Source organism: Aeromonas sp. MdU4 (assembly GCF_041929505.1).
Taxonomy (GTDB): domain Bacteria; phylum Pseudomonadota; class Gammaproteobacteria; order Enterobacterales; family Aeromonadaceae; genus Aeromonas.
In genome coordinates this window covers 171,187-223,367 of record NZ_JBHFMW010000021.1, presented here as the reverse complement: position 1 = coordinate 223,367, position 52,181 = coordinate 171,187, and the positions used below count along the sequence as shown (strand labels likewise).

General features: G+C 57.4%; 55 protein-coding genes and 2 tRNA genes (1 of these 57 running past the window's edge). 23 read left to right on the top strand and 34 right to left on the bottom strand.

The features are described from left to right. Positions 1 to 4,358 (top strand): choice-of-anchor K domain-containing protein (locus ACE1BR_RS11960; RefSeq protein WP_374870503.1); only part of this gene is annotated, 4,358 nt, incomplete at its 5' end. Between the two features lie 67 nt (positions 4,359 to 4,425). Here ACE1BR_RS11960 and ACE1BR_RS11955 read toward each other — a convergent pair. Then, entirely contained in the window at positions 4,426 to 4,920 is a 495-nt protein-coding gene (locus tag ACE1BR_RS11955; RefSeq protein ID WP_374870501.1) for a hypothetical protein, read from the bottom strand. Between the two features lie 182 nt (positions 4,921 to 5,102). Between ACE1BR_RS11955 and ACE1BR_RS11950 the strand changes: the two genes are divergently transcribed. Beyond that, the gene (locus ACE1BR_RS11950) at positions 5,103 to 7,058 is read left to right on the top strand and encodes an EAL domain-containing protein (RefSeq protein WP_374870521.1); all 1,956 of its coding nucleotides are present in this window, start codon (positions 5,103 to 5,105) and stop codon (positions 7,056 to 7,058) included. A 63-nt stretch (positions 7,059 to 7,121) separates the two neighbouring features. Here ACE1BR_RS11950 and rraB read toward each other — a convergent pair whose 3' ends face one another. Then, positions 7,122 to 7,457, bottom strand: coding sequence for a ribonuclease E inhibitor RraB (gene rraB, locus ACE1BR_RS11945; RefSeq protein ID WP_026034893.1), 336 nt, complete (start codon positions 7,455 to 7,457; stop codon positions 7,122 to 7,124). Between the two features lie 264 nt (positions 7,458 to 7,721). On the opposite strand from rraB, the gene ACE1BR_RS11940 reads away from it, so the two are divergent. Together ACE1BR_RS11940 and ACE1BR_RS11935 are read left to right on the top strand one after the other, a co-directional pair. Next, positions 7,722 to 7,797: transfer RNA gene (locus ACE1BR_RS11940), tRNA-Phe, on the top strand. A 4-nt stretch (positions 7,798 to 7,801) separates the two neighbouring features. Continuing rightward, positions 7,802 to 7,877, top strand: a tRNA-Asn gene (locus ACE1BR_RS11935). A gap of 40 nt (positions 7,878 to 7,917) precedes the next feature. Here ACE1BR_RS11935 and ACE1BR_RS11930 read toward each other — a convergent pair. Beyond that, entirely contained in the window at positions 7,918 to 8,052 is a 135-nt protein-coding gene (locus ACE1BR_RS11930; RefSeq protein ID WP_255939454.1) for a hypothetical protein, read from the bottom strand. Positions 8,053 to 8,315: 263 nt separating this feature from the next. Between ACE1BR_RS11930 and ACE1BR_RS11925 the strand changes: the two genes are divergently transcribed. After that, entirely contained in the window at positions 8,316 to 9,590 is a 1,275-nt protein-coding gene (locus tag ACE1BR_RS11925) for an alpha/beta fold hydrolase (RefSeq protein ID WP_374870499.1), read from the top strand. 116 nt (positions 9,591 to 9,706) lie between these two features. Here ACE1BR_RS11925 and ACE1BR_RS11920 read toward each other — a convergent pair whose 3' ends face one another. Then, on the bottom strand, positions 9,707 to 10,615 hold the full coding sequence (locus ACE1BR_RS11920; protein ID WP_374870497.1) for a pseudouridine-5'-phosphate glycosidase: 909 nt from the start codon (positions 10,613 to 10,615) through the stop codon (positions 9,707 to 9,709). Beyond that, positions 10,609 to 11,700, bottom strand: a complete 1,092-nt coding sequence (locus tag ACE1BR_RS11915; RefSeq protein WP_374870495.1) for a PfkB family carbohydrate kinase — start codon at positions 11,698 to 11,700, stop codon at positions 10,609 to 10,611. The genes ACE1BR_RS11920 and ACE1BR_RS11915 overlap by 7 nt, the downstream gene beginning before the upstream one ends. A gap of 192 nt (positions 11,701 to 11,892) precedes the next feature. Between ACE1BR_RS11915 and ACE1BR_RS11910 the strand changes: the two genes are divergently transcribed. Beyond that, positions 11,893 to 12,345 carry an RNA methyltransferase gene (locus ACE1BR_RS11910; RefSeq protein WP_374870493.1) on the top strand — a complete coding sequence of 151 codons (453 nt, stop codon included), beginning with the start codon at positions 11,893 to 11,895 and terminating at the stop codon, positions 12,343 to 12,345. Between the two features lie 22 nt (positions 12,346 to 12,367). Here ACE1BR_RS11910 and ACE1BR_RS11905 read toward each other — a convergent pair whose 3' ends face one another. Together ACE1BR_RS11905 and ACE1BR_RS11900 are read right to left on the bottom strand one after the other, a co-directional pair. Further along, positions 12,368 to 12,736, bottom strand: a complete 369-nt coding sequence (locus tag ACE1BR_RS11905) for a FlxA-like family protein (protein ID WP_374870491.1) — start codon at positions 12,734 to 12,736, stop codon at positions 12,368 to 12,370. Positions 12,737 to 12,826: 90 nt separating this feature from the next. Beyond that, the gene (locus ACE1BR_RS11900; RefSeq protein WP_374870489.1) at positions 12,827 to 13,576 is read right to left on the bottom strand and encodes a hypothetical protein; all 750 of its coding nucleotides are present in this window, start codon (positions 13,574 to 13,576) and stop codon (positions 12,827 to 12,829) included. Positions 13,577 to 13,769: 193 nt separating this feature from the next. On the opposite strand from ACE1BR_RS11900, the gene ACE1BR_RS11895 reads away from it, so the two are divergent. Beyond that, a complete protein-coding gene (locus tag ACE1BR_RS11895) occupies positions 13,770 to 14,201 on the top strand; it encodes a universal stress protein (protein ID WP_374870487.1) in 432 nt (143 codons plus the stop codon). Positions 14,202 to 14,263: 62 nt separating this feature from the next. Here ACE1BR_RS11895 and ACE1BR_RS11890 read toward each other — a convergent pair whose 3' ends face one another. The 4 genes from ACE1BR_RS11890 to crp all read right to left on the bottom strand — a co-directional run bounded on the left by ACE1BR_RS11890 (position 14,264) and on the right by crp (position 17,956). Continuing rightward, complete coding sequence (locus tag ACE1BR_RS11890; protein ID WP_374870485.1) at positions 14,264 to 14,899, bottom strand: murein L,D-transpeptidase catalytic domain family protein; 636 nt, start codon at positions 14,897 to 14,899, stop codon at positions 14,264 to 14,266. A 174-nt stretch (positions 14,900 to 15,073) separates the two neighbouring features. Further along, a complete protein-coding gene (locus ACE1BR_RS11885; RefSeq protein ID WP_374870483.1) occupies positions 15,074 to 16,138 on the bottom strand; it encodes a porin in 1,065 nt (354 codons plus the stop codon). 253 nt (positions 16,139 to 16,391) lie between these two features. Further along, positions 16,392 to 17,192, bottom strand: coding sequence for a putative RNA methyltransferase (locus ACE1BR_RS11880; RefSeq protein ID WP_374870481.1), 801 nt, complete (start codon positions 17,190 to 17,192; stop codon positions 16,392 to 16,394). A gap of 125 nt (positions 17,193 to 17,317) precedes the next feature. Next, positions 17,318 to 17,956, bottom strand: a complete 639-nt coding sequence (gene crp, locus ACE1BR_RS11875; protein WP_033135974.1) for a cAMP-activated global transcriptional regulator CRP — start codon at positions 17,954 to 17,956, stop codon at positions 17,318 to 17,320. A 330-nt stretch (positions 17,957 to 18,286) separates the two neighbouring features. Between crp and ACE1BR_RS11870 the strand changes: the two genes are divergently transcribed. Together ACE1BR_RS11870 and ACE1BR_RS11865 are read left to right on the top strand one after the other, a co-directional pair. Next, positions 18,287 to 18,691, top strand: coding sequence for an OsmC family protein (locus ACE1BR_RS11870; RefSeq protein ID WP_374870479.1), 405 nt, complete (start codon positions 18,287 to 18,289; stop codon positions 18,689 to 18,691). Positions 18,692 to 18,765: 74 nt separating this feature from the next. Next, complete coding sequence (locus ACE1BR_RS11865) at positions 18,766 to 19,065, top strand: MliC family protein (protein ID WP_374870477.1); 300 nt, start codon at positions 18,766 to 18,768, stop codon at positions 19,063 to 19,065. A 126-nt stretch (positions 19,066 to 19,191) separates the two neighbouring features. On the opposite strand, the gene ACE1BR_RS11860 is transcribed toward ACE1BR_RS11865, so the two are convergent. Genes ACE1BR_RS11860 through ACE1BR_RS11850 form a run of 3 tightly spaced genes read right to left on the bottom strand, consistent with a single transcriptional unit; the run spans position 19,192 to position 20,888 of the window. After that, the gene (locus ACE1BR_RS11860; protein WP_374870475.1) at positions 19,192 to 19,725 is read right to left on the bottom strand and encodes a DUF4136 domain-containing protein; all 534 of its coding nucleotides are present in this window, start codon (positions 19,723 to 19,725) and stop codon (positions 19,192 to 19,194) included. 16 nt (positions 19,726 to 19,741) lie between these two features. Then, a complete protein-coding gene (locus ACE1BR_RS11855; RefSeq protein WP_374870473.1) occupies positions 19,742 to 20,611 on the bottom strand; it encodes a phosphoribulokinase in 870 nt (289 codons plus the stop codon). 52 nt (positions 20,612 to 20,663) lie between these two features. Then, the gene (locus ACE1BR_RS11850; RefSeq protein ID WP_374870471.1) at positions 20,664 to 20,888 is read right to left on the bottom strand and encodes a YheU family protein; all 225 of its coding nucleotides are present in this window, start codon (positions 20,886 to 20,888) and stop codon (positions 20,664 to 20,666) included. A gap of 98 nt (positions 20,889 to 20,986) precedes the next feature. Between ACE1BR_RS11850 and ACE1BR_RS11845 the strand changes: the two genes are divergently transcribed. Then, positions 20,987 to 22,138, top strand: a complete 1,152-nt coding sequence (locus ACE1BR_RS11845) for a membrane-associated sensor domain-containing protein (protein ID WP_374870469.1) — start codon at positions 20,987 to 20,989, stop codon at positions 22,136 to 22,138. Here the strand turns inward: ACE1BR_RS11845 and ACE1BR_RS11840 are convergent. From ACE1BR_RS11840 to ACE1BR_RS11830, 3 genes are all read right to left on the bottom strand, one after another. Beyond that, a complete protein-coding gene (locus ACE1BR_RS11840; RefSeq protein WP_374870467.1) occupies positions 22,117 to 23,103 on the bottom strand; it encodes a hydrolase in 987 nt (328 codons plus the stop codon). The genes ACE1BR_RS11845 and ACE1BR_RS11840 overlap by 22 nt on opposite strands. Positions 23,104 to 23,169: 66 nt before the next feature. After that, positions 23,170 to 24,069: a chemotaxis protein gene (locus ACE1BR_RS11835; RefSeq protein ID WP_374870465.1), complete on the bottom strand. Its 900-nt coding sequence runs from the start codon at positions 24,067 to 24,069 to the stop codon at positions 23,170 to 23,172. Between the two features lie 153 nt (positions 24,070 to 24,222). Next, positions 24,223 to 24,882, bottom strand: coding sequence for a hypothetical protein (locus ACE1BR_RS11830; RefSeq protein ID WP_374870463.1), 660 nt, complete (start codon positions 24,880 to 24,882; stop codon positions 24,223 to 24,225). A 39-nt stretch (positions 24,883 to 24,921) separates the two neighbouring features. On the opposite strand from ACE1BR_RS11830, the gene ACE1BR_RS11825 reads away from it, so the two are divergent. Together ACE1BR_RS11825 and slyD are read left to right on the top strand one after the other, a co-directional pair. Continuing rightward, entirely contained in the window at positions 24,922 to 25,125 is a 204-nt protein-coding gene (locus ACE1BR_RS11825; RefSeq protein ID WP_005335287.1) for a YheV family putative zinc ribbon protein, read from the top strand. 142 nt (positions 25,126 to 25,267) lie between these two features. Then, entirely contained in the window at positions 25,268 to 25,870 is a 603-nt protein-coding gene (gene slyD / locus ACE1BR_RS11820) for a peptidylprolyl isomerase (RefSeq protein ID WP_374870461.1), read from the top strand. Positions 25,871 to 25,970: 100 nt separating this feature from the next. Here the strand turns inward: slyD and ACE1BR_RS11815 are convergent, their stop codons facing one another. Then, positions 25,971 to 26,186, bottom strand: a complete 216-nt coding sequence (locus ACE1BR_RS11815) for a SlyX family protein (RefSeq protein WP_005335285.1) — start codon at positions 26,184 to 26,186, stop codon at positions 25,971 to 25,973. 14 nt (positions 26,187 to 26,200) lie between these two features. Beyond that, a complete protein-coding gene (locus tag ACE1BR_RS11810) occupies positions 26,201 to 27,169 on the bottom strand; it encodes a hypothetical protein (RefSeq protein WP_374870459.1) in 969 nt (322 codons plus the stop codon). A gap of 118 nt (positions 27,170 to 27,287) precedes the next feature. On the opposite strand from ACE1BR_RS11810, the gene fkpA reads away from it, so the two are divergent. Together fkpA and ACE1BR_RS11800 are read left to right on the top strand one after the other, a co-directional pair. Continuing rightward, positions 27,288 to 28,091, top strand: a complete 804-nt coding sequence (gene fkpA / locus ACE1BR_RS11805; RefSeq protein WP_374870457.1) for an FKBP-type peptidyl-prolyl cis-trans isomerase — start codon at positions 27,288 to 27,290, stop codon at positions 28,089 to 28,091. A gap of 149 nt (positions 28,092 to 28,240) precedes the next feature. Continuing rightward, positions 28,241 to 29,647, top strand: coding sequence for a sigma-54-dependent transcriptional regulator (locus ACE1BR_RS11800; protein ID WP_374870455.1), 1,407 nt, complete (start codon positions 28,241 to 28,243; stop codon positions 29,645 to 29,647). A gap of 104 nt (positions 29,648 to 29,751) precedes the next feature. On the opposite strand, the gene ACE1BR_RS11795 is transcribed toward ACE1BR_RS11800, so the two are convergent. The 3 genes from ACE1BR_RS11795 to ACE1BR_RS11785 form a co-directional block, all read right to left on the bottom strand. Then, positions 29,752 to 30,621 carry a tetratricopeptide repeat protein gene (locus tag ACE1BR_RS11795; RefSeq protein ID WP_374870453.1) on the bottom strand — a complete coding sequence of 290 codons (870 nt, stop codon included), beginning with the start codon at positions 30,619 to 30,621 and terminating at the stop codon, positions 29,752 to 29,754. Between the two features lie 113 nt (positions 30,622 to 30,734). Beyond that, the gene (locus tag ACE1BR_RS11790; protein WP_374870451.1) at positions 30,735 to 31,070 is read right to left on the bottom strand and encodes a hypothetical protein; all 336 of its coding nucleotides are present in this window, start codon (positions 31,068 to 31,070) and stop codon (positions 30,735 to 30,737) included. 143 nt (positions 31,071 to 31,213) lie between these two features. Beyond that, on the bottom strand, positions 31,214 to 31,558 hold the full coding sequence (locus ACE1BR_RS11785) for a DUF2956 domain-containing protein (RefSeq protein WP_374870449.1): 345 nt from the start codon (positions 31,556 to 31,558) through the stop codon (positions 31,214 to 31,216). A gap of 490 nt (positions 31,559 to 32,048) precedes the next feature. Here ACE1BR_RS11785 and ushA point away from each other — a divergent pair, with 490 nt between their 5' ends. Beyond that, the gene (gene ushA / locus ACE1BR_RS11780) at positions 32,049 to 33,800 is read left to right on the top strand and encodes a bifunctional UDP-sugar hydrolase/5'-nucleotidase UshA (RefSeq protein ID WP_374870519.1); all 1,752 of its coding nucleotides are present in this window, start codon (positions 32,049 to 32,051) and stop codon (positions 33,798 to 33,800) included. A gap of 124 nt (positions 33,801 to 33,924) precedes the next feature. On the opposite strand, the gene ACE1BR_RS11775 is transcribed toward ushA, so the two are convergent. Further along, positions 33,925 to 34,785: a Tim44 domain-containing protein gene (locus tag ACE1BR_RS11775; protein WP_374870447.1), complete on the bottom strand. Its 861-nt coding sequence runs from the start codon at positions 34,783 to 34,785 to the stop codon at positions 33,925 to 33,927. A gap of 364 nt (positions 34,786 to 35,149) precedes the next feature. On the opposite strand from ACE1BR_RS11775, the gene dnaB reads away from it, so the two are divergent. The 3 genes from dnaB to ACE1BR_RS11760 all read left to right on the top strand — a co-directional run bounded on the left by dnaB (position 35,150) and on the right by ACE1BR_RS11760 (position 38,233). Beyond that, a complete protein-coding gene (gene dnaB / locus ACE1BR_RS11770) occupies positions 35,150 to 36,544 on the top strand; it encodes a replicative DNA helicase (protein ID WP_033136212.1) in 1,395 nt (464 codons plus the stop codon). Between the two features lie 196 nt (positions 36,545 to 36,740). Next, positions 36,741 to 37,814 carry an alanine racemase gene (gene alr / locus ACE1BR_RS11765; RefSeq protein WP_374870445.1) on the top strand — a complete coding sequence of 358 codons (1,074 nt, stop codon included), beginning with the start codon at positions 36,741 to 36,743 and terminating at the stop codon, positions 37,812 to 37,814. Then, a complete protein-coding gene (locus tag ACE1BR_RS11760) occupies positions 37,814 to 38,233 on the top strand; it encodes a secondary thiamine-phosphate synthase enzyme YjbQ (RefSeq protein ID WP_374870443.1) in 420 nt (139 codons plus the stop codon). Before alr ends, ACE1BR_RS11760 begins: the two co-directional genes overlap by 1 nt. Positions 38,234 to 38,338: 105 nt before the next feature. On the opposite strand, the gene pepE is transcribed toward ACE1BR_RS11760, so the two are convergent. From pepE to ACE1BR_RS11735, 5 genes are all read right to left on the bottom strand, one after another. After that, a complete protein-coding gene (gene pepE / locus ACE1BR_RS11755) occupies positions 38,339 to 39,064 on the bottom strand; it encodes a dipeptidase PepE (RefSeq protein WP_374870441.1) in 726 nt (241 codons plus the stop codon). 234 nt (positions 39,065 to 39,298) lie between these two features. Next, positions 39,299 to 40,672, bottom strand: coding sequence for an endonuclease/exonuclease/phosphatase family protein (locus ACE1BR_RS11750; protein ID WP_374870439.1), 1,374 nt, complete (start codon positions 40,670 to 40,672; stop codon positions 39,299 to 39,301). Positions 40,673 to 40,912: 240 nt separating this feature from the next. Further along, positions 40,913 to 41,713 carry a heme ABC transporter ATP-binding protein gene (locus ACE1BR_RS11745; protein ID WP_374870437.1) on the bottom strand — a complete coding sequence of 267 codons (801 nt, stop codon included), beginning with the start codon at positions 41,711 to 41,713 and terminating at the stop codon, positions 40,913 to 40,915. A gap of 11 nt (positions 41,714 to 41,724) precedes the next feature. Next, entirely contained in the window at positions 41,725 to 42,756 is a 1,032-nt protein-coding gene (locus tag ACE1BR_RS11740) for a FecCD family ABC transporter permease (protein ID WP_374870435.1), read from the bottom strand. Continuing rightward, positions 42,753 to 43,604: a hemin ABC transporter substrate-binding protein gene (locus ACE1BR_RS11735; protein WP_374870433.1), complete on the bottom strand. Its 852-nt coding sequence runs from the start codon at positions 43,602 to 43,604 to the stop codon at positions 42,753 to 42,755. The genes ACE1BR_RS11740 and ACE1BR_RS11735 overlap by 4 nt, the downstream gene beginning before the upstream one ends. 167 nt (positions 43,605 to 43,771) lie before the next feature. On the opposite strand from ACE1BR_RS11735, the gene hutX reads away from it, so the two are divergent. After that, positions 43,772 to 44,284 (top strand): heme utilization cystosolic carrier protein HutX, encoded by a 513-nt coding sequence (gene hutX / locus ACE1BR_RS11730; protein WP_374870431.1) that lies wholly within the window; start codon positions 43,772 to 43,774, stop codon positions 44,282 to 44,284. Next, a complete protein-coding gene (gene hutZ / locus ACE1BR_RS11725) occupies positions 44,281 to 44,838 on the top strand; it encodes a heme utilization protein HutZ (protein ID WP_374870429.1) in 558 nt (185 codons plus the stop codon). Before hutX ends, hutZ begins: the two co-directional genes overlap by 4 nt. Before the next feature lie 87 nt (positions 44,839 to 44,925). Here the strand turns inward: hutZ and ACE1BR_RS11720 are convergent, their stop codons facing one another. The 3 genes from ACE1BR_RS11720 to ACE1BR_RS11710 are packed head-to-tail and all read right to left on the bottom strand — an operon-like array spanning position 44,926 to position 46,896. Beyond that, positions 44,926 to 45,309 carry a hypothetical protein gene (locus ACE1BR_RS11720; protein ID WP_374870427.1) on the bottom strand — a complete coding sequence of 128 codons (384 nt, stop codon included), beginning with the start codon at positions 45,307 to 45,309 and terminating at the stop codon, positions 44,926 to 44,928. Between the two features lie 38 nt (positions 45,310 to 45,347). Beyond that, positions 45,348 to 45,902, bottom strand: coding sequence for a cysteine hydrolase family protein (locus ACE1BR_RS11715; protein ID WP_374870425.1), 555 nt, complete (start codon positions 45,900 to 45,902; stop codon positions 45,348 to 45,350). 25 nt (positions 45,903 to 45,927) lie between these two features. Beyond that, complete coding sequence (locus ACE1BR_RS11710; RefSeq protein ID WP_374870423.1) at positions 45,928 to 46,896, bottom strand: ChaN family lipoprotein; 969 nt, start codon at positions 46,894 to 46,896, stop codon at positions 45,928 to 45,930. 180 nt (positions 46,897 to 47,076) lie between these two features. On the opposite strand from ACE1BR_RS11710, the gene ACE1BR_RS11705 reads away from it, so the two are divergent. Continuing rightward, entirely contained in the window at positions 47,077 to 49,182 is a 2,106-nt protein-coding gene (locus ACE1BR_RS11705) for a TonB-dependent hemoglobin/transferrin/lactoferrin family receptor (RefSeq protein ID WP_374870421.1), read from the top strand. 92 nt (positions 49,183 to 49,274) lie between these two features. Here ACE1BR_RS11705 and ACE1BR_RS11700 read toward each other — a convergent pair whose 3' ends face one another. After that, positions 49,275 to 49,559: a hypothetical protein gene (locus ACE1BR_RS11700; RefSeq protein WP_374870419.1), complete on the bottom strand. Its 285-nt coding sequence runs from the start codon at positions 49,557 to 49,559 to the stop codon at positions 49,275 to 49,277. 131 nt (positions 49,560 to 49,690) lie between these two features. Between ACE1BR_RS11700 and ACE1BR_RS11695 the strand changes: the two genes are divergently transcribed. After that, on the top strand, positions 49,691 to 50,845 hold the full coding sequence (locus ACE1BR_RS11695; protein WP_374870417.1) for a 3-phenylpropionate MFS transporter: 1,155 nt from the start codon (positions 49,691 to 49,693) through the stop codon (positions 50,843 to 50,845). Positions 50,846 to 50,914: 69 nt separating this feature from the next. Here ACE1BR_RS11695 and ACE1BR_RS11690 read toward each other — a convergent pair whose 3' ends face one another. Together ACE1BR_RS11690 and ACE1BR_RS11685 are read right to left on the bottom strand one after the other, a co-directional pair. Continuing rightward, complete coding sequence (locus tag ACE1BR_RS11690) at positions 50,915 to 51,124, bottom strand: helix-turn-helix domain-containing protein (protein WP_374870415.1); 210 nt, start codon at positions 51,122 to 51,124, stop codon at positions 50,915 to 50,917. A gap of 7 nt (positions 51,125 to 51,131) precedes the next feature. After that, positions 51,132 to 51,680, bottom strand: a complete 549-nt coding sequence (locus ACE1BR_RS11685; RefSeq protein ID WP_374870413.1) for a DUF2975 domain-containing protein — start codon at positions 51,678 to 51,680, stop codon at positions 51,132 to 51,134. A 216-nt stretch (positions 51,681 to 51,896) separates the two neighbouring features. Here ACE1BR_RS11685 and ACE1BR_RS11680 point away from each other — a divergent pair, with 216 nt between their 5' ends. Next, positions 51,897 to 52,181, top strand: partial view of a NahK/ErcS family hybrid sensor histidine kinase/response regulator gene (locus tag ACE1BR_RS11680; protein WP_374870411.1) — the 5' end (the start) only. The gene runs 3,207 nt beyond the window's last position; only the first 285 of its 3,492 coding nucleotides appear in the window; it begins with the start codon at positions 51,897 to 51,899; the stop codon falls past the right edge of the window.

The window sequence follows — 52,181 nt, the reverse complement described above, 5'->3', positions numbered from 1 at the left end:
TCGATGGTCCGGTGACGGTGCAGAGCTTCAGCATCGCGGGTCAGACTGGTCCATTTGTGCTGGGTCAGGTGTACACCATTGCCGGCGTGGGCAGCTTCAGCCTGGCGGCGAACGGGGCGTACAGCTTCACCCCGGCCGCCAACTACAACGGCGCGGTGCCGGTGGTCACCTATGTGCTGACCGACGGCTCGGGTCCGACCGACAGCTCGACCCTGAGCATCACCGTGACCCCGGTGAACGACCTGCCTACTCTAATCATTGACACTGGTGTTGTGGTCTCCGAGGAGGGGCTTGCTGGCGGTATTGCCGATAAGACAGGCAACAGTGACACTACTGATAACGTGACTGCCAGCGGCAAGATTACAGTCGGCGACGTTGATAGCCAGGATATGCTCACCATCAGCCTGAATGGGCCGGCGGGTCTGACTTCCGGTGGTGCTGCGGTTCAGTGGAGCTGGGATGCAGCTACCAAGGTGTTGACTGGTTATACCGGCACGCAGGGCGGTGCCGACTACAAGGCGGTCATTGATGTCAAGTTGACCGCTCCTACTGGTAGCACCAAGGGTGACTGGAGCTATGATGTGACCCTCAAGGCTCCGCTTGATCATCCGGTGAAGGGGAGTGAAGACGTACTCAACTTCCAGATCGGTGTAACTGTATCGGATGGCAAGACCACCACTACCGGCAGTCTGCCCATCACGGTCGAGGACGACTCCCCCGTAGCTGGTGACATGGCGGCAGTCTCTCTGGTGAAAACCAGCATCCCAGATGTGTTGACCGGCAAGTTCAGCCTGACCGGGTATGTCGGGGATAGCGGCAGCATTGATGCGGGCAAATTCACTATCACGGCACGGGGATTTGAGTCTTCAATTTCCTCCAAACTCGTTGATGCCAAGGTCAATGCCTCCGTTGACGGGCTAGGCGTCAAGAGCACGAGTGCGCCTTATCACAACATTGATAATGAGATCGATTTCCGCAAATTTGCTGATGGTTCGAGTGTATCCGAGGAGTTGGTGATCAAGCTGGATGCGGGCACTGTGGCATATGGTGCCAAGATTGAGTTCAGCAAGATCTATGGTGGAGAACTCGAGAGCGGTGTGGTCGAGTTCTGGCGCGACGGTAAACTGGTTGCAACACAGACATTCAGCTCGAATGCTGCCAATGGTGATTATGCTGCCAACTTCCAGGTTCAGCAGGGCGGTTTTGACACCATGGTGATCAAGGCGACGGATAACGGCAAGTCGGCCAGCTGGGGTGACAACAGTGACTTTACTGTCAAGTCTATCGAGTTCCTTGGTTCCTCTACCCCGCAGGCGATTGCCTATGGTTCGGGCACGCTCGATCCGCAGTGGGGGGCTGATGGCAAAGGACGTTTCGAACTGGTCACCGGTACGGTCGAATCCGGCCTCAAGACAGTCGCCGGTCTGGCTATCGCGATCACCGCCGATGGGGCTAATACCCTGCTTGGCAAGGACAGCAATGGCAGTCTGATCTTCAAGATGGAGTTCACGCCTGCAACAGGTAAATGGGAGTTCTTCCAGTATGCCGAGATGCAGCGCCCTGCTGACGGTGACATTGACTTTGCATTCAAAGCCTACGATCGCGACGGTGATGGCTCGCAAGGCAGCTTTGCGGTCAATCCGCTGGTTCGTCCCGATGTAATGGGTGTATCGAATGCCAGCGCCACTGAGGGGGGGGCTCTGCAACATTTAGTGACCCTGACCGGAGCGACAAATGTGGCGACCGAGTACAGCCTCTCCATTGCTGGCAGTGGTGCTCATGCTGCCAGCAGTACTGATTGGGGAGCTTTGCAGTTTACCAACGGGGTGACCTACAACAGCACCACCGGCAAGATAACCGTGCCTGCCGGAGTATCGAGTTTCACTGTATCGCTGAATACGGTAAACGACACGTTGCCCGAGTTCACCGAAACGCTGGCGATCTCGGTGGGTGGCGTTTCCGGTACCGGCACCATAGTCGACAATGATCTCTCGGTGCAGCTCGGTGGCGGTCTGGTCGATGAGGATGGTTTGTCTGGTGGCAACGCCGGCTTGCCCGAGCCTGTCGGGGCGCCGACCAGCGGCCCGCTCTCGGTTACCCAATCGCTGCAGGTTACTGATGGCAATGGTAGCAATGTATCCGGCGTTCAGCTCAAGTTGGTCAGCATTACCGGCTTGAGCGGCATTACCGGGATTGATGGGCAGCCCGTGAATGTGGTGCAGGATGGTGCGGGTCTTAAAGGTTACTTCGGGACCAACCCGGCCAATGTGGCCTTTACCGTAACGGTAGACAACAGCGCTAATCCGCCGAGCTATACCTTCACCCTGATCAAGCCGCTCAGCCACCTTGTGGATGGTCAAAGCAGCGTATTGAGCAGTCAGGATGAGTTGCGTCTCACTGTGAACTACGAGGTGAGCAAAGCTGGTTCCGACACTGCTACCGGCTCTTTCGATGTTGCCGTGCGTGATGATGTGCCGGTTGCTGTGGTCGATGATGCCACGCTTAACGTGGTGGTAGATTCGTTCCAGTTCTCCGGTGTTGAAGCGTCCTGGATCAATGTTGTTGGTGGTAAGAATCTGGAGTATTTCGATGGTCCAGATAACGACTTGGCCAATGATCAGATCCGCTGGGGGGGCTCGAGCGGTAATAAGTCCGGCTACGGATTCGCTGACAACGATGCTGCGCTGAATGGACAGATTCCGCTCAATGAAGAGATCAAGTTGGGTACCTTTACCCACTACAACTATCCGATCTCTTCCGGTACATCGATTAGTGCTGTAACCATGAAGGCGACGTTCTCGGTGACTGATGCCATGGGGAGAGTGACTCCCGTGACTGTCACCATCAACTTCAATCACAACGAAACGCCAAACGATGGGGCCGATCCGCGAGATATCATCACCATCGGCACTGCGACCGCGAGCTTCAACTTTGAAGGCAAGGTCTACAGTCTCGAGGTGCTGGGCTTCCGCGATACCGGCGGCAATGTGGTGAAGACTATCTACACCAACGAAAATGCCAGCAGCAGCTTCGATCTGATCGTCAAGTTGGTGGAGGGTTCTGGTTATCAGCTGCCACAGACCACAGGCAATGTGCTGGCCAACGATCTTGCTGGTGCTGATGGTGGTCTGAGTGTCATTGGCTACGGAGTCGGCAGCAGCTCGACCACCTATACCAATGGTGCGGGTATCCAGGTAGTTGGTCTGTACGGGGTACTGACCATTCTGGCCAACGGTGCCTATACCTATCAGGTCACCAAGAATGGCAGCCAAATCCCGGCTGATGCACGCGAGGTGTTCAGCTACAGCGTGCGGGATGGCGATGGCGACACTACCAACAGTACTCTGACCATCAGCGTCAATCCGGTGGACAGCAACGGGGTTCCGGTTCATCTGCCTCTGACGGTAGATGGTACCGACCTCAACGACACTATCGTTGTGCGCAATGGCGAAAATGCGGCTAACCCTGATCGCCTGGATGTTGCCTTTGGTGGGAATCTGCTGGGCGAGGTCACCACCAGTAACGGCGGTACAGACCATGTGCATACCGGTATCAGCTACAACAAAGGGAGTGCCGATCAGGTAGTCAGTGGGGGGGCAGGCAATGACCATATCGAAACTGGCAGCGGCAACGATGTGATCTATGCAGGCAAAACCGGAGCAGATGGATTCGGTACCGATGATTCACTGCAACTGACGGTAGCTCAGCTCAAGGCTCACCACATCATGACAGGCAGCTTGTCTGGCACTGATGCCATGCTCGATGGCGACGGTCTGTTGCTGAGTGTTGATGTCAGTAGCCGGCAAGCGGATGTGGTCAATGGTGGTAGCGGCAATGACAAGATCTACGGGCAGTCTGGTTCCGACATCCTGTTTGGTGGTACCGGTGACGACTATATCGATGGCGGCAGTCACAACGATGCGCTGCGTGGCGGTCTGGGGAGCGATATCCTGATCGGCGGGCTCGGCAACGATGTGATGCGTGGTGACGGCGGTGCAGATACTTTTGTCTGGAACAAGGGGGATACCGTATCCGGCTCTCTGACCAAGGATTACATCATGGACTTCAACAAGGGGTCGGGTACAGTCAATCTTTCGGAAGGCGACAAGCTGGATCTGAGCGATTTGCTGGATCACGATGGGTCTCGCAACCAGAACGATCTGAAGAGCCTGCTCTCGGTATTCCAGGATAACGAAGGCGTGCACTTGCAAGTCAAAGAGGGCTCAGCTGCGCCCATCACTCAAGAGATCGTGCTGATGAACCATACCTTCGACAGTTTGACTGGGGGGTCAGGGACAACGGCAAACCAGGTGATCGATTACATGCTGAACAACAATATGCTCGACATCGACAAATAAGCCCGGTTTTGGGCAAGAAAAAGCGGCAGAGCAATCTGCCGCTTTTTTATTTTGAAGCGAAGATAAATCAGTTGCCTAGGGTGGCGAACAGACTCTGTTCCAGAGAACCGCGGGAGACGCATACCGGCTTGATAGAAGGGGCTGGAACCCGCTCACCTGAGGATTCAACAAAGAACAGTTCTGTGTTGCCCTTGACGTTGACGGTTGCCACGCTGCTGTTGCCGCTCTGGGTGATGATCAGGTTGATCTGCAGATTGGGGTTGCCCAGTGCGACTTTGGCGCCCATGGTGCCGCAATCCAGCCACTCCAGCCCGTCGGCGGAGTGTTCGACGTTGGCGGTCATCAGGCCGGAACCACGCTGGCTGTTCTCGATATTGAGACCGTGATCGGTGAACCACTTCTCGGCGCGAGCCCAGACCAGATCCACTGGAATTGCCATCTCCTGGGTGTTGTTGGTCGCTTTGGCAATCGGCGGGTTGTAGCGATAGGCCTCACCACCATTATTGTCGCCCGCACAACCAACCAGCAGCAGCGCCAGCGCGCCTCCCATAATCTTTTTCATCTTCTCTCTCGTCCATATCATCCGGCCATTGGCCAACCGGCGCCTATTATCACCGGAGCGACAATCGCTGTCAGCAAACATCCGGTATGGCGGGTGAGAGAGGTTTTTTTGGACGCTTTACAAAACCGGTTTGCTATCATAGATTTGCTCGAAATTCCTCCATAAGCGCCCCTGTGACCAACATGCTCACTTCGGATCTGCTGCAGCAGATCATCGACCAATTGCCAATGAGTATCTTCTGTCGGGATAAGCATGGGCGCTATCTGTTTGCCAACCGCATATTTGTTCGTGAAGCGAAACTGGGATCTTCTGACGAGGTGGTTGGCAAGACGGATGCCGACATGCCCTGGGGTAATGTGTTTCGCGGTGAGGATGAACAGTTGCTGGCGAGTGGGGTCCCCCTTATCTATCAGCAACTGCACTGCAACAATGGTGGCAACACCTGTTGGGTCGAAATCCACAAGGTGCCGCTGTATAACCGCCAGGGTGAGGCATATGCCGTGTTCGGGATCGTCAACGAGATTGCCCAGCGCAAATCTCTCGAAGAAACGGTCAAAAAGCAGCAGTTGCTACAGCGATTTCTGCTGGATGCCATCCCCGACCTGATCCGTTTCGATGACCATAATGGTGTGTTGTTGGAGTGTAATCAGGCATTTCTCGATTTTATCGGGCAGGGTGCCGAAGAGGTGCTGGGTCAGCAGATCCCTTACCGTTTAGCTGCGCCTCAAGGGATGAGTCATGGCGAGTGCTGTTTGCTGGATGCCAGAGGGCAGGGGCGGCATATGGAGATCACCCGGGTGGATGTGCCTGATGGTGATGGTCACTCGCTCGGTATATTGACGTTGGGGCGCGATATCACGGGGTTGCGAACTACCCAGGCTCAACTGCAGCAGGAGCAGCACTACGATAGTCTGACCGGTCTGCTGAAGTTGTCCCGTTTTTTACAGACCAGCCGCCACCTTGGGCCACGCAATGCCACTCTGGTGCTGGTCGATCTGCACCATTTTCGTGAAATCAACGATCGCTTCGGGATCCGGATTGCCGATCGGTTACTCAATCAGGTCGCCAAACGCCTGCAACAACTGGTGCCACCGCGAACCCTGCTCTGCCGGGTTGCTGCCGATGACTTCAGTTTGCTGCTGCCTGAATTCAACGAGCCGCTACCAGCATGGAGCCAGCATTTGCAACAGCAGTTGATGGAACACTATCAGGTGGAAGAGCATCGCATCCAGATCCCGGTGTTTCTCGGCCTGGCTCAGGGCAGGGCGAGCGATGCCGAGCGGCTGCTCAGTCATGCTGAAGCTGCGTTGGCTCAGGGCAAGCTGCAGCAGCAGTACTGCACTTTGTTTGATCCCGAGTTGCAGGCGCGGCTCCAGCGGCGTCAGCTCATCGCAGCCCAGTTGCCGCTTGCCATCAAGTCGGCTCAGCTGGTTGCGGTTTATCAGCCCATCATCTGCACGCGAACTCATCGTTTGCATGGTGCCGAGTTGCTCTGCCGTTGGCCCCATCCCGAGTTGGGGACCATCTCTCCTGACGAGTTCATTCCGCTGGCAGAGGAGATGGGGGTGATCGGCCAGCTTGGCCAGTTGATGCTGGAGCAGGGCTGTGCCCAGCTGGCGCAGTGGCAGGCGGCTTGCCCGGAGATGATGCTCTCCATCAACCTTTCACCGCTACAGTTTCGTGATCCGGCCCTGTGTGAGCTGGTCACGGCCTGTATCGCACGACATGGGCTCAAGGCCAGTCAGCTGGAGCTGGAGATCACCGAAGGGGTTCTGATGGAGAATGCTGACGAGATTGAGACCAATCTCGACGACCTGATTGCTGCGGGTTTTCAGCTGGCCATCGACGATTTTGGTACCGGTTACTGCTCGCTGGCGTATTTGCCTCGCCTGCAGGTCGCGACCCTCAAGCTGGATCGCAGCTTCACCCAAGGGCTGGTGAATAACACGGCAACTACTGCCATCGTCCGTTCAGTCATCGGTTTGGGCCATGAACTGGGGATCCGTATCACCGCCGAGGGGGTAGAGACGATTGAGCAGCAGCAGTGGTTGACTGAAGCGGGTTGTGATCGGTTGCAGGGGTATTTGTTCAGCATGCCGTTGCCACCGGGTGAATTTGCCAGTCGTTATCTGGCATGACGCCGTAGTAAAAACAATAAGGCCACCTTGCTGTGGCCTTATTGTTTTACGATGGAGGCAGGATCAATCCTGGAAGTAGGTGCCCCAACCATCGTAATCCACCCCGTATTTTTCCAGGATGGGCAGCATCTTGGCAATGTCAGCCACGATCGCTTCGACATTCAGCTTGCACTCGATAGTGGCATCGAAGCAGAAGATGGTGGCGCCGTCATCCAGCTCCATCTCTTCGGCATCGGTCACTTCAAAACCGGCCTTGAACAGGTCAACCGCTGCTTTTTCCAGACGGTCGAAATCCTGGCAGGCGAAGTGGTGCTCGATGTCGTAATCCGCATCAGGATTGCTGCCATCGGCCAGCAGCTCGTTGACGATCTCGGTGGTCTCATCACGCCACTCTTGCATATTCAGACTCATGTTGCCTCCAGGCGGTATCATTGCGGCAAAGCATACTCGCAGAGTGCATCCGGCTCAATGCGGCAGATCTCGAGAAGAGGAGATTTCCTGCTGTTTGGTGATTGAGGCACAACAGATTGGTGATGGTGAGGCCGGTTTTTACCCAAAAATGGCCAATAACCATCCGTTGCGTTCAGTTGTTGAGCGAACACGCTTTTTATCATCTCATCCTGGTTGACACGCTGCGCTGGAAAGGGTTTAATGCGCGCCGTTGCCCAGATAGCTCAGTCGGTAGAGCAGGGGATTGAAAATCCCCGTGTCGGCGGTTCGATTCCGTCTCTGGGCACCAAAATTCCTCCTTAGTTCAGTCGGTAGAACGGCGGACTGTTAATCCGTATGTCACTGGTTCAAGTCCAGTAGGAGGAGCCAAATTCGAAAAGCCCGCTCAATCGAGCGGGCTTTTTCATTTCTAGTTGCCGTTGCAGGCGGCTAAAAAGAGCGTCGCGCCACAGGTTGCGCTGAACAGCAGCATTCCGGTCTGCAACATGCTGCCAGGGCATGGTTTTTTCTCTCTTTTTCCGGCCCTGATCCACTTCGGTTTCATCACGTTCCCTTATCCATTTTGACGGCCTGAATGGCTGCACTCCTGTGCAGGCGAGCCATCTTTGTTTAATGACTGCATGGCGTCAATCTCCTGGCCAAGAGAATAATTCAGCAAGTCATCCCCCTCTTCCCGACAGGGTGATTTAATACTTTTCTACACCATTTGAACCTGCCTCCACATTCACAAAAAGCGGCATGACCCGGCTGGCGACCAAGGCTAAGATGGGCTGAACCTATTCCGACGTCGACATGGAGAGAGTCAAGATGAGCAGCCCACTGCACTACGTACTGGACGGCATCCACTGCGAGCCGCACTTTTTTACCGTCCCTCTCGATCACGACGAGCCGGATGGCGAAAGCCTGACCCTGTTTGCCCGCACTCTCTGCCGTAAAGACAAGCTCGATGAGAAGTTGCCCTGGTTGTTGTTCCTGCAAGGGGGGCCAGGTTTTGGTGCGCCACGTCCCACGGCCAATAGTGGTTGGCTCAAGCGTGCATTGCAGGAGTTCAGAGTGCTGCTGCTCGATCAGCGTGGCACCGGCATGTCGAGCCCTGTTCACGGCCGCGATATGGCCACCATGACGCCAGCCGAGCAGGCGCACTACCTCAGCCATTTTCGCGCCGACAGCATAGTGCAGGATGCCGAGTTTATCCGGCAGGATCTGAGCCCCAATCATCGCTGGAGCTTGCTGGGCCAGAGCTTTGGCGGCTTCTGCTGCCTGACCTACCTCTCGCTCTTCCCCGACAGTCTGCGGGAGGTCTATATCACCGGCGGCATCGCGCCGATTGGCCGCAGTGCAGAAGAGGTCTACCGCGCCACCTATCAGCGGGTGGCCGACAAGAATCGCTCCTTCTTTACCCGTTTCCCTCATGCTCAGGCCATTGCCAACCGGCTGGCCAACCATCTGCACCAGCACGATGTCCGGCTGCCCAACGGTCAGCGTCTGACCGTGGAGCAGTTCCAGCAGCAAGGGCTGGATCTGGGCGCCACGGGCGCCTTCGAGGCGCTTTACTATCTGCTGGAAGAGGCCTTTATCGGAGAGCAGATCAACCCGGCCTTCCTCTACCAGGTGCAGAGTATGCAGCCATTCAATACCAATCCGCTGTTCGCCATCTTGCACGAAGCTATCTACGCCGAAGGAGAGGCGACTCGCTGGGCCGCTGAGCGGGTCAGAGGGGAGTTTCCTGCGGTGAGCTGGGCCCCCGGCAAGGATTTCGCCTTTACCGGCGAGATGATCTTCCCCTGGATGTTCGAGCAGTTCCGCGAGTTGCTACCTCTGAAAGAGGCGGCTCATCTGTTAGCCAGCAAGGCTGACTGGGGGCCGCTCTATGATCCGGCCCAGCTGGCCCGCAACAAGGTGCCGGTGGCCTGCGCCGTCTACGCCGAGGATATGTACGTGGAGTTTGACTATAGCCGCGAGACCTTGCGCGGTCTTGGCAACAGCCGCGCCTGGATCACCAACGAGTATGAGCACAACGGCTTGCGGGCCGATGGGGAGGTGGTGCTCGACAAGCTCATCGCCCTGAACCGGGATCGCTGAGGATCAGTCAGCCACCAACCACATCATGGTTGGGAGGATGGAGTGTCATGGCGCTCCATCATGAAGGCAAAAGGGAGAGGGAGGCAATATGCCTCCCTCTTGCACAGGGCGTGCTATCAGAGTGCGGCAGCGATGCGGGCGCCAAGCGCCGCGTTGTTCAGCACCAGCTGGATGTTGGCCGCCAGCGAATTGCCGCCGGTCAACTCGCAGACGCGGGCCAGCAGGAAGGGGGTTGAAGCCTTGCCCTTGATCCCCTGCGCATCCGCCTCACCCAGTGCCTGGGCAATGGCGGCATCAATATCGGCTTTGGCCATGGCATGCTCCATGGGGATCGGATTGCCCACCACGGCGCCACCAGCCAGCCCCAGCTCCCACTTGAGACGCAGTGCCTCGGCGATGGCGGCCGGACTCTCCAGCCGGTAATCGACCTTGAAGCCGCTCTCGCGGGTGTAGAAGGCGGGCAGTTCGTCGGTTTGATAGCCGATGACCGGCACGCCCTGGGTCTCCAGATATTCCAGCGTCAGCCCGATATCGAGGATCGATTTGGCCCCCGCACAGACCACGGCCACCGGCGTTTGCGCCAGCTCCTGCAGATCGGCGGAGATGTCGAAGCTCTCCTGTGCGCCACGATGTACCCCGCCAATGCCACCGGTAGCAAAGATCCGGATCCCCGCCATGGCGGCGATGATCATGGTGGAGGCGACCGTGGTGGCCCCCATCCCTTTGCGCGCCAGCACGAACGGAATGTCTCGGCGGCTGCACTTGGTCACGCTGTGGCCTGCCCGGCCGAGCGCTTCCAGTGCACCCGCATCGAGACCCACCTTGAGGCGGCCGTCGAGGATGGCGATGGTGGCCGGGATAGCGCCGTTATCGCGCACCACCTGTTCCACCTGACGGGCCGTCTCCACGTTCTGCGGATAGGGCATGCCATGGGAGATGATGGTGGATTCGAGGGCGACGACCGGTTTGCCTGCGGCCAGCGCGGCAGCAACTTCCGGTTGGATATCGAGGTAAGCGTTCAGCATGAGTACTCCTCCAGTATGCGGTCAACGGCGGTCTTGCTGAGACCGGAAAAAACGGTATCGGAACAATTGACGGTGAGGGCGGCGCAGCCCAGGGCAAAGCGGGTGGTCTGGGCGATGTCGAACTCCTGTAGCCAAGCATGGGCAAGGCCGGCCATAAAGGCATCCCCGCCACCGGTGACGTTGAGCACCGGGCTGCCCAGCACAGGCAGGTGGCCCTGCTGCTCGCCATCGCTGTAGAAGATCCCCTGTTCACCTAGACTGAGGAACAGCCGCTTGACCCCGGCTCGGTGGAACCAAGCCGCGGCCATGGGCCAGGTTTCGGGTCCGGCGATAGTCATGCCGCACAGCTGCTCGGCCTCGCTGCGATTGGGTTTGAGGGTGTGGATCTTGCCGAGCCAGGGGCGGATCTTCTCCACCTTGGCTACCGAGACGGTATCGACAAAGATGGCGTGATTCCCCTGCCGCTCGAACAGCCAGTCAAGGGTGTGAATGGCCAGATTGGTATCGAGCACCCAGAGTCTGGCACCGGTGAGGAAGCCGCCGAGTGGGGTCAGGCGGGCAGGGGTGAGCTGCTCGATGATGGCCATATCGTTGATGGCGCAGCTCATTTCGCCGCTACCGTCATGCAGGCTGAGGTAGCTGGAGGTGGTATGGCCGTCGAGCACCAGGGTCTGGCGTACATCAACGCCAGCGCGCTGGCTCACTTCCAATAGATGGTGACCATACTGGTCGTTGCCGACCGCGGTCAGCAGCCGGGTATCGCTGCCCAGGCGGGCCAGGTTTTCAGCGATATTGCGGCCGACGCCGCCCGCCGAGGTGCGTACCTTGCCCGGATTGGAATCGCCAAGTAGCAGGTTGTCGTGGCTGGTACCACAAATATCCATATTGGCGCCCCCGATCACCACGACGTAGGGGCCTTCTCGCAGTACATACCCTCTGCCTTGCACATATCCCTGCCGGATCAGGCTGGAGATATGGCTGGCCAGTGCAGAACGGCTGATGCCGAGGCGATCGGCCAGATCCTGCTGGGCAATCATGGGGTCCTGCCGCAACAGGGCGAGGATCTCTTGTTCACGCTCAGTCATAGACAAACATCCATTTACAAACGTTTGTCTAGTATTGCTGAAAAACGTTTTTCATCTATCGGTTTGTATAAAAAATGTCTGGTTGCGCACAAAAAATCGTCACTATTGATTGGCTGTGTCGAGTTTGCGTGTGATGGACGACGGCATTCACCATTGCTGCTTATAATGGCCGCCGTAACATAAGGAGAAATGATGGAAAAGCGAGGCTTCTGCTGTGTCGGGCTGGTTAATCCCAAGTCCCCGGAGAATGTCGGTGCCGTGATGCGTGCTGCCGGTTGCTACGGCGTGGACGAGGTTTACTACACCGGCAACCGTTTCGAGCTGGCGCGCCGCTTTGTCACCGATACCAAGCAGATGGTGGAGAAGATCCCGCTGCTCGGGGTGGATGATCTGCTGGCGTTTATCCCACAGGGGTGTGTCCCGGTGGTGGTCGACCTGATAGAGGGGGCCACACCACTCCCTGACTACGTTCACCCCGAGCGGGCGTTTTATATCTTCGGGCCAGAGGATGGCACCCTGGATCCTGCGCGCTACGGAGCGGTGAAAGATGTGGTCTATGTACCCACTCAGGGCTGTATGAATCTGGCCGCTTCGGTCAATGTGATCCTCTATGACCGGCTGGCAAAGGGATATCGACAGCCCTGAATCGTGGTGTGGCGATGGATAATTACACAGTAATGGAAAAAGTGCTGTTCAGTGGCAAGTTGCTGGATGTGGTGACTGCGGGTGTCTCTTGTTCTTTACTGGCTGATCCCTCTTTCTTGGCTGCGTCAGCCTGCAAGCGAGCAATTTCAGCCATGATCACTGCCAGCTGCTGTTGCAGCACTTTTATCTGTTCTTGTCGCAGCTTTGCTGACTCTTTATCCGTTGGCGCATCATCCCCATTAGGTTTTGTCAGGTTACTGATCTGTTTTTGAATTTTCGCCGCCTTGGCTTGTAATTGCGCAATTTTTCCTTGGGGTTCACCAGAGTGATTGTTGTCACTGGCTGCCGTTTCATTGCGACCGATGGCTGAGGGGGGTAAGGAAATCTGCATGCTGGCTCCCGTTATTGTTAATTAATTCGATTAATTAACCCCTTATCGGCCAAGCGTCGAGATACTTAATTTCTTTCCTCTATCACTGCATTAATGGTCATCAGATCGGACCTTTTTTTCCTGCTCCTCGATAAAACCGCGATAGTAGTCATAGAGCTGATTGCGTCGATAAATATCAGCCAGGGTGCCGTGGCTAATCAACTTGACCATCTCTTGATCCCACAGTTGCCGTAGCCTGTGACCCTGTGCAGTGTCGGCAAAGATGGGATATGTCGGGATCCAGCGCAGAAAGGCACGGTACATGTTGGCTGGTGTTTTATCCGCCGCGTAGAGTACGCCGGCGGTCAGGTAATAGCGATAGCGGCCTTTACCGAGCAGTTGCAGGGCCATTTCATGGCTGTCGACTTCATGCCACTGCATGGTGACCGGAATATATTTATCAAAGGCCCAGCCACGTTGCCATAGAACAGATTGTCCCTGCAGACTGGACTCACCCTGCCATTGTGGTTGCCATTGTTTGAGCATCAATACGGTCAGGTCATCGGCCGAGGCTGGATGGCGGGGCTGTTGCACACCATCGACTTCACCCAGATAAACCCCCATCGCCATATCCCCTCCTTGCTGAGCAATCACCGCCAGCGCTCGCTTGTAAGGTACGATATGGTAGATGACCTGATAACCATGGGGTTGGTAGATAGCGCGAACGAGATCAAGATAGACCCCCTTGCCATACTGTTGGCAAAAGCCGGGCCAGTCATCGCAATAGACCTGGATTGATTCTGCGCGGCTGTTCACCGCACCGAACAAACAACAAAGCAACAGACAACCGATGCGCAGCATGGTTAGAACCGGCCTCTCGCAAGTAGAGAAATAAGAAACTGATTACCTACTTTATACCATGGCACTGTTAGTGACGGTGTACAGAAAATATCTGATGCTCATTTTGCGACAGGGTCGAGAGTTATTTGTAGTCGAGTTGTTATGATTGGGAAAAGATTCAAATAGTACCCAAATCAGTAGAGGAGACTGCATTATGCCATCCATCAAAACTCTGCTTTGTCCTGTCGATTTTTCCGAAATGTCCCGGGCGGTGCTCGACTATGCCGTATTTATGGCGCAGAGCCATCAGGCCCAGCTCAAACTGGTTCACATCGTGGATCAACTGCACGGCTTTGACAGCTACAAGATCCTGCATATGACCGCGGTGGAAATTACTCACGAAATGGAGCGCCAGGCTAGAACCCAGCTGAAAGAGTTGATTGCTACGCTGCCCATGTCTGCCAGTTTTGATATCCGCTTTGGCCGGGCGGCAGATGAAATCATTATTCAGGCCAAGGATGATGAAGTCGATCTGATCGTCATGGGCAGCCACGGCCGCTCAGGGATCAGCCATCTGCTGGTCGGCAGTGTGGCCGAATCCGTGGTGCGTCATGCGCCTTGCCCGGTCCTGGTGGTGCGTCAATAGCGTCACCCGTTTGGTACGATAAGCATCATAAACAAGGCCAGCGACTGCTGGCCTTCTGTTGGCTAACCGTGGGCGTAGATGACGCTCCCCCCTTTGATGGTATCTATGATGGCTCTGGCCTGCTCTTGAGGCAGAGCCGGGCAGCCCCAGCTGCGCCCCAATTTGTCATATTTGCGCAGATGGTTCGGGCTTGCATAGGTGGCACCATGCACCACGATAGCCCGCTTGCGGGCATTGCTGTTTTGGCCGGGAGTAAGGCCATCCAGCCGCAGCGAGTAGCCGTGTTTGCCGAGATATGTCTCCGCCGTACGATATACCCCAAGGGAGCTTTTCATGGAGTTCGGCTGGTTGGAAAATGTGTTGGCGGCCAGTTCGCCAGAGTTGCGGCCATGGCTGACCCAGGTGTGATAGAGCAGTTTGTGGCGTTGCATATCGATGACAAACAGCCTGCGCTGGGTAGATGGTTTGCTGTAGTCAATGATGGTGAGAATGGATTTGCGCTTGTGGCGTACGGTTTGATAACTGTTGATTGCCTGGCGGAAGGTCTGTTTGTCGAGTTTACCCGCCAGACCCAGCTGACGATAGAGACTCTGATCCCAGCTGGCATCTGCCGTGCTGCTCCAGATGAGCGATATCAACAGCAGTGGCAACAGCAGCCACCCGCGTTGCCAGTTTATGTTCCCGCTCGCTTGTCTCATCCGTGAATATCTCCTTGTCACTCCCTGCCAAAGGTGCGGATATTGCCATCAATCCGCTCGATAGTTATATGCAAGGTGCTGAAAAGGAGCAATAAAAAAACCGGCCGCAGAGCGGCCGGAAGTAATTCAAACAGTAGACATTGGTTTCACAGGGTATAACTAACTTCCAATTTCTTAGAAGTTGTACTGCAGGGCAACACCCACTACGTCGTCGGTGTTCTGGCCCAGCTTGCTGGTAGAGTTACCAACGGAATCCAGCAGGTTGACCTTGTAATCAACATAGGCGTTGAAGTTGTCGGTGAAGTTGTACCAGGCACCGATAGAGACGTATTCGGTCAGGGTGTCATCGAAGCTGACGTTGGTATCATTCTTCACGTCAGTGCGCAGGTAAGCCAGAGAGGGCTTGAACTTGCCGATGGTGTACTGGGCAACAGCTTCGTAACCGTCGCTCTTCTCGGCATAGCCGTTTTTGACGAAGATGTGATCTTCACCGTGAGCATAAGTTGCAGCTAGGTAGAGGTCACCGACAGCATATTTGGCACCGAAGCCCATCAATTTGGCATCGCTGTCAGCGCCGAAAGAGGCGAATTTAACCTGGTCTGCAGTTTTGCCAGCCTGGTTATAAGCAGCAGACAGACCCAAGCCCATAGCGAAATCGTAGGATGCAGCTACGGCAAAACCTTCTTTGGAACCTTTCTTCCAAGAGGTCAGTGAACGATCTGAATTTTGGGCAGTATTGTTACCAGTGAACTGGGCACCCAGGGTCAAACCGTTCTGGGTGAACACGTACTTGGCAACGCCGTTGGTACGGCCGGTACCGAATACTTCGGTGCCTTTGCCCAGGCCGTCACCACCCCACTCGGGCAGGACGTCGGTGTAGTCGTTCACGATGCCAAACAGGCCATCCTGACGACCGTAACTGAATGCGCCGAAACGGTCATGCTTGATGCCGGCATAGGCATAACGCAGCTCATCGTTGTCGGAGCCGGAGGCCGGCAGGTTGTACTCGGCAAAGCCGAATGCTTTCATCTCGGGGGCAATTTTGGTCTCACCGCGCATGTTTACACGGAAATAGCTCTGATCGCCTTCGGAACCGTTGTCGTCAGTACCGTAGTACATGCCTTGAGCACGGCCACCGATATCCAGCTTGGTATCGTTCTGGTTGTAAACGGTAGCAGCATGGGCGCCGCTCGCCAGCAGCAGGCTGGAGATGGCAATAGTCAGTGCAGACTTCTTCATATGCTTTATTCCTCTGATGTAAACACTTGGACCTGTTCCGGTCTTTGTTAGTTTGATCGGGATTGAACCGATGGGGACAAGGTAGAGCGCCTAACCTTGACTGGAGCTGAATCAGGGGTGGGTTACCGGCTGATGACAAAATAGTCATCATGGTGTGTGGCAGGGAGATGGATATTTTTTTATTTAATAATCAATGAATTAATTTTTCATTTAGTGGTCACCCTGTTGTCAGGTGACCACCGGTTGTCAGATCTCAGGCTGGTTTTTGCCACAGGGTCAGCAGCAGATCCTGCTCCAGCTCATCCGGACCTTGCTGGATAAAGGCATGCCGCTGTTCGCCGGTAGCGCGCCAGCCGAGGCGGCTGGTGTCCAGAATAAAGCTGCGCATGGATTGATCCAGCGCGAGAGAAAATTGGCAGCGTTGTTGTCCCAGCGCAGTCAGCCCTGCCAGAGTGGGCCAGCTAAGGGGATGTTCCATGCTCACCGGGTTCAGACTGATCCTGAGTTGCCACTGATGACGTGGACCTGGCTGCAGATAGAGCAAGTAGCCGCCAGGGGCAAGCCAGTTGGCCAGTTGTTCACTCTTGATCTTGAGATCGTTGACCAGCAATACCTGGGCCTTACCGGGTTGCAGCGGAGCTCTGGTCGGATCGGCGATGACAAAGCTTGCGTCTGGCTGTGCCTTGTTGGCGGCGAAGATGGTGTTTTTCGCGATATCGATACCGGCAAATTGCCAGCCGGGAAGTCGCGTTGACAGCGCACGGCAGTAATAGCCTTCACCGCATCCCAAGTGGATCAACTCTTGTGGGGGAAGCGGAGCGAGCATGGTCGTGATGGCTTCCACCAGCGGCAGTTGGTGGCCTGCTTCAAGAAAGTGGTGTTTGGCCCGCATCAGAGCACGACTGTCGCTGTCTTTGGGGTTCTTTTTGCCGGGGATAAGATCCAGATAGCCTTCCGGTGCCGGATCGAAATGGTGTTTGTTGTCGCAATAGCGTCCCTTGGACGCCTCATGCAGATGAAGCGGGCTGCGGCAACGTGGACATTGAAGATGCATAGGAACTCTCTTGGCGAACGCCGGAACGGGGAAGGGCGTTCGGCATTATAGGGGAGAGGATCAAAAAAGGCTGCCGTAGCAGCCTTTTTTATCCCGAGGCCTTTGTCAGGCCTGTGGATGGGTTATCAGCGAGTGCCGAATACCACTATGGTCTTGCCGTGAGCGGAGATCAGCTCCTGCTCTTCCAGCATCTTGAGGATGCGGCCCACGGTTTCACGGGAACAGCCAACGATCTGGCCGATCTCCTGACGGGTGATCTTGATCTGCATGCCATCAGGGTGAGTCATGGCATCCGGCTGTTTGGCCAGGTTCAGCAGGGTCTGGGCGATCCGGCCGGTCACATCCAGGAAGGCGAGGTTACCCACTTTCTGGCTGGTGTGTTGCAGGCGCTTGGCCATCTGGCCAGAGAGACGCAGCAGAATGTCCGGGTTGACCTGGATCAGCTGACGGAACTTCTTGTAGGAGATCTCTGCGACTTCGCAGGAACCCTTGGCGCGAACCCAGGCGGAGCGCTCCGGATTCTCGTTCTCTTCGAACATCCCCATTTCGCCCAGGAAGTCGCCCTGGTTGAGATAGGAGAGGATCATCTCTTTGCCCTCATCGTCCTTGATCAAGACGGCCACAGTGCCCTTGACGATGTAGTAGAGGGTCTCCGCTTTTTCACCCGCATGGATCAGGGTGCTCTTGGCGGGATACTTATGAATGTGGCAGTGCGACAAGAACCATTCCAGGGTGGGATCGCTTTGCGGTTTGCCAATAACCATGAGAATTCCTCTGTAGTGTCTTTTTATGGACTTGTGCGTCCGGGCAAGCTGCCAATCTTGCCATTCCTTGTATTAGTCGCAGTAGGATAAGAGCCTTTGCCTGTGCTGACAAGGCTTTGCGGGTTTTTGAAAGAGCCCTTTGAGTAATGCCTGCTGCGCCGCTTCCGCCATTCTAGGGAAGATGGGGTGGGGAGATGTTGATTTTGATCTATTAACCCCCTAACTCATTGACCAGAAGGTCATCCAACAGGCGATAGGATGCGGCCTGTACGGTGGCTGGGGTATGCTAGGTGAACCACGAGCACAACGTTAACAACCAGAGGAAGTGAGATGAAAGCCAAGGTCAGCTGGGTAGAGGGCATGAAATTTGTCGGGGAGAGCGAATCAGGCCATCAGGTGATCCTGGATGGGACCAACCCGGGGGCGGGAGCCAGCCCGATGGAGATGATCCTGCTGGCGGTAGGAGGGTGCAGCTCCATCGATGTGGTTTCTATTCTGGAGAAAGCTCGTCAGCCGGTGAGCGCGTGTCATGTCGATGTTACTGGCGAGCGAGTGGAGAGTGTGCCCCGGGTTTTTGAGAAGATTAATCTGCACTTTGTGGTGACTGGCAAGGGATTGGCAGATAAGCAAGTTGCCAGAGCCGTCGAGCTGTCGATGGATAAATACTGTTCTGTTTCCCTGATGTTGGAAAAAGCGGTACAAATTACCCATAGTTATCAAATTGTTGAAGCCTGATAACTGACGATTGTTTGGTTCAATACACCATGGCGCACGGCCATCACTTAAGACCATTACATAAGGAAAGTGCAATGAAGAACTTGATCGCTCTGCTTCCTCTGCTGGGTTTGGCTGCCTGTTCCAGTAGTCCACAGCCAACCCAGTATCAATACAGCCAGTATCAGTGTGGTGAAGAGTTGCTAGCCATTACTTATGATGCCCAGGCGGACATGGTGCAGTTCCCTTATGCCGGGGTCTACCACAAGCTGGGACGGGTAGAGTCGGAGTCTGGTGCCAAATATTCCGACAGCGTGACCACCTTCTGGAATCAGGACAAGCAGGCGCTGCTGACTCAGAAAGGGGTGACTCTGCTGACCTGCAAGTTGAAATAGTTCGCGGCGTTGCCACCCCTTTGCCCCTGTTCTGGCGAGGGGGGCAGATCAAAAAGAGCGACTTGTCATGCGGCAAGTCGCTCTTTTTATTGGCTGGCAATCGAGGGGGATGCCATGGCGGCAACATCAGTGAGTCGGCACTGACCCCAGCAGTTTGGCTGCCAGTTGCTGGCTGAGTGCCTGCCGCTCGCTATCGGCAATGGTGACATCGCTGGCCAGTGAGATGACGCTGCCCCAGACTGCTTTCTCGGTTTTCCTGTCTAGCAATACAATGACCAGGGTGCCCTTGCGCTCATCGGGCGAGGCTTGTACCCCGGGGCTCATGCCGAGACGGGCAAAAATCTGGCTATCGCTGATATCCTTGCCACCCGCCACGCCGATGGCCACCCACAGATCCGCTTCAGCAAGGGGCACGCTCTGCCAACCCCGACTGTTGAGCTGCTGGTTGACGGCTTGTTGCATCGGCTCCAGCCACCCTTCCGCTCGCTCGCCGGCAAATTGGTACTGCTCTGCCAGGGCATAGCGCGGGGTAGCGCCATAGTTCCAGCTACCCAGCGAGCGCACCACCATGGTGCCCGCTTCCAGCGTGGGGGCTGACGGTCCGCTGCTGCAACCGCCCAGCAGGGCAAGCAGCACCACAGAGAGAGAGGCAAACCGCATTGTGAGCTCCTTTGTGTCAGGTTATTTTGCCGGTTTCGAGCAGTTGCTGGATGAGCGGTTTGAGGATCAGCTCCATCGCAAAGCCCATCTTGCCACCCGGTACCACTATGGTGTTCATCCGCGACATAAATGAGCCGTCGATCATCGACAGTAAGTAGGGGAAATCGACCTGCTTGATGCCGCGAAACCGGATCACCAGCATACTCTCGTCCAGACTCGGGATCACCTTGGCGCTGAAGGGGTTGGAGGTATCCACCGTCGGGACGCGCTGGAAGTTGATATGGGTGCGCGAGAATTGCGGGGTGATGAAGTTGATGTAGTCGTCCATGGAGCGGACGATGGAGTCGGTGACCGCCTCGCGTGAATGGCCGCGCTCCGAGGTATCGCGAATGAGCTTCTGGATCCACTCCAGGTTGACGATGGGCACTACGCCAATCAAGAAATCCACATGGCGTGCCACGTTGTGATCCTCGGTGACCACGCCACCGTGCAACCCTTCGTAGAACAGCAGGTCGGTATCGCTCGGCAGATTCTGCCAAGGGGTAAAGGTGCCTGGCATCTGATTGAAGGGCACCGCTTCGTCGAAGCTGTGCAGGTAGCGACGGTATTGACCGGTGCCATCCTGACCATAGCCTTGGAAAAAGCTTTCCAGCAGGCCGAAGTCATTGGCTTCGGGGCCAAAATAGCTGATGTGGCGCCCCTGTTCGCGAGCTTTGCGGATTGCCACATCCATCTCGGGGCGGGTGTAACGGTGAAAACTGTCGCCTTCCACTACCGCCGCCGTGTATCCCAGTTGATCAAACATGGAGCGAAAGACATTGGTCGAGGTGGAGGTGCCAGCACCGGACGAGCCGGTGACTGCAATGATTGGGTGCTTGGCCGACATGGGATTCTCTCTTCCTTGGGAGTTCCGTTATAGGGTCCGGATTCCGGTTTGGTCAAGATGGCTCGATGAAGCGATCTTTCATCACTATGTTCACGGATTCATGCAGTTCGCTGTAGACGATGACCACCCTACCTTGTTGTAATTGGTTGCGCACCTCCTCGACTTTGGTGCCAAGTGATATCTCTTGTTCACCATATTCGGTCCCCTCCTGCAGCACAAAATGCTCGATCAGGTTGGTCAGGGTGTCGGCATCCAGCTCTTGCCAAGGAATGATCATGAAGTGCTCTCGATGCAAAAAGATATAACCATCGGGCTATTGTTGTGCTGAATCGTACGAATGCAATCAATTTTTATTTTTTCACCGGAGTCTGAGACATGTTGTCTGAAGAGCAGCGCCGCTCGCCGTTAACCCTGGTGGACCATCTGGCGCAGGCGCGCCGGCAAGCGATTAGTCGCGGTATGGTGTGGTTCTGGTTGCTGAACTGGCTGATGGTGCTGTTTCTGACAATCCGCTACGAAGTGTACAGCCAGGTTGGGCTGGCCAGTGATAACGCTCTCCCGTGGCGCTTTCAAAGTGAAGTCGGGCTGGTGATGGTGATGCTGATCCTGCTTCCGGTTGTCAGCTTGCTGTGCGATCACCTTTCGGATCATCTCTGGCTGCGAGTCGCGGCCGTGACAATGCTGCTGTGGGGTGGGCTCTGGACCTTGCACATTTATACCTTGGGGCAGGTTGAGCTGCGTGGCGGCCTTAGCTATGCCAACGGGATCATGCGACTCAATCTGCTGGCCGCTCTGATTGCTTTTTACCCCGACCGAAAGGTGTTTTACGGTTATTTGTTTGGCCCCATGACGGTGGGGGTTGGGCTCGAGCTCTTTTTGCTGGTCGATTTTCACCAGATATTTTTGCTGGGAGTACTGTTTGGCGTCATTGCGTTGGAGGTTGGCCGGCGGATCCTGAATCGCTGGTTTGAGCTGGCTATCGTCAGAGAGCATGAGAATCTGGCCCTGTTGCGGCGTCTGGATACGCTCGCCAAGCAGGACCCGCTGACCGGTGTTGCCAACCGGCGTCACTTCAATATCGAGTTGGAGCGAGAGCTGGCGTGTGGCTGTGAGAAGGGGACGCCGCTGTCACTCATCTTGATCGATGTGGACTATTTCAAGCGTTTCAACGACCACTACGGCCACCAGACGGGGGATATTTGTCTCAAGGAGGTGGCACAAGTGCTTAACCGCTCGGTGCGCCCCTCTACCGATCTGGTTGCCCGTTACGGTGGTGAAGAATTTGTGCTGTTGCTGCCAGATACCGACAGCAAAGCGGCCTTATGCGTTGCGCAGCGGCTTCAGGAGGGGCTGGCCTGTTTGAAGTTGGAACACCTGGCCTCTGATGTGGCTCCCTGGGTGACGGTGAGTCAGGGGATTGCCAGTATCAGGGGCGACGAAAACGCCAGCCAACTGCTGGATCGTGCCGATCAGGCGCTCTATCGGGCCAAGGCGTTGGGGCGCAATCAGTTCTGTGTCGCAGAGTGACTCTGTTCGGCAATCCAGCGACTGATCCGTTCATCCAGCCAGAACTTTGGCCGCCAGGGCGTGCCGTGCAGAAAGCCGACATGGCCGCCGCGCTGGCTCAGCTCATAGCGCACGTGAGGCGAGAGCTGCTCCGGCCGGGGGATGACGGCGTGTGACATAAAGGGATCGTCGGCGGCGTGGATGACCAGGGTCGGGATTGGGATCTGGCGCAGCAGCGGCAGGCCGGAGCAGCTCTGGTAGTAGTGACTGGCGCTGTGAAAGCCGTGCAGTGGCGCGGTGACTTGCTCGTCGAAATCACGCAGGGTGGCAATCTGCTCCACTTGGCGGGGTTGCCAGCGTTCACTCGCTTGCTGCTGATGGCTGATCTTGCTGAGCAGATTGCGGCGCATGGTGCGTAGCAGATAGTTTTGATAGACCTTCGAGAAACCCTGATTGACCCGTTCGGCACAGCTCGCCAGTTGCAGCGGGGCCGAAACCACCACCGCGGCCTTCAGAGTGTCAGGGCAGGCGCGTGCCAGCAGATTGACCAGCATATTGCCACCAAGTGAAAAGCCGATAGCAATCAGTGGTTTGCCCGGAAAGCGCTGGCTCAGTTCGGCAAGCAGCTCCTGCGCGTCACCGATGGCGCCGGAGTGATAGGCCTGCAGGTGGCGATTGGGCTCGCCACTGCAGCCGCGAAAGTGCATCAGCACTGCCTCTCTGCCCTCTTGCTGCAAATGGGCGAACAATCCCTTGGCATAGTGGGAGTGAATGCTCCCCTCCAGCCCATGAAACACCACCACCAACGGCTGCTCGTCAAGATTGACCTCCCCGCTCCAGGCGAGGTCGACAAAGTCCCCATCCGGCAGTTCAAACCGTTCGGCCACAAAGCGGGCAGGTGTGCGGCGCAGCCATTTGGGCAATATGGTCTGCAGATGAGGATTGCGGGCCCACCAGGGGGCATGGAAGTGGCTTTCGGTCAGCATGGGGTCAGTCGGTCTGGGTCGAAGATAAGGAGGACGGGAGGAGTGTTCCTCCCGTCAGTGATTGGCCTATTTCAGCAGGCGATCGTGATGTTCGGCGCCACGCAGCATGGCCTGGATCAGCTCGTTGGCTTCGAACTTGGTCAGCGCCTCATGGGCGCCCACCTGATGGGCCCGCTCCACACTGATCTCGCTGGAGAGCGAGGTGTGCAGGATGATATAGGCCCCCGCCAGTTTGCTGTCGCTCTGTACTTCGAAGGCCAGTTCATAGCCATCTAGCCCCGGCATCTCGATATCGCTCACCAGAATGTCGATCGGGGTCTTCTGGCTCGCCCGCTCTTGCATCAGGGCCAGCGCATCCTTTCCATTGGTGCAGACCTCATAGGGGATATTGATGTAGTCCAGCGCCGCCATCAGCTGACGGCGGGCGACCGAGGAGTCATCGACCAGCAAGATCCGCATCGGTTTGATCCGCTCCCGCTGCACATCGGTCAGCACCGGGTAGAGGTGGCTCGGATCATCCGGATAGACCCGGGAGAGGATCAGCTCCACATCCAGCAGCTGGATCAGCTGATCATTGACCCGGGTGACCCCGGTCACGAAGACATTGTGGCCAAGGGTGGCGGGCGGAGATTCGATATCGCGCCAGTTGCACTCGGTGATCTTGTCGATGCCCCGCACCAGAAAGCCCACCAACGTGCGGCGGCAGTCGGTGATGATGATGAAGCAGTGGGGCATCTCCTCCTTGCTGATGGGGCGATAGCCCACCGCCATCGCCATGTCGATCACCGGAATGGTGGAGCCGCGCATGTTGGCGGCCCCCAGTACGGTCGGGTGCGAGTGCGGCATGGCCGTCAGCTGGGTGTAGGGCACTATCTCCTTTACCTTGAGGGTGCCGATGGCAAAGGATTGTTTGGCTGAAAGATGAAACAGCAACATGCCTTGGGATTGATTGGCTTTGCTCGTCATGGCAGGTGTCCTGTTGGTCGAAACGTTGACTGTCACTTCTGGTCTCTAGCATAAAGGATTGAAGGGGGAATGGCCCTTCATTGTTAACGACCAACGGGCAAAAAACTGGACTCGTTCAGCCAATTTAATTAGCTCATTCACGCCGATATCTGGCTATTGAGCGCCATTCCCACCAACGCCCCATTGCTGACAGGCGGTTTGCAACGCAGCTTCATCGGTGTAGCCCAGCTTGCTGGCAACCTGAGCGGGTTTGCTGCCGCCCTTGAGCAATCTGAGCGCCTGCAGAAGTTGCCACTGTTGTTGCAATTCAGTCCCCTCCAGCGGCGCGTCGGCTTGTTGTGCCCACTGTTGCAGACCCTCTGGCTGGCCATTGGCCAGAACTTGCCAGCATGCTTGCAGCTCACTGTGTCCCTGCTGGTTGATGGTGCACTGTTGCAGCTCATCCAGAATCACCTGTAGCCGCTGACCGTAGACCCCTTGCCACTCTTTCGGGCGCTGCCACTGGGCCAGCGAATCGAGCAGGGCATCGAGCAAGGGGGTGGTCTGCAGCCAGCCTGCCTGCTGCGGCTGGGCCACGCGCAAAGAGACATTCAGCTGATCGTAATCGCAACCGCTGAGCGGGCTGAAGGCGGCGAGGGCATCGGCACAGAGCCAGAAGCTGCTGCCTGCGGGCAATAACAGCTCATGTTGGCCCAGTCTCAGCAGTGCGGCACCCCGGGTGATCCGTAACAGCTGCCCGACCAGGGTCCGTTTGCGGTTGCCGGCGTGCAGGCCCTGGCAGGAAAAATGGTGGTACTCGATGGCGTGATGCATGTAAAAACCCTGATATGATGCTGCCTGGAGGTAACAAATATGGAAACCAGACGTAAAAAGCGCTTCATTGCCGGTGCTGTCTGCCCGGCGTGCGGCAAGTTGGACAACATGATGCTGTATCTGGAGCATGGAGTCGAGAAGGTGACCTGCGTCGCCTGTGGCGACACCCAGGTACAAACGCCTGCCGAGGTCGACAAGCAGACTCGCGAGGCGGAAGAGGTGATCGGGGTATTTCGTCCCTGATGACATGATGGCTAGCGGGATACGCGTTTTTGGTTGACGCAGCTGTCGTTTTTTTCGTCACACTGTGGCGTGGCACGGCATATGCGCGGCCCGCTTTTTAGGGTATTCTGAGCCCGTTTTTTTCTATCCGCAGGATCCTGACATGAAAGTAGCTCCTCTGAGCGTGGTTACGCTGGAATACACAGTCACCGACGAGCACGGTGAAGTCATCGACAGCACTGTCGGCAAAGAGCCGCTGGTCTATCTGCACGGCACCCGTTACCTGGTCTCTGGCCTGGAAGCCGAGCTGGAAGGCCGCGCGGTAGGTGAAGCCTTCGAAGTGACTCTGGTACCGAGCCAAGCCTACGGCGAATATGACGAGACGCTGGTACAAGAAGTACCGGGCGAGCTGTTCGACGGCATGGAAGTCTCCGAAGGGGATACTTTTGTGGCTGAAACCGACGATGGCCATCGTCCGGTGACCGTGGTTGAAGTATCCGAAGAGTTCGTCAAGGTGGATGGCAACCATCCGCTGGCTGGCGTGACCCTGGGCTTCAAGGTCGAGATCAAGGACGTGCGGGCCGCCACTGCCGAAGAGCTGGCCCACGGCCACGTTCACGGTGCCGGTGGCTGCGGTCACGATCACGGTCATGACCACGATCACGGCGGCTGCTGTGGCGGTCATGGTCACGATCATGATGAAGATCACGGCCACGGCGGTTGCTGTGGCGGTGGCGGTTGTGGTGGCAAAGGCCATCACCACTGATCACGGCCATGCCGATGATAAAAAACCCGCGATAATCGCGGGTTTTTTATTGGCTGACGATAGGGCCAGAGCATATTGCCTGACCATGGATAGCGCCGGATCAGTAGTGCGGCGGTGGCGTCTCTTCGGCCATGCTGGCAATCTGGCTGGGCTGTACGCTTTGCAGTTTGTCGATCAGCAGCTGGATCTGGTATTTGAGGCGATCGAGTTCACGGCCCTGGGTAGTCACCTCGTCGTTGAGCTGCTCTATGGTGTACTCCGCATAGGCGAGACGGGTTTCCAGGGTTTCGATGCGATCGTTAAGTTGCTGACTCATGGGCCTTCGGGTCCTTACTTGATTGTCCAGATTTCGGCCAGACCACTGGAGCTGGCACTGACAAGGTGGCTATTGTCGCGCAAAGCGACGCCGTAGACCACTGCACTGGGCGGTTTCACTTTGGGGTGGGGCGAGACGCGCCAGCTCTGCAGCAGGGCGCCATCGCTCACTTGCCATAGCGAGAGCTGGCGGGAGGGGGCGCCGGTGATGAGCCATTTGCCGTCGTTGGTAAAGCGGGCACTGGTGTAGACCTCGAAGCGGTGATCATACTGCAGTTGGCTTATCTCCTTGCCGGTTTTCAGATCCCAGATGCTGGCCCGGCTGCTGTCAGCGGTGAAGGCGTAGCGACCACTTGGCTCCAGCCGTGCCATGACCACCCGACCACCATGGTTGAATCGCCAGACCACCTGCCCGCTGCGGGTATCCCAAAGATAGGCGCTGTAGTCGTTGCCGCCGGTCAGGGCATAGCGACCGTTGGCGGAGAGATCCACCGTATTGACCTGTTCGGTGTGCCCCAGAAACTGCAGGCGATGACCGCTTCGGGTATCGACCCATTCTGCCTTGCCATCTTCCCGCCCGATTAGCACATAGCGCCCATCAGCAGAGAGCGCTATGTCCCTCAGCCTGGATTCAGGAAGGGAGTAGTAGCCTTGCGATTGCCCGTCCTGAAGCCGCCAGATGGCAAAGGTATTGGTGGTGGCGGTCACAGCGTGGCTGTTGCCTTCGGAAAAACGGCTAATGAAAACGAGATCATTCGGTGAGTCGGATTGCTTCCAGCGCCAGCGTTCGCGGCTTTGCTCCAGATCCCAGACCGTGATGCCCTGGCTGATGCTGGAGACGATGGCTTGCTTGCCATCACTGGATAGGTCTGCGGTCAGCAGACCCGTGCTGGCGAGGGTCATCTGCTGGCTGGGTTGGGAGCTCTGCTCGCAACCGGTGAGCATTAAACAGAGGCTCACCAGATAAATGGCACTTTTTATCATTTTTGCTGTCTCACGCTTTTGTTACCTGCGATCACGGCGTTAGTATAAGGCGCTTATCACGATAAACCTCTCATTTCACGATGGAACCGAGAGCGGTATTTGGAGTTTGGAGAAACTGATGAATAAATTTCTGAAGGTGTCCCTGTTGGCTGCGGCGGTTGCCGTCGGTCTGACTGCTTGCCAAAAAGACGAGAAGCCTGCTGCGGCCAATACCGCCGAAGTGAAGGCTGAAGCCAGCAAGCCGGCAGAGGCGACCAAGGTCGAAGCCAAGAGCTTTGAAGAGCAATCCGGCTACGCAATTGGCCTCTCCATGGGTCGTTACATCGCGAACACCCTCGAGCGTCAGCAGGAACTGGGCATCAAACTGGATAACTCCGTGATCCTGAAAGGAGTCACCGATGGTCTGGGCAAAGAAGCCAAGATGACTGATGAAGAGATCCAGAAGGTACTGCAGGATTACGACGCCAAGATCAACGAGCTGACCAAGGCTAAAGCCGAGAAAGATGCCGTTGAAAATCTGAAGAAAGGCGAAGAGTTCCTGGCTGCCAATGCCAAGAAAGAGGGTGTGAAGAGCACCGAATCCGGCCTGCAGTATCAGGTCGAGAAGATGGGTGACGGTGCCAAGCCGAAATCAACCGACATCGTCAAGGTGCACTACACCGGTACTCTGACTGATGGCACCAAGTTCGACAGCTCTGTCGATCGCGGCGAGCCGGCTACCTTCCCGCTCAACCAGGTTATTCCGGGCTGGACCGAAGGTGTGCAACTGATGCCGGTTGGCTCCAAGTTCAAGTTCTTCCTGCCGTCCAAGCTGGCCTATGGCGAGCACGGTGCAGGCTCCATCCCGGCCAATGCCGTGCTGGTGTTTGACGTTGAGCTGCTGGCCATCGAGAAGCCGGCTGCTGACGACGCCAAGAAGTAATTTCTGTTTGTAGTGAAAAACGGCTCCTTAAGGAGCCGTTTTTACTTGTGCATCACCTATAATCGCGTGATAACTGCGTTGTCCCGCGTTGGGTTTATGCAATAAAAAAGGCAAAATAGATCGCAGAATCAAATTCAAGGATGGATCCAGTGGCTGAAAACAAACCGCGTGTCCTGCTGGTGGAAGATACCCGAAGCCTGGCAGTGGTCTATGAACAGTACCTGCGGCTGGATGGGTACGAGGTGGTGTTGGCCGACTGCGGTCAGCAGGCACTGGCGCAGTTGCTGGCAAGCCCACCTCCCGTGGTGATGCTCGATCTGGAATTGCCGGATATGTCCGGCATGGATATTTTGCAGATGATCACCGAACAGCAGCTTCCCTGCTCCGTGGTGGTGATCACCGCTCACGGCTCGGTGGATGTGGCGGTCGAGGCGATGCGTCTCGGCGCGTTCGACTTTCTGACCAAGCCGTTTGACAGCAAACGTCTCTGTGCGACGGCAGGCAATGCGTTGAAGCATCAGCAGTTGAGTTCGTTGGTTGCTCAGTATCGGGAGAACTTCGAGCGTCACTCTTTTTACGGTTTTATTGGCGCATCCATGCCGATGCAGGCGGTGTATCGCATCATCGAGAGCGCGGCACCCAGCAAAGCGACCGTCTTTATCACCGGCGAGAGCGGTACCGGCAAGGAGGTGTGTGCCGAGGCGATCCACCAGTGCAGCCCCCGCAGTGAACAGCCCTTTATTGCTCTCAACTGTGCTGCCATTCCCCACGATTTGATGGAGAGCGAGATCTTCGGCCATGTAAAGGGCTCCTTTACTGGCGCTCAGGGAGATCGCAAGGGCGCCGCCAGTCTGGCGGATGGGGGCACGCTCTTCCTTGACGAGATCTGCGAGATGGATCTGGATCTGCAGAGCAAGTTGCTGCGTTTTATCCAGACCGGCACTGTGCAGCGGGTTGGCAGCGGCAAGCTGGAGACAGTGGATGTGCGCTTTATTTGTGCCACCAACCGGGATCCGTTACTCGAAGTAAAGGCGGGCCGCTTTCGCGAGGATCTCTACTATCGTCTCCATGTCATTCCCCTCTATCTGCCACCGCTGCGGGAGCGAGACGAGGATATTCTGTTGCTGGCCCGCGACTTGTTGCAGAACTATGCCAAAGAGGAGAACAAGCGCTTCAGGGATTTCGATGCCGATGCGGCGCGGGTGCTGCTCGACTATCCCTGGCCCGGTAACGTACGCGAGCTGCAAAACGTGGTACGCAATATCGTGGTGCTCAACGACAAGGAGCTGGTGAGCCCGGATATTTTGCCACCACCGCTCAATCGGATTCAGCCCCAGTTGCCAGTTGCGATTGCGGCGGCGGCTGCATCGGCTCCGGCCGCCAATGGTGCAGCAAACGGGCCGATCCGCCCGCTCTGGCTGGTGGAGAAAGAGGTGATTGAACAGGCCATCGCCAGCTGTGATGGCAATATTCCCAAGGCGGCGGCATTGCTCGAAATCAGTCCTTCCACCATCTATCGCAAGAAGCAGAGTTGGGAAGAGACGAGCCTGACCTGAATGGGCGAGTTCGCTATGCAAAAATGGCGTCGGGAAGCGTTCAATATATTCTGCAGACGGGCGGCATGAGCCGCCCTCTCTTTAGGCCGCATTAGGCCGCAGCTTTAGAGTTTGGCGAGCCGCTTGAGCCGTGCCAATCGTTCACCCTCGTTGGCTTTGAACCAGCGATCCTGTGATAGCAGAAACCAGGCGCGGGAGAAGTATTCGGCAGCAGCCGGGTCGTCCAGCGCCAATGCATTCTCCCCCAGCTCCTCAAACAGATAGCCATCCTCAGGTATGCCAGCCTCTGCTATGTCGCTCTTGAGCTGGAGCAGTTCTGCCAGCGCCTGTTCATGCTGACCCTGGGCCCGGGTCAGGCGGGCCAGACTCCAGCGAGCGATAAATGCCTTGGCCGGATTGTTATGCTGCAGATGCCAGGCCAGGCACTTCTGCTGCTGGGTTTTTGCCTCATCAAAGCGGCCCAGCTCGAACAGGGTCCAGCCCTGATTGTTGTAAAGAGGAGCCAGCCAGCTGCGCACCTTCTCGTCACTGCTGCGCTCCGCCAGCTCCATCGCCAGTTGATGCCAGCGGCTCTGCTCTTCCAGCGGCGCAGCGATGGCGATCATGTGGGCTGCATCAATGGCGAGATAGATCTCCTTGCCCTTGAGCCCCAGCTGCCAGGCTTGCTCAAACAGGGTCTTGGCACTGGCTTTGTCGCCAGCAGAATTAAAGGTGCGGCCTCGCTCCAGCAAGGTCCGGATCCGGGCTCTTGGGGTCTTATCGGTGAGACGAGGCTCTATCTCGTCGAGCAACTGGTGCGCTTCGGCAAACTGGCGTTGCAGCGAATGGGTGCGGGCGATCTGGGACAGCAACTCCAGTTCGAGTTGCAGGTCAGCGGCGGCGCGCACTTCGGGGAGAAGCGCATGAAAACGCAGGGCGGTGGCGGCGGGATCCTGATAATCCCACTGCGCCATGAAATCAGGCGGATTGTCCATTTGGCCTCCTGGCTGGCGATCCTGTCTCCAAGATGCCTGCAGGCCATTGTTTGTACAAGGGGCGCCCGTCACAGAGCACCCCTTGAGTCATGTCAACGACAGCGACCTGCTGGTCAGTAGACCATGGCCAGGCTCATCAGCATCAGACCGAGAGCGGCGAAGGCCCCCTCCTTGATGGCAAGGTGTGGTACCAGCGCCTTGGGCAGGGCCGGAAACAGGCTCAGAGCAAAGCCAAGCCCCGGCATCAGCCAGTGGAATGCCGGATTACGCAGGGCGGGATCGGCGGCACCATTGATGATGATCAGCAGAATAAACAGGGTGAAAGCCGGGAGGATAAACCAGCGAACACCACCGGTGGCGGCGGCGCGCAGTGGCGAGATGCGATAGAGCAGCATGGTCACAATAAACAGCACAAAAGGTGCCAGTAGGTAGAGCGGAGCGGGATTCATAACATGTTTTCCTGAAAGCTTGCCGTTTCGACGCCGGGTATGGGTAGGGGGCGGGATTTAATCAGCCTTCGTGCATGATGACCAGTATCCCGGGTCCGGGCTGTGAAGAGGATCCCGGATAAAGGTTTGCTACCGTGCGTGCCTTAGCGTAACCAGAACCAGGCTGCGGCAAAACCCAGCCAGCTCAGCGCCAGCAAGATCCAGGGCAGGGGATGCTGATGGCTCACTTCAACCAGCTCGAGCTGATCGTCCTGCTCTTCCGTTTGTGGCACGCCTTGTGGCTGCCTGGCTTTGGCCTGCAACTTTTTCTGGCGGCTCGCTTCGCGGGCCCGCGCTTTCATCTGTTTTTTGTACTCGTCGATGCCTTTCTGGATCCCTTGCGCGATAAGCTGGGTTTGCTCCTTGGTCTGCCCCGGCTTCTGGTTGGCACGGGCAATTTTCATCGCCTCCTGCTGGGTTTCAGGGGAAATCTTGTCGTACTTGGCCATCAACTCTCTCCTCGGGCATGGATGGCTGGGGAGTATGCCACAGACAGATCGTTTTTATACATATCAGGATGGGTAAAAGAAGCATGCTTTCAGCATGACGGAACTCTTCATTTGAGCATGAAAACCTATTTAAGTCATTGCCATGTGCTTATCGATTGTTATTTGTGAGGCATTCGTCACGAAATTAAATGACCATTGTGATGGTTGTATTCTGATGCATGCCTGGAATGCCTTTTGAACAAGCAATATATTGCCTGCAGTATCTCATTGATAAATAACACTGTGTTAGATGTAAAGGTGGTCAGCAATTAACAAAAAAGACAGTTATATTTTCTCGATGTATTTGTGAGTGGTGGATCACAATTGTGATCCATTACTTTCCATCATCAGATAATTATCTTTTCAGGGTGTGCTAAATTTGCGCACGATCGAATTAATTCGATCCGTCAATGATAATTAAAAAGGTGCAACGGAAATGAAACAACTAATGATGGGAAGTGTGGCACTGGCAGTGCTGATGGCATTGGGTGGCTGTAATAGTTCAAGTAGCGACAATAATAGTGTTGCTGCGCAGCTTCAAAATCCTGAGTCAGCCAAGAGTGAACCTTGTACTGACGTTAATCATCCCTGCAAATTGACCATTCTGCATACCAATGATACCCACGGGCGTTTTTGGCATAACATCGATGGCGAGTATGGCATGGCTGCCCAGAAAACTCTGGTGGATCGCCTGAGAGCAGAGGCCAAGGCCGCAGGCAGTGATGTGCTGGTATTATCCGGTGGTGACGTGAATACCGGGGTGCCGGAGTCAGACCTGCTGAAGGCTGAGCCTGATTTCATGGCGATGAACAAGATTGGTTATGACGCCATGGCGGTTGGCAACCATGAATTCGATAACCCCATGTCTGTTTTGAAAAAGCAGGAGGGGTGGGCGCAGTTCCCGATGCTGGCGGCGAATATTTACGATAAAAAAACCGGGCAACGCGTATTTAGTCCCTATAAGGTTTTCAAATTTGAGAATGGTTTGAAAATTGCTGTTGTTGGCTTGACCACGGAAGACACCGCCATCATCTCCAAACAGGAGAATGTGAAGGACATCGACTTCCGTAATCCGATTCAGGAAGCTGATAAAGTCATCAAGGAAATTCGTGCCAACAAAGAGGCCAATATGGTCTTGGCAATCACTCATATGGGTCATTATGCCAATGCTATGCATGGCAGCAATGCGCCGGGTGATGTCACTCTGGCAAGAACGCTGCAACCTGGCCTGCTGGACGCCATTATTGGTGGCCACTCCCAGAATCCGGTCTGCATGGAGCGTTCATTTATCAAATATGATAACAAGTTTGGTCCGGGTGAAAAATGTGTGCCGGATGAACAGAACGGCACCTATATCATGCAGGCGTATGAGTGGGGCAAATATGTGGGCCACGCCGAGTTCAGTTATGTCAATGGCAAGCTGACGCTGGACAAGTATGAACTGGTGCCAATCAATCTGGTCAAGCGCGATGACAAGCGGAAGGCATTGAAGCGTGCCGATGGTTCGCCTGATTTCTATCAGCCAGAAATTGTCAAGGATCCGAAGCTGTTTGAAACCCTGCAGCGTTATCAGGATGAGGGTGAGAAGCAGCTTTTGGTGCCGGTTGGTGATACCGATGGTCTCTTTATGGGCGAGCGGGATGTCGTGCGTACCCAGCAAACCAATCTGGGCCGTCTGATCACGACCGCGACTCAGGCTCGCTTGGGTGCTGATTTTGGTATCGTCAACTCGGGCGGGGTGCGTGACAATATTCCGGCGGGTCAAATTACCTACCGCAGCGTGCTGCAGGTGCAACCGTTTGGCAATATCGTGAGTTGGGCGCATATGGATGGTAAGGAGCTTCCTGACTATCTGGCCGCTCTGGCGACCAAAACCGGTGGTGGTTATCCCCAGTTCAGTGGCCTCGAGATGAACGTGAACTGTGATGCCAAAACCGTTGATATCAGCAAGATCAATGGTCAGGATTTTGACCCTGCCAAGCAGTACAGCTTCGCCATTCCTGACTTCAGTGCAGCCGGTGGTGATGGTTACCCCAACATCAGTGCGAAGACCCAAAACGTTGGCTTGGTCGATGCTGTGGTGCTGAAAGAGTTCATTGCAAAGAATTCTCCACTCTCTGCGGTGGAATATGATCCCAATGCCAAAGATCAGGTGCAGTTCTTTGCTGCGGGTAAAGCGGTGCCATCATGCCCGGCCAAGTAAGCCGATAAGTCTGCCAGCCCATCGCGCCGGGTAGTGATAAAGCGTGATGTCGGAAGGCACGAGAACAACAAGGGAGGCATTATGCCTCCCTTGTTTATTGGCTTAACTTCTTGCCACTTAACGATTACAGCTGCTCGATACCGACGATATGCCAAGGGGCATTGTTCTTGGCCAGATCGCGCTCGAGGTGCCACACCTCTTTGATATCTTCCTCGACCTGCTCCTGGCGGTCCATGTAGCGGCCGCTGAAGCGCACGCTCACCTGAGCCCAGTCGCTGCCGTAGTCGGCGCGCACCAGCTGGGTATCGACGTACATCACTTCGGTGTGTTGATCGCCAGTCAGTTCGGCGCGCTCGGCTTTGAGCTGTTCAAACAACTCCGGGCTGACGTACTCGCGCACTTTTTCCAGATCGTTCTTGTTCCACGCCTCTTGCAGGGTGCGGTAGTGGTCGCGGGCACCAGCCAGGAAGCTGTTCATATCAAAGCCCGGTGGCAGACGGAACGGCACGTCGCTGTCGGCAAAGCCGGTGGCTTGCGGCGCGCTGTTGCTCTGCTCGAACTGCTGCGGGGCAGCGGCTTGTGGTGGCTGATAACCCGCATAGGCGGCCTGTTGTGGCTGTGGCGTCGCGACCTTGCCCCGGCGCATGGCACGGAGCAGGAAGACGGCACCCAGTGCCAGCAGGGCGATCAGCAGGAAGTCCATTCCTTGCAGACCTTCAAAGGCACCGCTGCCCAGCAGGTAGGCAAACAGGCCACCGGCCAGCAGGCCGCCCAGCAGGCCACCCATCATGCCGCTTTTCTTCGGCGGAGTCTGGGCACCCAGGGTCGGATTCTTGTTGTCGACCGGTTTGGCCGCAGGCTGGGCCGGCGCAGTTTTGTAACTTTTACCAAAGGATTTGCCGCCGCCAAATTTCTTGGCTTCGGCGTGAGGTGCCCCCAGGCCAATGGCCAGGATCACGGCAAACAGGGTCAGCATCTTTTTCATTTTGACTCGTTTCACTCTCGTCTGTGGGTGGGGCATGCTCTGCTTTGGCAAGCTCAGCAAGGCGCATGGCAGGCTGCCTATCCCTAAATGTGTCGCAGCTTGTGCCGATAAGTATCATGATTGGCATGAATTATTCATGAACGAATTACCACCTCGAGTGGTGGTCAACGCAAGGAGTAAGCAGCATAAAAAGCAGACGATTGAGTCGCAAAGAGCGCAAGATGCGCAGCAAACCCAGAAGCAGTAAACAGGACCAGACCCTGGTATGGCCCTTTATGATGGTATGAGCCGCCAGATAGGGCTCGCCGTAGTTGGCTTTCTTTTGTAAAATTCCCGTCCCCTTCCCGCTGCGGTTTTTATGTGTATGGCAGAGCAAGTGACGGCGAAAAAAGACGCCAAGACACAACAGCTGAAAGTTCCCCCCCACTCTTTTGAGGCCGAACAGTCCGTACTGGGCGGCCTGATGCTGGATAACGATGCCTGGGATCGGGTTGCCGAGCGGGTCATCGATCAGGATTTCTACAGCCGTCCGCACCGGTTGATCTTCCAGGCCATGACCCGTCTCTCCAACGCGGGCAACCCCATCGACCTCATTACCCTGCAGGAGGAGCTGGAACGCTCCGAACAGCTGGAGGAGTCCGGTGGCTTCGCCTATCTGGTGGAGATCGCCAAGAACACCCCGAGTGCTGCCAACATCAACGCTTACGCCGAAATCGTGCGGGAGCGGGCGGTGGTGCGGGAGATGATCTCGGTCGCCAACGAGATAGTTGAAGCGGGCTACGAGCCGCAGGGCCGCACCTCCGGCGATCTGCTTGACTTGGCCGAGAGCAAGGTATTCAAGATTGCCGAGCAGCGCAGCAGCGCCAATGAGGGGCCCCAGCCTCTCAAGCTGATCCTCGAGCAGACCGTCGACAAGATTGAAGAGCTGTTCAAGACTCCGCATAACGGGGTGACCGGGGTGTCGAGCGGTTATGGCGATCTCGACAAGATGACCGCCGGCCTGCAGCGTTCTGACTTGATCATCGTGGCGGCTCGTCCCTCCATGGGCAAGACCACCTTTGCCATGAACCTCTGTGAGCACGCGGCCCTCACCGCTGACAAGCCGGTGCTTATCTTCTCGCTGGAGATGCCCTCCGAGCAGATCATCATGCGTATGCTCGCCTCGGTCGGTCGCATCGACCAGACCAAGGTGCGTACCGGTCAGCTCGACGACGAGGATTGGGCCCGTCTCTCCTCCACCATGGGATTACTGCTCGAGAAGGGCAAGATGTATATCGATGACGCCTCCGGCCTCACCCCGACCGACGTGCGCTCCCGCGCTCGCCGCATCGCCCGTGAGCACGGTGGCCTCTCGATGATCATGATCGACTACCTGCAGTTGATGCGGGTGCCAGCGCTCTCCGACAACCGTACCCTGGAGATCGGCGAGATCTCCCGCTCCCTCAAGGCCTTGGCGAAAGAGCTGCAGTGCCCGGTGGTGGCGCTCTCCCAGTTGAACCGAAGCCTGGAACAGCGGGCCGACAAGCGTCCGGTCAACTCGGATCTTCGTGAATCGGGTTCTATCGAGCAGGATGCGGATTTGATCATGTTTATCTATCGTGATGAGGTTTATCACGATGACAGCCCGGACAAGGGGATTGCCGAGATCATCATCGGCAAGCAGCGTAACGGCCCGATAGGAAGAGTGCGCCTCACCTTCCAGGGTCAGTTCTCCCGGTTTGACAACTACGCCGGTCCGGCGTTTGATGACGACTATTGATATAAACCCAAGGTGATGGCGGATTAGCCATCACTGCAACTGTCCTGACCGATGGCCCAAGCAGATAGTGGCCAACCGTCGGGGCTTGTTTTCCCGGTTCGACAATTATGCCGGTCCGGCCTTCGACGACGATAAGTGAGTGGCGGTCTTCTGCCCGATGAGGGGGAGACCATTTGTGCCCTCGTAAGGGAAAACCATGAAAGCGGCTACTGCCCAAATCAACACTGCGGCCTTGCGCCACAACCTCGCCGTGGTCAAGCGCCACGCTCCCGCTTGCAAGATCATCGCTGTGGTCAAGGCCAACGCCTATGGCCACGGACTGCTGCCGGTCGCCCGCACCCTGGTGGATGCGGATGCCTATGCGGTGGCCCGTATCGAAGAGGCGCTGATGCTGCGCTCCTGCGCCGTGGTCAAGCCCATCGTACTGCTGGAGGGCTTCTTCTCCGCCGACGATCTGCCGGTGCTGGCGGCCAACAACCTGCAAACGGCGGTTCACACCTGGGAGCAGCTGGAAGCGCTGGAGCAGGTCGAACTGCCTGCCCCCGTGGTGGCCTGGCTCAAGCTTGACACCGGCATGCACCGCCTCGGGGTGCGTGCCGACGAGATGCCCGCCTTTATCGAGCGTCTCGGCAAGTGCAAGAACGTGGTGCAGCCGTTCAACATCATGACTCACTTCAGCCGCTCCGATGAGCTGGAGCAGCCCACCACACGCGAGCAGATCGATCTCTTCAGCCGTCTCACGACGCCGCTGGCAGGCGAGCGGGCCATGGCCAACTCGGCGGGCATTCTGGCCTGGCCGGACTCCCACTGCGACTGGGTTCGCCCCGGCGTCATCCTCTACGGCGTGTCGCCGTTCCCCAACACGGTGGCGGCCGATTACGACCTGCAGCCGGTGATGACCCTCAAGACACAACTGATTGCGGTGCGGGATCACAAGGCGGGCGAACCGGTGGGCTACGGCGCCAACTGGGTGGCGGATCGCGATACCCGGCTCGGGGTGATCGCCATCGGCTACGGTGACGGCTATCCGCGCATGGCACCCAACGGTACTTCCGTGCTGGTCAACGGCCGCATCGTGCCGCTGGTAGGGCGTGTCTCCATGGATATGAGCACGGTCGATCTGGGGCCCGGCGCTACCGACAAGCCCGGCGACGAGGCGGTGCTGTGGGGCGAGGGGCTGCCTGTAGAGCGGGTAGCCGACGAGATTGGCACCATCCCCTACGAGCTCATCACCAAGCTCACCTCCCGCGTCTTTATGGAATACGTCTGATGTGGCAGCAGTGCCTGCTGACTCTGAAGCCCCGTGCGCGGGGCTTTCATCTGGTGACTGACGAGCTGGTGGCCAAGCTGCCGATGCTGGCGGATTACCGGATTGGCATGGCGCACCTGCTGCTGCAACACACTTCCGCCTCGCTCACCCTCAACGAGAACTGCGATCCGAGCGTGCGCAGCGATATGGAGGCCCATCTGCACTGGCTGGCGCCGGAGGATGCCCCCTACTATCGCCACACTTATGAGGGGGCGGATGACATGCCCGCCCACATCAAATCCTCCCTGCTCGGGGTGAGTCTGTTGCTGCCGATCCGCGATGGTCAGCTGGCGCTCGGCACCTGGCAGGGGATCTGGCTTGGCGAACATCGCGTCGATGGCGGTGCCCGCAAGGTGCTGGTGACCCTGCAGGGCGAGTAATCAGGCTGCAACCAGCCGAAATACGATGATAAAAAAGAGGGATGGCGCTAAGCCATCCCTCTTTTATTTCTGCGGTTTTATGAACTATCCGCTTGCCGGTGGCGCTCAGCGCACCTTGAACGGGGTCAGCTCGGCCAGCGGCGCTGCATCCATAAAGGCTTGCGGTTCCTGACCGTGTTTGAAGATCTTGAAGTCCTGATCGCGGGCGCTCCAGTACTCAAGGGTATCGCCGCTGATCTGCAACAGGCTCGCTTCGCGCAGGGCCACCACGTATTCGCTCTGGTTGATGGCGCAGAACTCGGCCAGACGCTCGTCGCGGGTCTCGCCCATGTGGCCGCTGATGCTGGCATCCAGATAGTGCGGGTTGATCTGCAGTGGGAACAGCCCCAGCGCTGGCAGTACGGCTGCGTTGCAGACCGGCATGTCGTTGGTGGTGCGGATGCTCGGGGTCGCCACGTTGCAACCGGCGCTCCAGCCCACATAGGGGACGCCCCGTTCGCGTACGGCACGCTGGATCGGCACGATCAGGCCATTTTCATGCAGCAGCTGATTCAGGCGCCAGGTGTTGCCGCCGCTGATAAAGATGGCGTCGGCCTGATTGATGGCATCGACTGGATCATCGAAGTGGTGAATGCTGATGGTCTCGATCCCGAGGCTCTCGGTCAGATCGTTGGCGCGGGCATCCCAGTCGCTGCGGATCACCGCATAGGGGATGAGCAGAATGCGCTTGACCGGTTTGCGGGCCAGCAGGCTCTGAACCCGGTCGCGGGCCCAGCCGAGCAGACCCGGAAATTCGTTGGCTTTACCATTGCTAAGCAGAAGCAGTTCCATCAATACGTCCTCAAAAAGTGAAAGCGGAGGAGGGTGGGACCACCGGATCCGCTGTGCGGTCGGATGGCAAGAGGGGGCATGCTACCACCATTGGCGCGGCAGTTCTGTGATCGGGGGAGGTCATTCAACCGCTACGGATGAGTGACTCAATGCTAGGTGGTGAATTAATAAACAGTCGTCGACTCGTCAGCCATCGCCAAAAAAAGACCCCGCCGTAGCGGGGTCATGGCAGAGTTAGTCGAGTTTGAGATCGACCCATACCATACGATGATCCGAGCTGACACCCTTGGCAATATTGGGTTTGCCATCGATGACGCTGTAGACCAGATGGTAGCCAGGCTCGAAGCTTGCTGGCCAGTAGACGCCACTCTTCACGGCATTGAGGTTGGCAGAGGGGATAACGTGATCCAGCTGCAGTACGCTGCTGTTGGTGATCCGCTCCGGGTTGGGACGATCAAGGTTGCGTTTGCAGTCGGTTCCCTTGGTCACACACTCCGGGCCCCCTTCGCTCACCGGGATCAGGGTGCCATTGGTGATGGCCTGATTCATCAGCGGGTTGTTAAGAAGATCCTGAATGGCGCTCAGATCGCCGTCGCCGGTTTGCGGATCAGCGTTGAGATCGCCAGCGATAACGAACTTGGCGTTTTTGGCCAGTCCACCCTTGGTGCCCTTGTCATCGGTCATATAGTCGAGACCCTTGACGTAGTCGTTCCAGAAGGCGATTTCGGCCCGGTTGTGTCGGACGGTGTGGCGCGCGGCGTTGGCAAAAATCGGCGGAGTCGGGTGGGAGATCAGGAAGTGAATGACCTCTTCGCCCTTGTCGGTCTTGATCCGCACCGGCACGTCGGCGTGGTTCTTGGAGGAGAGCGGGTATTTATCCCAAACCTCACTGGCATACCAGCTATCACCACAAGCACGGTTGGCTGGAATGGGGGCTTTGGGGTTGTTGCAGTCATCGATGACGGGGTTCTGTTCGCCCGGAATATCCTTCCACTTGAAGTGCTGGAAGGTGCGGATCTGCTTGGTATCGATGGGGAATTTGGACATCACCGCAAAGGCGTACTGGCCGTGGTAGTTGCCAAAGCCCCAGCCATCATCGGCAGTGATCTTGCCGTCGAGGTTGAGGTCATAACCGCTTTGCAGACCGGTGTTGGTGGCGAAGTTCTGCATCACCGGATAGTTGATGGCGGTCACTTCTGCGTGCTGGGCATGGGCCAGATAGTTGTCGTTGAAGGCTTTTAGATCGGTGGTGTTCTCACCTTTGCCATCGTTGTCGAATTCGTTGAGCAGGAACACATCCGGGCGATTGCGCTGGATGATCTCTGCGACGTTGCGGATCTGCTGTACGTTCAGGGCCTTGGTCTTCTCTGCGCCACTCAGACTGCCATCGGCGAGGCGTGCCAGCAATTCATCCTGTGCGGAACGGGTCAGTGCCAGTTCGCCAGAGAGCATGCCGGCGGCAGTGCGGTCAAAGGAGAGGTTGAAGGTAGCAAAACGGACCATGGAGTTGGGATCCTTTGCTTCGTTGTTGTCGGTATCGCTGGTGCAGCCAGCCAGCATCCCGAGGGAAATGGCGGCAGCCAGTAGGGTCTTGTTGATATTTTTCATTGTAATTATTCCGTAGCATCAATGAGTTAAGCCTTCCGTTAGGCCGCTCCATTATAAAGATCACCCTCTTGCGAGGGGATTTTGCATGGTTGAAACGTGAGCGCATTCACACCACTTATTGAGCTGTGATGAATTCTCATGCATCCGGAGCATCTGACGGTTGCAAACGGGTTCTGATTGTCACTACGGATAGTGCGTATGGGTGGCGCACATGGTGTGTCGAACTGGTCCGGTATGTTGTTACACCACCATCGGCAGGCCACTTTCTGGATGGTGGAGCACCTGGGCCGGATAGCCGTAGAGGCGGGTGATAAGTTCCGGGGTGAGCACGTCGCCCGGCGTGCCATCGGCCATCAGTTTACCTCGCTCCAGCATCACCAGCCGGTCGGCATAGCGCGCAGCCAGATTGAGATCGTGCAACACCACCAGCACGGCGGTGTTACGGCTGGCCAGCGCCCGGGCCATGGCGAGCAGTTGGTGCTGATATTTCAGGTCGAGTGCCGAGGTGGGTTCATCGAGCAGTAGCAGCCTTGGCTGTTCCGATTGCGCGGGCGAATCAGGGGCTTGCCAGATCTGGGCCAGTACCCGGGCAAATTGCACCCGTTGCCGCTCACCGCCAGATAGGCCGGGGTAGAGCCGCTTGGCCAGATGATCGACTCCTGCATGAACCATGGCGGCGGCCACTATCTCCTCCTTGCGGTGAGTGGATTCGCTGTGGGGCAGGCGCCCCATGGCAACCACCTCTTCGCAGAGAAACGGGAAGTTGAGCGATGAACTCTGCGGCAGCACACCGAGCCGGTGGGCCAGCTGGCTGCTATCCCACTGCTGACGATCCTGGCCAAACAGAGTGATGGTGCCTTGGTGGGGCAGCTCACCGGTCAGACATTTGAGCAACGTGCTCTTGCCCGCGCCGTTGGGGCCGAGCAGGGCGGTCAGGGTGCCGCTATGCAGGGTCAGTTCGAGCTGGTCGAGGATTTGGCGCTGGCCACGGCGCAGGCTCAGCTTGTGGCAGGTCAACAGGGGAGAGGCAAATCGTTCCATAGCAATCCGTTCTAGAGGGCACGGCGGCTCTTGAGCAGCAACCAGATGAAGAAGGGGGCGCCGAGCAGGGCGGTGATGATGCCGACCGGCAGTTCGGCCGGTGCCAGCAGGGTGCGCGCCAGCATGTCGGCCCCCAGCAGCAGGGCAGCTCCCATCAAGGCGGAGAGGGGAAGCAGTCTGACATGGTTGGGGCCAGCCAACAGCCTGACCAGATGGGGCACCACCAGACCGACAAAACCGATCATTCCCGCGACGGCGACCGCCACGCCGACACCGGCGGCGGTGAGCAGGATAAGGCGGCGCTTGAGCGCCTGCACATCGATCCCCAGATGGCGGGCTTCCCCTTCACCGAGCAGCAGGGCATTGAGGGGATTGGCATCGCGCATAAAGAGCCACAGCAGTGCCGCCAGGGTAAGCAGCGCCAGCCCCATATCGGCCGGTTTGCCAGCGGCCAGGGTGCCCATCTGCCAGAGGCTGAGATCCCTTAGCATCTGATCATCGGCAAGATAGCTGAGCAGGCCGATCACCGCGCCCGAGAGCGCCGTGATGGCCACCCCGGCCAGCAGCATGACGGTCACCGAAGTGCCCCCTTCCCGCGTCCCGAGCAGATAGACCAGCGTTGTGGTCAGCGCCCCGCCGAGAAAGGCGAGTAGCGGCAGTAGCCCGACGCCGAGCAGCTGTTGCAGTGACTGGCCGAGGGGGGCCAGCAGCACGATGGCCAGGGCCGCCCCTAGCGCTGCACCGCCGGAGACCCCGATGATGCCTGGGTCTGCCAAGGGGTTACGAAACAGTCCCTGCATCACGGCGCCACAGAGTCCGAGGATCCCGCCGACCGCGATGCAGATCAGGGTACGAGGCAGTCTTATCTCCTGCACGATCAACAGCTTGTGAGCCTCAATTCCGCTCCCCTGTCCGGCATACAGGGCGCGCAGGCTCTCGCCCAGGGTGAGCGACATCGGGCCGGTTGCCAGCGAGCTGATCAGCAGCAGGGCGAGGGCGGCCGTGGTGATGGCAAGTAGCCAGGGGAGGGGCAAGCGCATCATGCCCCCTGCTTGATCCACTGGGCGATCTGGTTTGCCTGTTGCAGCGAGTTGAGGCTCAAGCCCCCTTGCAAGGCATGGCCGTCGATGGCGTGGATCGCCATTCGCTTGCCAGCCGGGGTGGCGGCCAGTGCGGGGACTTCGGCCAGCACCTTGGCCGGGTCGGCGTAGCGCTGCCAGTCGCGACCGCTGACCAGCACCAGATCCGGCTGCATCTCGATCAGCGATTCGGCAGAGACGGGTTTGTAGTTGCGCAGGGTGGCAGCGGTGTTGGTTCCGCCAGCCAGCGTAAGCAGGGCCCCCGCGGTGGTGTCGCCGCCAGCGATGCTCACCGGCTGCCCCTTGTGCAGCAGCAGGAATGCAACCTTGAGCGGCTTGTTCTGTTTGGCTTGTGTCGCCAGCTGGTCGGTTTGGCTCTGGATCTGCTGTTTGAGCTGCTCGCCAGCGGCCTTGTCATTCAGCAGGCTGGCCAGGGTATCGATGCGCTCATTGAGGTTGGCCAGGGTCGGTGCCGTTTCCAACACCTCGACCTTGACCCCGGCACGGCGCAGCTGATCGAGCGTCGGGGCAGGCCCCATCTCATCGCTGCCAACCACCAGAGTGGGTGCCAGACTGAGGATCCCTTCGGCAGCCAGGGCGCGCTGATAACCCACCTTGGGCAACCCTGTTGGCAACTGGCTGCTCACATCGGTCGCGACGAGGCGAGCTTCGCCTCCGAGCGCCAGAATGAGTTCAGTGGTGGCAGGGCCAATGCTGACGACGCGGGCATTTGGCGCTTCGGCAGCATGAATGAAAAAGGGGAGCAGAGAGCTGCTCAGCAGGGTGAGTGCGAGGGCAAGAGGACGGCCCATGCTAACCTCCGACAGGATGATGAAACGGGTGTGCCGCCGAGAATATCAAGGGTTTGGATAAAATGCACTGAGAATGATAGCAATTATCAATTGCATTGGTTCTGGTGCTTCATTAGAGTAGCCACCATGATAAACCGCGGGGCTTGTTCCTCGCCGAGGGAGAAAAAATGAGCATTGCACAACGCATTCAGGAGATGCTGGAGCAGGATCCCAGCGCTCATCCTTCAGCCATTGCAGCCCAGCTGGCCGTCAGCGAGTGGGAGGTGGTTCGCCAGCTGCCCGCGGAGCTGGTGACTCTGCTGCCCGCTGCGCGTGCCCAGAGTCTGCTGGACGATCTGGCCGACTGGGGCCCGGTAACCACCATCGTCGAGTCGGAAGGCTCCATCTTCGAAGTGAAGGCGCCTTTCCCGAAAGGTAAAGATGCGCGTGGCTACTATAACCTGATGGGGCGTGATGGCGAACTGCACGGCCACCTCAAGCTCGACAACGTGGCGGGTATCGCGCTGGTCAGCAAGCTCTTCATGGGCAAGGAGGGGCACTCTTTCCAGTTCTTCGGCCACTCCGGTCGTTGCATCTTCAAGATCTATCTGGGCCGCGATGAGAAGCGCCAGCTGCTGGCCGATCAGGTCACCCGTTTCATGGCCCTGCGCCACCCGTCTCAAGAGGAAGTAAAAGCATGAGTGAACGTCAGGAGCGTCTGCAGAACCGTCTGCAACCCGAGATCCGCGAGTTTCGTGACAACTGCCGTACCCTGCAGCTCGCCACCGTGGACAGCGAAGGCAATCCCAATGCCAGCTATGCGCCGTTTGTGCTGCAGGAGGATGGCTACTATGTGCTGATCTCCGAGATCGCCCGTCACGCCCGCAACCTGCAACAGGTGCCCCGGGTATCCCTGATGCTGATCGAAGATGAGAGCGGTGCCCGCGAGCTGTTTGCCCGCAAGCGTCTGACCTTCGATGCGGTGGCTGAAGTGGTGGCCCGTGACGACGCCCGCTGGAGCAAGGCGGTGGCTGCGCTGGAGGGGCGTTTTGGCGAGATTATCAAGGGACTCTCCAACCTCAAGGACTTCAAACTGTTCCGCCTCAAGCCGGAGCAGGGGCTGTTCGTCAAGGGCTTCGGTCAGGCGTTCGCGGTCTCCGGTGACGAGCTGGTGGATTTTGTCCATCTGGTGGAAGGGCACAAGCGCATCGATACCGGTGCCGAGCTCACCAGCCTGGCCGATGCGCCGGTCTGATGCTCCCTGTCGATAACGACACCATCCATAACAAAACGGGCAGCCACTGGGCTGCCCGTTTTTATTGCGTTATCTCATCCGGATTGCTTAATCCTGCCAGGAGGCCTTGTTGGGGAAGGCGCTGCGATCGACAGCGGTTGCCGTCTCGTTGCACTCACCCCGCACCTTCCAGGAGGTCTGGCTCAGCACTATGTACCCTTCCCGGCAGTACTTCTTGGTTGCCAGGGTGTCGGTGAGCAGGTTCTCCTGCAGCGCTTCCCGTTGCTCCAGCAGGCGCTGGCTCTGGGCGGCAGAGAGGCCGCGGGGCAGGGTATCGTTGGGCGCAGCTTCAAAGGTGAAGCGCTTGCTCCCCTCCTCGTTGATATGGGTCAGGAAGAGGGGCTCGGGTCCGCCATACTTCTGGCCGGGCAAGCTGGAGCAGGCCGACAGCAGAGGAAAGAGCAACAACAGGGTGGCAGGCAACAGGCGCACGGCAAGACTCCGGTGAGCAACAAAATGAGGACGCCAGATTAACATGGCTGTCCGGCGGGTGTTACTGCCAGCAGCTCGTCGGTGGTGAGCAGGGTCACACTGCGCCCCTCTGGCAGACTGAGGTGGCGCCACATCCAGTGATGGTGCTCTGTTATCTGGGCCGCACTCAGGTGTGGGCGATCGGCGGTGGTGTGGCCATCGCTTAATACCAGTACTTCGAAACCGTGTGAGGCGGCACTGCGTACCGTGGTATCGACGCAAAAATCGGTGGCGCAGCCACAGAGGATGAGCCTGTCGACCGGCTGCTCGGCCAGCAGGAAAGCGAGCTCGGTATCGAGAAAGCTGTCGCACGCGGTTTTGCGTACCCGGCTATCACTCTTCGCGGGTTGCAGCGCACTGTGCAACTGCCAACCCGGGGTGCCGGGTTCCAGCTCGGTGCCAGGGGGCGAGTCATGCTGGATATAGATGACTCGTCCCTGTTGCTGCCTGACATGGGCTGCCGCCCGGTTGATATTGGCCAGCACCTGCTCCTGGCGGTAACGGGGCTCGTTGAACAAGCCTTGCTGCACATCGATGATCAGTAACACATCCATATTTTACCCGCCGTTTCCTTGAAGATTAGGGTTGCAGCCACTGGCTGCAGTCACGGCTGCGGGATTGATGCAGCGCGTCCATATCTTGCTTCATCTCGGCACTGCTTTGCCAGCGTTCTGGCAGCGGCATCACCTTGACGGTCACATCGGCGGCGCGTCCCGGGGCTGTTTCTTCCCCGGTTTGCGGGACCACCAGTGCCACCTTGAGCGCCGGATTGCGGCTGGCGATGCGGCTGGCAATTCCGAGCCCCCCCTCCACATGGAAATTGCCGGCGATATGCATGATCTGCTGACCCGGATGGCTGGCGAGGTAATTCACCATGCTCTCGGCCATGGTGTCGTCCCAGCTGGTCTGGGCGGCGAAACGGCGGGCGTTGCTGTCGGCATCACCGTGGTGCATGGAGGCCATGAATTTCTGGCGATAGGGGTCATCACCCAGCGTCAGTTGGCGGGCCAGCTGGCTGCGGCGTGCGGTTGGCAGTTTGTCGAGCCACTCAGACCCTTCCTGACCGATGCAGCTCACCAGCGGCTTGGGGGCGTTGGCGGCGATCACCGGCATGCGGTGCGCCTTGGCAAACTCTACCAGCGGGCGATAGTCGCTCGGGTAGTTGGGCCAGGCATGCCCTTCGCGGATGAGCAGAGCTTCACCTATCTTGCCTGCCAGATAGGCATCGAGGGTCGCTTGATCGGCCCGGCTGAACTGCTCCATGGAGAGGGTAAGCGCTCGCCCGTTTTGTGCTGCCTGTTGATGCAGGGCGTTCAGCAGCCGTGACTGCAGCAGGTGGATGGCAGGGTGGGTGTGCAGTTCGCCCACCAGAATGATGTCGGCTTCCGCTAGGCGGGCAGTGGCCTGAGCCAGGGTCAGCGTTTCCTGCTGCGAACTACCGAGTTGATAGTCATAGAGGGTTGGCAGTGACGGGGGCGCGGGCGGTTGGCTGGTGGCGCAGGCGGCCAGCAGCAGGGGCAGGGCAAGCAGGGGAAGTCGTTTCATCACTCAATCTCGCGGCAAGAGAGGCCCGAACAGGGATTGTTTGCGGGCAGAAAACAGGAAATGGCTGGCAGTGTAAAACTAACAATTCTCTTTTTAAATGATAATGATTCTTTTTTATTGATCTTTGGAGTGGGGTGGGTAAGATGCGGCCTGTTTGATAATGGTTCTCAATAAGGATTCGCTGTGACTCATCAAAACGCACTCTCTCTGGTTGCCCTTGCCGTGGCGGCCGGTCTCTCTTCCCAGGTTTTTGCTGCCCCCCAGAAAGCAGACGAGGTCATGGTCGTCAGTGGCTCACGGATGGAGCAGAAGCTGGCAGATGTCTCCGGCCCCATTTCGGTGATCACCGCCAAGCAGATCGAAGAGCAGGCGGTGACCGATGCCGCCGATCTGTTCCGCTATGAGCCCGGTGTCGCCGTGCTGGGGGGGCAGGGAGATGCCCAGACCTTCATCATCCGCGGTATGGGTGAGAACCGGGTCAAGGTGGTGCGTGACGGGGTGCGCCAGAACGATGCCTACAGCAAGGGCGGGGTGGGTCAGAGTTATTTCGATACCGACATGATCAAGCAGGTGGAAGTGGCCAAGGGGCCAGCCTCTGCGGCTTATGGCTCCGATGCCCTGGGGGGCGTTATCGCTATCACCACCAAGGATGCCAGCGACTTCCTCAAGGGCAAGGATAGCTATCTGGATGTGACCAGCGGTTACGCCTCCAGCAGCCACCAGAAGATGGCTGGCTTTACCGGTGCCCTGCGTACCGGCGAGGTCGAGAACCTGTTGCGCTACACCTGGCGCGATGGCGGCGTTACCCAGAACTACGATGCAACCAAGAACGACTTCGATATCGGCACTCACGCCCTGCTGCTCAAGAGCAAGTGGAATCTCTCCGATGAGCAGTTCCTCAAACTGACCGTCGACTACCTGACCGATGGCGAAGAGCCGGACGCGATCAAGTTGAACCGGGTCGGTAGCAGGATGGCGCAGGTTTTCGAACAGCCTGTCACTGACAAGCAGACCGACAACCTGTCGCTGGTACTGGATCACGGCATCGGGCTCAATCGTGGCTGGGCCGACCGGATGGATACTAAGGTCTACTTCGGACGTACCAAGCAGACGCTGGATCAGTACGCCTCATCCAAATATCCGGTGATGCCGGGCAACCCCTATGTGACCAAAAACTCGCTGGATCACAACGTGTTCGATCAGAAGAACCTCGGCGCCCAGCTGCAGTTCCACAAGGCGGTGGCCAACCATCGTCTGGCCTGGGGGGCCGAGTATGAGCACACCGACAACGAACGTTCCCGCTACAAGGGACCGACCAAACCGAACGATTTTGTCGGCTACAACGAGCTGAGTTTCCCTGCCACCACCAGCGAACGTGGCGCTCTGTGGGCCTTCGACGAGATGAAGTTTGGCGAGCGCTGGGTGCTGACGCCGGGCGCCCGCTACGACTACTACCGGATGACGCCGGACAACGATCCCGCCTACACCGGCGACCAGTTGCACCAGTTCTCCGAAGGGGAGATCTCGCCCAAGCTGGGGCTGGTATTCAAGGCGCACGAGGCGGCCAACCTGTTTGCCCAGTACAGCCACGGCTTCAAGGCCCCCATGTATGACAGCGCCTTCTCCACCCTGAACCATCAGGCGTATGGCTATCGCATCGAGCCGAACCCGAACCTCAACCCGGAGAGCAGCGACGGGATCGATCTCGGGGTGCGCGGTAGTCACAGTGGCTTCAGCTACGAGGTGGCCAGTTTCTACAACAAGTTCGATGACTTCATCGAGATGGTCGAAGTGGGTAAAGAGGGGCGCACCGCCGTCTACCAGTATCAGAACCTGAGCAAAGCGACCACCAAGGGGGTCGAAGCGAAAGCGGATTACTGGCTGACCGATCTGGTTAACGTCTGGGGCAACATCGCCTATATCGATGGCAAGGATGGTGATGGCAACTACATCAACAGCCTGAGCCCGCTCAACGGCACCGTCGGCGTGCGGCTGGAGCAGGATAAGTGGAACTTCAACACGGCGCTGCGCTTTGCCGACGACATGGAAAAAGTACGCAAGGATGCCAAGGGCAACGAGTATGCGAAGGCGGCCGGTTGGGGCGTGGTGGACATGTATGCCCAGTTCAACCCGATGCAGGATCTGCAGCTCAACGTCGGCCTCTTCAACCTGTTTGACAAGGAGTACACCCGTTACGAACGCATCGCTGGCCGTGATGCCGGTTCCGATAACAGCCTGATGACCGAACCGGGCCGCAACCTCAGCGCCCGCGTCAAGTACGTATTCTAACGAGAGACGACACACGATGCCTGAGCGGGACTATCCCGCTCTGCACTGTCTCGCGCAGCACAGAGCCCGCACCCTTTGGTGCGGGCTTTTTATCATCTGCTGGCCCCGCAAGGCGGCGGGTATTCGCTGCGGCGCAAGTACCGAAATTTTTGCATCAGTGAAACAGTGATGATGGTTGTTGTTGCGCTGGTGAAACGGTTTTGGGTTTGCTGCTCTGGTGCCTGGCTGGTGAGGGGGTAGATAGCGACCTCCGAGCCAATGGTCGGTACCGTCATGGGGCTGCAGTGGGCATGGCCGCCAAAATGGCCGCCAAAAAAGAAACCCGCCAGTGGCGGGTGGAAGGATTGCAACACTAACCAGGAGGAGGTGTTATCCAAGTAGACCCTGCTCCTGCGGTAATAGTTCAATTTTATTGAAATTTTTCCTGCGGTTTTTGTGAGGTTTCCATCGGGAACTGTCTGATGGATGAGGTATGATCCCGCCCCTTTCATCCTGTCACAGAGGATCTATGCCTGCATTCTACTGGTTAGCGCTCTTTTTCAGTGCCTTCTATTTCGTCTATGGCGCCTATCTGCCGTTCTGGTCGCTCTGGCTGGAGGGGGTCGGGGTCAGTGCCGAGCTGATCGGTTTGATCCTGGGGGCGGGCATGGCGATCCGCTTTGTCGGCAACCTGCTGGTGATGGGGCGTCTCAAGGGGGCCGCGCAACTGCTGCCGGTGACGCGCCTGCTCTCGCTGCTCAGTCTGATCTCGTTTCTCGGTTTTTACTTCAGCCACAATATCTGGTGGCTGGTCGGGCTCACCCTGCTGACCAACTTTATCTATCCGACGCTGATGCCGATGGGGGAGGCGCTGGCAACCCGCATGGTCATACAGGCGCACATCGACTATGGCAGGGTGCGCCTGTTTGGCTCTTTTGCCTTTATTGTGGCCTCGACCCTGGTGGGGGCACTGATAGGCAACTTTGGTACAGAGTGGATCCTCCATACCATGGTGGCCGGATTGGTGTTGATGTTGCTGCTCAGCTGTTTGCCACTCCACCCTGCGCCGCAAGACGTGAAAGGGGAGCGTCCCCAGGCCTCTTTGCTCGAAACGTTGCGCAGCCCTGCGGTACGCCGTTTTCTGCTCCTGACCGCTATGCTGCAGGGCAGTCACGCAGCCTATTACGGTTTCAGCGCTATCTACTGGAAAGCACAAGGGTACAGCGGCACCATCATCGGCTATCTCTGGGCACTGGGGGTGGTGGCGGAGATCTGCATGTTTGCCGCCGACAAGCGGTTCTTGCAGGGATTCACCGCCCAAAGACTCTTTATTGCGGGGGCGGTGGGGTGTGTGGTGCGCTGGATCCTGCTGGGCGCATCGACCGAACTCTGGATCCTGGTGCTGGGACAGATGCTGCACGCGGTCACTTATTGCATGAGTCATCTTGGTGCCATCCGTTTCATGACCCGCCAGCTGCCAGCCGAGCAGATTATTCCAACCCAATCCCTCTATGCGGCGCTGGGGGTGGGCATGGTGGTGGCTGTGCTGATGGCAATCTGTGGCGTGCTGTTCGAGCCACTTGGCGGCGGTATCTTCTTCCTGATGGTGCTGGTGGTGCTGCCGGTCTTCTTCTTGCGGCTGCTACCTGTTACCCCGCCAGCGGAAACATCAGCTTCCGCCTAGTGAGGCAAGCGAGCAAAGGGAGTGCCACGGCACTCCCTTTTTGTTACTGAGATATCAGGGTCTGTGGGGTCAGGCATCCTGCTCGTAGCCCAGCAGGTCGCCCGGTTGGCACTGCAGTTCACTGCAGATCGCCTCCAGAGTAGAAAAGCGGACCGCTTTGGCGTGGCCTTTCTTGAGGATCGAGAGGTTGGCTTCCGTGATGCCGATGCGTTGGGCCAGTTCGCGGGAGGTCATTTTGCGTTCTGCGAGCAGGGCATCGAGCCGGATAATGATAGGCATGGGATCCTCACACCGTCAGAGCTTGGTCATCGGCCAACTGTTTGGCCTCGCGCATCACCAGTGCCAGCGCCAGCACGATGAGCCCGGCCAGCATAACCCGGAAATCGGATGAGCTGAGAGAGATGGTGCCAAGTACTTCGGGACCTCTCATGGTGAGTACCGTATCCAGCAAAGGGGGATGGATCAGCTCGACCACGAAGGTCGCACAGAGCAGCAGGCCTATCTGCCGGTAGCGGCGGATCTGTTCGAAGGTGAAGAGTTGGCCTGCGCGGTAGCCGCGAAACAGTTGGCGCAATTGCCAGAGCATCATCATGAAGACCACGTCAGGTAACAATTGCACAAGTGTGGCGAGCAGTCGGGTGGAGAAGTGCAGAGGATAGTCTGCGGGGTCAGTGCCGGGTCGGCTCATTATGATGTTGAGCTTCTCCTGCAGCAGATCGCCGCTGCCAAGGGGTGTCCAGACCTCCAGCAAGGTGATCAGAGGGGTGGCCAGCAGTGCCAGCAGTAACAGCCATTCGAGCAGCATGCTCGAGCGTTCGAGTTTGTTGGATATCATCTCATTCCTCGCCGTGATGGTTTTTGCCTGAAAGGTAAAGTTTATCGTTTATCAATATTCATATCGGCAATATTTATTGTTTTACGATATACAGTCAAGGCAAAAATTATTGAAAAACGATAATTTCAATCAGTCCGAAGGGGATGACTTTTGGCTGCCACCTCTCTAGACTGGCGAGGTTGTATACAAAAACTCAACATGGACAAGGAGTTATCGATGCACCAGGGATGGCTGCTGATCGGATTGTCACTCACCTATCTGGGGCTGCTGTTTCTGATCGCATATGTGGCTGACCAGCAGAAACGGCGTCGTCTCAAGGGGCAACCGCTGCTCTATAGCCTGTCGCTGGCGGTCTACTGCACCTCCTGGACCTTCTTTGGCACCGTCGGCCAGGCGAGTGAATCCCCCTGGTCGCCGGTGCCCATCTATCTTGGCCCCATGCTGGTCTTTCTGTTTGGCTGGCGGCTGCTGGCGCGCCTCATTCTGGTGGCCAAGCGCGAG

What these genes read in the sequence shown, in the direction of transcription:
- ACE1BR_RS11955 (WP_374870501.1), bottom strand. Translation starts at nt 4,920, where the DNA reads ATGAAAAAGATTATGGGAGGCGCGCTGGCGCTGCTGCTGGTTGGTTGT.
- ACE1BR_RS11950 (WP_374870521.1), top strand. Translation starts at nt 5,103, where the DNA reads ATGCTCACTTCGGATCTGCTGCAGCAGATCATCGACCAATTGCCAATG.
- rraB (WP_026034893.1), bottom strand. Translation starts at nt 7,457, where the DNA reads ATGCAAGAGTGGCGTGATGAGACCACCGAGATCGTCAACGAGCTGCTG.
- ACE1BR_RS11930 (WP_255939454.1), bottom strand. Translation starts at nt 8,052, where the DNA reads ATGAAACCGAAGTGGATCAGGGCCGGAAAAAGAGAGAAAAAACCATGC.
- ACE1BR_RS11925 (WP_374870499.1), top strand. Translation starts at nt 8,316, where the DNA reads ATGAGCAGCCCACTGCACTACGTACTGGACGGCATCCACTGCGAGCCG.
- ACE1BR_RS11920 (WP_374870497.1), bottom strand. Translation starts at nt 10,615, where the DNA reads ATGCTGAACGCTTACCTCGATATCCAACCGGAAGTTGCTGCCGCGCTG.
- ACE1BR_RS11915 (WP_374870495.1), bottom strand. Translation starts at nt 11,700, where the DNA reads ATGACTGAGCGTGAACAAGAGATCCTCGCCCTGTTGCGGCAGGACCCC.
- ACE1BR_RS11910 (WP_374870493.1), top strand. Translation starts at nt 11,893, where the DNA reads ATGGAAAAGCGAGGCTTCTGCTGTGTCGGGCTGGTTAATCCCAAGTCC.
- ACE1BR_RS11905 (WP_374870491.1), bottom strand. Translation starts at nt 12,736, where the DNA reads ATGCAGATTTCCTTACCCCCCTCAGCCATCGGTCGCAATGAAACGGCA.
- ACE1BR_RS11900 (WP_374870489.1), bottom strand. Translation starts at nt 13,576, where the DNA reads ATGCTGCGCATCGGTTGTCTGTTGCTTTGTTGTTTGTTCGGTGCGGTG.
- ACE1BR_RS11895 (WP_374870487.1), top strand. Translation starts at nt 13,770, where the DNA reads ATGCCATCCATCAAAACTCTGCTTTGTCCTGTCGATTTTTCCGAAATG.
- ACE1BR_RS11890 (WP_374870485.1), bottom strand. Translation starts at nt 14,899, where the DNA reads ATGAGACAAGCGAGCGGGAACATAAACTGGCAACGCGGGTGGCTGCTG.
- ACE1BR_RS11885 (WP_374870483.1), bottom strand. Translation starts at nt 16,138, where the DNA reads ATGAAGAAGTCTGCACTGACTATTGCCATCTCCAGCCTGCTGCTGGCG.
- ACE1BR_RS11880 (WP_374870481.1), bottom strand. Translation starts at nt 17,192, where the DNA reads ATGCATCTTCAATGTCCACGTTGCCGCAGCCCGCTTCATCTGCATGAG.
- crp (WP_033135974.1), bottom strand. Translation starts at nt 17,956, where the DNA reads ATGGTTATTGGCAAACCGCAAAGCGATCCCACCCTGGAATGGTTCTTG.
- ACE1BR_RS11870 (WP_374870479.1), top strand. Translation starts at nt 18,287, where the DNA reads ATGAAAGCCAAGGTCAGCTGGGTAGAGGGCATGAAATTTGTCGGGGAG.
- ACE1BR_RS11865 (WP_374870477.1), top strand. Translation starts at nt 18,766, where the DNA reads ATGAAGAACTTGATCGCTCTGCTTCCTCTGCTGGGTTTGGCTGCCTGT.
- ACE1BR_RS11860 (WP_374870475.1), bottom strand. Translation starts at nt 19,725, where the DNA reads ATGCGGTTTGCCTCTCTCTCTGTGGTGCTGCTTGCCCTGCTGGGCGGT.
- ACE1BR_RS11855 (WP_374870473.1), bottom strand. Translation starts at nt 20,611, where the DNA reads ATGTCGGCCAAGCACCCAATCATTGCAGTCACCGGCTCGTCCGGTGCT.
- ACE1BR_RS11850 (WP_374870471.1), bottom strand. Translation starts at nt 20,888, where the DNA reads ATGATCATTCCTTGGCAAGAGCTGGATGCCGACACCCTGACCAACCTG.
- ACE1BR_RS11845 (WP_374870469.1), top strand. Translation starts at nt 20,987, where the DNA reads ATGTTGTCTGAAGAGCAGCGCCGCTCGCCGTTAACCCTGGTGGACCAT.
- ACE1BR_RS11840 (WP_374870467.1), bottom strand. Translation starts at nt 23,103, where the DNA reads ATGCTGACCGAAAGCCACTTCCATGCCCCCTGGTGGGCCCGCAATCCT.
- ACE1BR_RS11835 (WP_374870465.1), bottom strand. Translation starts at nt 24,069, where the DNA reads ATGACGAGCAAAGCCAATCAATCCCAAGGCATGTTGCTGTTTCATCTT.
- ACE1BR_RS11830 (WP_374870463.1), bottom strand. Translation starts at nt 24,882, where the DNA reads ATGCATCACGCCATCGAGTACCACCATTTTTCCTGCCAGGGCCTGCAC.
- ACE1BR_RS11825 (WP_005335287.1), top strand. Translation starts at nt 24,922, where the DNA reads ATGGAAACCAGACGTAAAAAGCGCTTCATTGCCGGTGCTGTCTGCCCG.
- slyD (WP_374870461.1), top strand. Translation starts at nt 25,268, where the DNA reads ATGAAAGTAGCTCCTCTGAGCGTGGTTACGCTGGAATACACAGTCACC.
- ACE1BR_RS11815 (WP_005335285.1), bottom strand. Translation starts at nt 26,186, where the DNA reads ATGAGTCAGCAACTTAACGATCGCATCGAAACCCTGGAAACCCGTCTC.
- ACE1BR_RS11810 (WP_374870459.1), bottom strand. Translation starts at nt 27,169, where the DNA reads ATGATAAAAAGTGCCATTTATCTGGTGAGCCTCTGTTTAATGCTCACC.
- fkpA (WP_374870457.1), top strand. Translation starts at nt 27,288, where the DNA reads ATGAATAAATTTCTGAAGGTGTCCCTGTTGGCTGCGGCGGTTGCCGTC.
- ACE1BR_RS11795 (WP_374870453.1), bottom strand. Translation starts at nt 30,621, where the DNA reads ATGGACAATCCGCCTGATTTCATGGCGCAGTGGGATTATCAGGATCCC.
- ACE1BR_RS11790 (WP_374870451.1), bottom strand. Translation starts at nt 31,070, where the DNA reads ATGAATCCCGCTCCGCTCTACCTACTGGCACCTTTTGTGCTGTTTATT.
- ACE1BR_RS11785 (WP_374870449.1), bottom strand. Translation starts at nt 31,558, where the DNA reads ATGGCCAAGTACGACAAGATTTCCCCTGAAACCCAGCAGGAGGCGATG.
- ushA (WP_374870519.1), top strand. Translation starts at nt 32,049, where the DNA reads ATGGGAAGTGTGGCACTGGCAGTGCTGATGGCATTGGGTGGCTGTAAT.
- ACE1BR_RS11775 (WP_374870447.1), bottom strand. Translation starts at nt 34,785, where the DNA reads ATGAAAAAGATGCTGACCCTGTTTGCCGTGATCCTGGCCATTGGCCTG.
- dnaB (WP_033136212.1), top strand. Translation starts at nt 35,150, where the DNA reads ATGGCAGAGCAAGTGACGGCGAAAAAAGACGCCAAGACACAACAGCTG.
- alr (WP_374870445.1), top strand. Translation starts at nt 36,741, where the DNA reads ATGAAAGCGGCTACTGCCCAAATCAACACTGCGGCCTTGCGCCACAAC.
- ACE1BR_RS11760 (WP_374870443.1), top strand. Translation starts at nt 37,814, where the DNA reads ATGTGGCAGCAGTGCCTGCTGACTCTGAAGCCCCGTGCGCGGGGCTTT.
- pepE (WP_374870441.1), bottom strand. Translation starts at nt 39,064, where the DNA reads ATGGAACTGCTTCTGCTTAGCAATGGTAAAGCCAACGAATTTCCGGGT.
- ACE1BR_RS11750 (WP_374870439.1), bottom strand. Translation starts at nt 40,672, where the DNA reads ATGAAAAATATCAACAAGACCCTACTGGCTGCCGCCATTTCCCTCGGG.
- ACE1BR_RS11745 (WP_374870437.1), bottom strand. Translation starts at nt 41,713, where the DNA reads ATGGAACGATTTGCCTCTCCCCTGTTGACCTGCCACAAGCTGAGCCTG.
- ACE1BR_RS11740 (WP_374870435.1), bottom strand. Translation starts at nt 42,756, where the DNA reads ATGATGCGCTTGCCCCTCCCCTGGCTACTTGCCATCACCACGGCCGCC.
- ACE1BR_RS11735 (WP_374870433.1), bottom strand. Translation starts at nt 43,604, where the DNA reads ATGGGCCGTCCTCTTGCCCTCGCACTCACCCTGCTGAGCAGCTCTCTG.
- hutX (WP_374870431.1), top strand. Translation starts at nt 43,772, where the DNA reads ATGAGCATTGCACAACGCATTCAGGAGATGCTGGAGCAGGATCCCAGC.
- hutZ (WP_374870429.1), top strand. Translation starts at nt 44,281, where the DNA reads ATGAGTGAACGTCAGGAGCGTCTGCAGAACCGTCTGCAACCCGAGATC.
- ACE1BR_RS11715 (WP_374870425.1), bottom strand. Translation starts at nt 45,902, where the DNA reads ATGGATGTGTTACTGATCATCGATGTGCAGCAAGGCTTGTTCAACGAG.
- ACE1BR_RS11695 (WP_374870417.1), top strand. Translation starts at nt 49,691, where the DNA reads ATGCCTGCATTCTACTGGTTAGCGCTCTTTTTCAGTGCCTTCTATTTC.
- ACE1BR_RS11690 (WP_374870415.1), bottom strand. Translation starts at nt 51,124, where the DNA reads ATGCCTATCATTATCCGGCTCGATGCCCTGCTCGCAGAACGCAAAATG.
- ACE1BR_RS11685 (WP_374870413.1), bottom strand. Translation starts at nt 51,680, where the DNA reads ATGATATCCAACAAACTCGAACGCTCGAGCATGCTGCTCGAATGGCTG.